General features: G+C 36.7%; 41 protein-coding genes (1 of these 41 running past the window's edge). 15 read left to right on the forward strand and 26 right to left on the reverse strand.

Annotated elements, in window-relative coordinates; all coding sequences use genetic code 11:
• Positions 1-212 precede the first annotated feature (212 nt).
• A complete protein-coding gene (locus I600_RS17165) occupies positions 213-1,181 on the forward strand; it encodes an IS110 family transposase (protein ID WP_058105098.1) in 969 nt (322 codons plus the stop codon).
• Positions 1,182-1,312: 131 nt separating this feature from the next.
• Here the strand turns inward: I600_RS17165 and I600_RS17170 are convergent, their stop codons facing one another.
• Both I600_RS17170 and xerA read right to left on the reverse strand, forming a co-directional pair.
• On the reverse strand, positions 1,313-1,804 hold the full coding sequence (locus I600_RS17170; RefSeq protein WP_157490929.1) for a hypothetical protein: 492 nt from the start codon (positions 1,802-1,804) through the stop codon (positions 1,313-1,315).
• A gap of 73 nt (positions 1,805-1,877) precedes the next feature.
• Positions 1,878-3,005, reverse strand: a complete 1,128-nt coding sequence (xerA, locus tag I600_RS17175) for a site-specific tyrosine recombinase/integron integrase (RefSeq protein WP_245188913.1) — start codon at positions 3,003-3,005, stop codon at positions 1,878-1,880.
• An 83-nt stretch (positions 3,006-3,088) separates the two neighbouring features.
• Between xerA and I600_RS17180 the strand changes: the two genes are divergently transcribed.
• On the forward strand, positions 3,089-3,460 hold the full coding sequence (locus I600_RS17180) for a hypothetical protein (protein WP_058105806.1): 372 nt from the start codon (positions 3,089-3,091) through the stop codon (positions 3,458-3,460).
• 80 nt (positions 3,461-3,540) lie between these two features.
• Here the strand turns inward: I600_RS17180 and I600_RS17185 are convergent, their stop codons facing one another.
• Both I600_RS17185 and I600_RS17190 read right to left on the reverse strand, forming a co-directional pair.
• On the reverse strand, positions 3,541-4,167 hold the full coding sequence (locus I600_RS17185; RefSeq protein WP_058105807.1) for an HmuY family protein: 627 nt from the start codon (positions 4,165-4,167) through the stop codon (positions 3,541-3,543).
• Between the two features lie 33 nt (positions 4,168-4,200).
• Complete coding sequence (locus I600_RS17190; protein WP_058105808.1) at positions 4,201-6,315, reverse strand: TonB-dependent receptor plug domain-containing protein; 2,115 nt, start codon at positions 6,313-6,315, stop codon at positions 4,201-4,203.
• Positions 6,316-6,431: 116 nt separating this feature from the next.
• On the opposite strand from I600_RS17190, the gene I600_RS17195 reads away from it, so the two are divergent.
• The 4 genes from I600_RS17195 (at position 6,432) to I600_RS17210 (ending at position 11,773) form a co-directional block, all read left to right on the forward strand.
• A complete protein-coding gene (locus I600_RS17195; protein ID WP_058105809.1) occupies positions 6,432-7,337 on the forward strand; it encodes a DUF6607 family protein in 906 nt (301 codons plus the stop codon).
• A 4-nt stretch (positions 7,338-7,341) separates the two neighbouring features.
• Positions 7,342-8,844: an ankyrin repeat domain-containing protein gene (locus tag I600_RS17200; RefSeq protein WP_058105810.1), complete on the forward strand. Its 1,503-nt coding sequence runs from the start codon at positions 7,342-7,344 to the stop codon at positions 8,842-8,844.
• A gap of 50 nt (positions 8,845-8,894) precedes the next feature.
• Positions 8,895-9,380 (forward strand): DUF2271 domain-containing protein, encoded by a 486-nt coding sequence (locus I600_RS17205; protein ID WP_091605074.1) that lies wholly within the window; start codon positions 8,895-8,897, stop codon positions 9,378-9,380.
• Positions 9,381-9,577: 197 nt separating this feature from the next.
• Complete coding sequence (locus I600_RS17210; RefSeq protein ID WP_058105812.1) at positions 9,578-11,773, forward strand: PepSY domain-containing protein; 2,196 nt, start codon at positions 9,578-9,580, stop codon at positions 11,771-11,773.
• 64 nt (positions 11,774-11,837) lie between these two features.
• Here the strand turns inward: I600_RS17210 and I600_RS17215 are convergent, their stop codons facing one another.
• The 10 genes from I600_RS17215 to I600_RS17260 form a co-directional block, all read right to left on the reverse strand.
• Positions 11,838-13,805 carry a heavy metal translocating P-type ATPase gene (locus I600_RS17215; protein ID WP_058105813.1) on the reverse strand — a complete coding sequence of 656 codons (1,968 nt, stop codon included), beginning with the start codon at positions 13,803-13,805 and terminating at the stop codon, positions 11,838-11,840.
• A 44-nt stretch (positions 13,806-13,849) separates the two neighbouring features.
• Positions 13,850-14,266, reverse strand: coding sequence for a Fur family transcriptional regulator (locus I600_RS17220; protein ID WP_058105814.1), 417 nt, complete (start codon positions 14,264-14,266; stop codon positions 13,850-13,852).
• A gap of 384 nt (positions 14,267-14,650) precedes the next feature.
• Positions 14,651-15,622 (reverse strand): succinylglutamate desuccinylase/aspartoacylase family protein, encoded by a 972-nt coding sequence (locus I600_RS17225; RefSeq protein ID WP_058105815.1) that lies wholly within the window; start codon positions 15,620-15,622, stop codon positions 14,651-14,653.
• 177 nt (positions 15,623-15,799) lie between these two features.
• Positions 15,800-16,819 (reverse strand): glycoside hydrolase family 43 protein, encoded by a 1,020-nt coding sequence (locus I600_RS17230; RefSeq protein ID WP_058105816.1) that lies wholly within the window; start codon positions 16,817-16,819, stop codon positions 15,800-15,802.
• A gap of 2 nt (positions 16,820-16,821) precedes the next feature.
• Entirely contained in the window at positions 16,822-18,273 is a 1,452-nt protein-coding gene (locus I600_RS17235; RefSeq protein WP_058105817.1) for an MFS transporter, read from the reverse strand.
• Positions 18,274-18,296: 23 nt separating this feature from the next.
• Entirely contained in the window at positions 18,297-19,460 is a 1,164-nt protein-coding gene (locus I600_RS17240) for an endo-1,4-beta-xylanase (protein ID WP_245188914.1), read from the reverse strand.
• A 196-nt stretch (positions 19,461-19,656) separates the two neighbouring features.
• Positions 19,657-23,781, reverse strand: coding sequence for a hybrid sensor histidine kinase/response regulator transcription factor (locus I600_RS17245; protein ID WP_058105818.1), 4,125 nt, complete (start codon positions 23,779-23,781; stop codon positions 19,657-19,659).
• 210 nt (positions 23,782-23,991) lie between these two features.
• Positions 23,992-27,300 (reverse strand): VCBS repeat-containing protein, encoded by a 3,309-nt coding sequence (locus I600_RS17250; RefSeq protein ID WP_058105819.1) that lies wholly within the window; start codon positions 27,298-27,300, stop codon positions 23,992-23,994.
• 109 nt (positions 27,301-27,409) lie between these two features.
• Positions 27,410-28,894, reverse strand: coding sequence for a RagB/SusD family nutrient uptake outer membrane protein (locus I600_RS17255; RefSeq protein WP_058105820.1), 1,485 nt, complete (start codon positions 28,892-28,894; stop codon positions 27,410-27,412).
• Between the two features lie 18 nt (positions 28,895-28,912).
• Positions 28,913-31,909, reverse strand: a complete 2,997-nt coding sequence (locus I600_RS17260; protein ID WP_058105821.1) for a SusC/RagA family TonB-linked outer membrane protein — start codon at positions 31,907-31,909, stop codon at positions 28,913-28,915.
• Between the two features lie 333 nt (positions 31,910-32,242).
• On the opposite strand from I600_RS17260, the gene I600_RS17265 reads away from it, so the two are divergent.
• Complete coding sequence (locus I600_RS17265) at positions 32,243-34,378, forward strand: thioredoxin domain-containing protein (RefSeq protein ID WP_082643021.1); 2,136 nt, start codon at positions 32,243-32,245, stop codon at positions 34,376-34,378.
• 115 nt (positions 34,379-34,493) lie between these two features.
• A complete protein-coding gene (locus tag I600_RS17270) occupies positions 34,494-35,687 on the forward strand; it encodes a DegT/DnrJ/EryC1/StrS family aminotransferase (protein ID WP_058105823.1) in 1,194 nt (397 codons plus the stop codon).
• A gap of 12 nt (positions 35,688-35,699) precedes the next feature.
• Here I600_RS17270 and ribB read toward each other — a convergent pair whose 3' ends face one another.
• The 11 genes from ribB to I600_RS17325 all read right to left on the reverse strand — a co-directional run bounded on the left by ribB (position 35,700) and on the right by I600_RS17325 (position 46,727).
• Positions 35,700-36,836, reverse strand: coding sequence for a 3,4-dihydroxy-2-butanone-4-phosphate synthase (gene ribB, locus I600_RS17275; RefSeq protein WP_058105824.1), 1,137 nt, complete (start codon positions 36,834-36,836; stop codon positions 35,700-35,702).
• Between the two features lie 2 nt (positions 36,837-36,838).
• Positions 36,839-38,278, reverse strand: a complete 1,440-nt coding sequence (locus I600_RS17280) for an LptF/LptG family permease (RefSeq protein ID WP_058105825.1) — start codon at positions 38,276-38,278, stop codon at positions 36,839-36,841.
• A gap of 74 nt (positions 38,279-38,352) precedes the next feature.
• Positions 38,353-38,997 (reverse strand): LolA family protein, encoded by a 645-nt coding sequence (locus I600_RS17285; RefSeq protein ID WP_058105826.1) that lies wholly within the window; start codon positions 38,995-38,997, stop codon positions 38,353-38,355.
• Positions 38,998-39,011: 14 nt separating this feature from the next.
• On the reverse strand, positions 39,012-41,396 hold the full coding sequence (locus I600_RS17290; RefSeq protein WP_058105827.1) for an FtsK/SpoIIIE family DNA translocase: 2,385 nt from the start codon (positions 41,394-41,396) through the stop codon (positions 39,012-39,014).
• A gap of 63 nt (positions 41,397-41,459) precedes the next feature.
• Entirely contained in the window at positions 41,460-41,825 is a 366-nt protein-coding gene (locus I600_RS17295) for a diacylglycerol kinase (RefSeq protein ID WP_058105828.1), read from the reverse strand.
• A gap of 13 nt (positions 41,826-41,838) precedes the next feature.
• A complete protein-coding gene (gene tpx / locus I600_RS17300) occupies positions 41,839-42,342 on the reverse strand; it encodes a thiol peroxidase (RefSeq protein ID WP_058105829.1) in 504 nt (167 codons plus the stop codon).
• Positions 42,343-42,462: 120 nt separating this feature from the next.
• Complete coding sequence (locus I600_RS17305) at positions 42,463-42,720, reverse strand: DUF6952 family protein (RefSeq protein WP_058105830.1); 258 nt, start codon at positions 42,718-42,720, stop codon at positions 42,463-42,465.
• Complete coding sequence (locus I600_RS17310; RefSeq protein WP_058105831.1) at positions 42,701-43,015, reverse strand: thioredoxin family protein; 315 nt, start codon at positions 43,013-43,015, stop codon at positions 42,701-42,703. Before I600_RS17310 ends, I600_RS17305 begins: the two co-directional genes overlap by 20 nt.
• Positions 43,016-43,085: 70 nt before the next feature.
• Complete coding sequence (locus tag I600_RS17315; protein ID WP_058105832.1) at positions 43,086-43,730, reverse strand: peroxiredoxin; 645 nt, start codon at positions 43,728-43,730, stop codon at positions 43,086-43,088.
• A gap of 216 nt (positions 43,731-43,946) precedes the next feature.
• Positions 43,947-45,431 carry a Na+/H+ antiporter NhaC gene (gene nhaC / locus I600_RS17320; protein WP_058105833.1) on the reverse strand — a complete coding sequence of 495 codons (1,485 nt, stop codon included), beginning with the start codon at positions 45,429-45,431 and terminating at the stop codon, positions 43,947-43,949.
• Between the two features lie 75 nt (positions 45,432-45,506).
• On the reverse strand, positions 45,507-46,727 hold the full coding sequence (locus tag I600_RS17325) for an aminotransferase class I/II-fold pyridoxal phosphate-dependent enzyme (protein WP_058105834.1): 1,221 nt from the start codon (positions 46,725-46,727) through the stop codon (positions 45,507-45,509).
• A gap of 150 nt (positions 46,728-46,877) precedes the next feature.
• Between I600_RS17325 and I600_RS17330 the strand changes: the two genes are divergently transcribed.
• Both I600_RS17330 and lpdA read left to right on the forward strand, forming a co-directional pair.
• The gene (locus tag I600_RS17330; RefSeq protein ID WP_058105835.1) at positions 46,878-47,336 is read left to right on the forward strand and encodes an Lrp/AsnC family transcriptional regulator; all 459 of its coding nucleotides are present in this window, start codon (positions 46,878-46,880) and stop codon (positions 47,334-47,336) included.
• Between the two features lie 48 nt (positions 47,337-47,384).
• Complete coding sequence (gene lpdA / locus I600_RS17335) at positions 47,385-48,791, forward strand: dihydrolipoyl dehydrogenase (RefSeq protein ID WP_058105836.1); 1,407 nt, start codon at positions 47,385-47,387, stop codon at positions 48,789-48,791.
• Positions 48,792-48,878: 87 nt separating this feature from the next.
• On the opposite strand, the gene I600_RS17340 is transcribed toward lpdA, so the two are convergent.
• Positions 48,879-50,063, reverse strand: coding sequence for a heparan-alpha-glucosaminide N-acetyltransferase domain-containing protein (locus tag I600_RS17340; protein ID WP_058105837.1), 1,185 nt, complete (start codon positions 50,061-50,063; stop codon positions 48,879-48,881).
• A 128-nt stretch (positions 50,064-50,191) separates the two neighbouring features.
• Between I600_RS17340 and I600_RS17345 the strand changes: the two genes are divergently transcribed.
• From I600_RS17345 to I600_RS17365, 5 genes are all read left to right on the forward strand, one after another.
• Positions 50,192-50,728 (forward strand): NADPH-dependent FMN reductase, encoded by a 537-nt coding sequence (locus tag I600_RS17345; protein WP_058105838.1) that lies wholly within the window; start codon positions 50,192-50,194, stop codon positions 50,726-50,728.
• 76 nt (positions 50,729-50,804) lie between these two features.
• Complete coding sequence (gene tilS, locus I600_RS17350) at positions 50,805-52,115, forward strand: tRNA lysidine(34) synthetase TilS (RefSeq protein WP_058105839.1); 1,311 nt, start codon at positions 50,805-50,807, stop codon at positions 52,113-52,115.
• A complete protein-coding gene (locus I600_RS17355) occupies positions 52,112-54,073 on the forward strand; it encodes a protein-disulfide reductase DsbD family protein (RefSeq protein WP_058105840.1) in 1,962 nt (653 codons plus the stop codon). The genes tilS and I600_RS17355 overlap by 4 nt, the downstream gene beginning before the upstream one ends.
• A gap of 109 nt (positions 54,074-54,182) precedes the next feature.
• Complete coding sequence (locus I600_RS17360; protein WP_058105841.1) at positions 54,183-56,576, forward strand: penicillin acylase family protein; 2,394 nt, start codon at positions 54,183-54,185, stop codon at positions 56,574-56,576.
• A 2-nt stretch (positions 56,577-56,578) separates the two neighbouring features.
• On the forward strand, positions 56,579-57,671 hold the 5' portion of the coding sequence (locus I600_RS17365; RefSeq protein WP_058105842.1) for a YifB family Mg chelatase-like AAA ATPase. It continues 443 nt past the right edge of the window; the window shows 1,093 of its 1,536 coding nt (coding positions 1-1,093); it begins with the start codon at positions 56,579-56,581; the stop codon falls past the right edge of the window.

Here is a 57,671-nt window from a genome sequence, read left to right on the forward strand (position 1 = left end):
CTTAAGTTTGATTCTCAGTAAATTGTTGATATAACTAGAAAGAACAAAAGAGAGAATTAAGGTTACTATATACGGTGAAGCTTTAGACTTCGACAACATTGATAATCCTCTCTCTTTTACTACTTAGATCACGTTCAGTTCTGTGAGACCTTAGATCTCGTTTTCAAGTTGTTGTGAGCAGAAGTAGCCGGTTCTTTCGTAAAACATATCTTATGAATAAATATAAAGAAACTTTTGGAGTCGACATCAGTAAAGATGTCTTTGATGTACATGGTAGTAACAAAGGTCACGACCAGTATAAGAACGATGAAACTGGATTTAAGAAATTCCTTAAGGAACTGCCCAAATGTTCATTGGTCGTTATGGAAGCTACCGGTTATTATCATTATAGACTTGCCCAGTTTCTTTACAAAAATGGGGTAATAGTTTCAGTAGTAAACCCATTATCCGTAAAACGTTTCATTCAAATGAAACTGGCTAAAGTAAAAACGGATAAGAGCGATGCCAAGGCTATATGTGAATATGCACTGGTCAACGAGGTACCTATTTACAATGCCTTGACGGATATCCAGAGCGAATGCTTACAGTTGTTCCGGTTATTGGATATCTATTTAAAACAACGTACCGCGACCAAGAACAAGATACACGGAGAAGCTGTTCTGGGCATACCTTCAAAGTTTGTTTATCGTTCCTTGATACGTAATAAGAAACTGCTCAATAAAGAGGTAGCCGCTATCGAATCAAAGATTCTGTCATTGGTAAAAGAGGACCAACAGGAGCAATTGACTTTATTGATGTCAATACCCGGTATAGGTCAAAAGACTGCATTGTTCCTAATAGTGGTCACCGATGGGTTCAATAAGTTCGAAAATGCGGCACAGCTTTGTAGCTATGTAGGTATAACCCCAACGATACGGGAATCGGGGAGCAGTGTGAGAGGTCGTGCGCGAATAAGTAAGGTCGGCAATAGAAAACTTCGCAACCTATTATTTCTATGTTCTTTTAACGCTTGTAAGCACAATAGGGCATGCAGAGAGGTTTATGAGCGGATCGTGAACAGGGGAAAGAGCAAGAAACTGGCACTGATAGCCGTTGCCAACAAACTTTTAAAGCAGTCTTTTGCCATTGCAAAATCTGGCAGGCCATATGATGAAACTTACGTTTCAATATTGCCTAGATAAATAGAAGCTAGATCGAATAAAAAAAGCTCAAAGAATCAAGTTATTGAATCTATGAGCCTGAAATAATATTGTCTCGGATTAAAGAAGAATTTGTTTGTTTTTTATCTCAGTTCTTTGTTGTAGAGCGTTTTTTATTCTTTAAAATATTTCTCAAATTTTTGAATATAGTATTCACTTCCAAAAACGCTGTTTCCTTGAATTTCTATTTCTGTCTCAGGTCGAGTTAAAATATACCCATAGTCAATTGTATCTCTGTCAATTAGTTTGGGACAACCTTTACACTCAACTATTTTTACAAATCTTTTTTCGGTCACTTCTTCGATAACTTCATCAAAATTCAGTGAATCCAATGCCGTTGAAAATCCAAATCCAAAGTCGGAATCGACTTCATAAATCCACTCTTTACCTGAGTCCAAATATGATTGAAATCGTAGGCTGTCAGGGCGTAAAATCAAAATGGCTTTTCCGCTTATTTCTATTGTGTCCTTAAGATGAGTGAATTCTTGAATATCTTCGATTCCGTTGTCAGATTGCATTTTATTTTCCACAGTAATTTGGTCAAGTTTTTTTGGCTCCGGTTTGCAACCACTGAAACTCAAAATAATTACTAAAATTAATGTCAAGTTATTCATTTTTCAAAATGCTCTACAACAATTGTATATGTGCACAATTGCACATATATCTACTTTGTGCATACTAATCTAATGGATTTTTTATTGTCTTAAAAGTATTGGTGGCTACATGGGTGTATATTTCTGTTGTCTTGCTAGAACCATGACCTAATAATACCTGTATTTGTCTCAAGTCAACGTTAGATTCTAACAAATGTGTTGCAAAACTATGCCTTAGGGTATGTGGAGTTACATTTTGTAAAATTCCTGCTTTATGGGCAGCTTGTTTTACTATATGTAATACACTTGCTGCACTGTACTTACCGCCTTTACGGCCTTCAAACAAAAAATCTTTAGGATGCCATTCTTTAAAATAGAGCCGTAAATCTTGTAGAACTGTTTCGGATAATAGACTTACCCGGTCTTTATTGCCTTTGGCGCCTTTTATAGAAACCAGCATTCGTTTACTATCTATATCCTTGACCCTAAGGTTTAAAAGTTCACTTCTACGTAAACCGGCACTGTAGAGCAAGGCTAAAATGCATTTATGCTTTAGGTTTGTTGTACAATTCAGCATGGCAATGACCTCCTCTTTTGATATTACGGTAGGTAGCTTATGTTCCTTCCTTGGTCTTTCAATGTCGTAAAAACGGTTGGGCATGCCAAGAATGGTCTCGTAATAGAATTTAATGGCATTTATAGTCTGATTTAAATAGGAGTTAGATACGTTTCTATGTATTAACCTTTGTAGATATGACCTTACATCACTTTCGTTCAAGGTTGTAATATCTCTATCTTTAAAATGATTAATGAACATTTCAAAAAAGTTGACATACGTTTTTACGGTGCTGTTGGCATATCTTTTAAGCTCTAGTTTTAACAGGTATTCCTCTGGACAAACCCTATAGCCTTCAGGTGTTTTTCTTTCCCTGAACCACTGTACATCAACTATTTCATTATGGGTGTTGACGGGTCTGTTACTTAAAAATTTATTATAGTTGATCCATACGACTCCTTTAAAAGTATTGAAAATAATACCAAGGTTTTTCTTTGTATTTAGAATATAGACCATGTGGTACTTACTGCTCCATTTAGGTTCGGGAAGCCCCTTGATCAGGTTCTGTATAAGTTTGTCCTGAGTAAATTGTATGCCGATCATCTTCTGATTTTTGATCATTAGATGATGTAACGTAATGGATTTTGGTGTGTTCATTATGTCAAGTGTAATACTAAATAAATCAATTAATCAACTATTATGCGTATATTATTCGTATAATATTCGATTAAGCTTTAAGCATGAAAAGAGTTTGTCCAGAATGTAATAATGAAGTGATAGGTAGAACGGATAAAATTTTCTGCTCAGTAAAATGTAAGTCCATACATCAATATGAAAAAAGTCAGAAAGAAAATACCTTCTATTTTTCGGTGGATAAACAACTGAAGAGAAATAGAAAAATACTAAAACGCTATAATAAGTCTGGATTTACAACTATTAGAAAGAGTGTTCTTTTAGAGGAAGGTTTTAATCCCAAATTTTTTACCCACTACTGGAAGAATCAAAAAAATGATGTTTACCTTTTTTGTTATGATTTTGGGTTTTTAAATACGACTAAAAATGGCGTAACAAAGTATGTTATTGTGCAATGGCAAGATTATATGAACAAGTAATTATTGGTTTGACGAAAACAAAAAAAGGGCAACCCTAAAGTTGCCCTTTTATATTGGACTTTTATGCTCTAAAAATAAGACTATTCTAAAGAAGTATCGCCTTCGTTAGGGTTGTAAACATAATTAAAGGTATAGTACGGTGTAGCATCTTCAAAAGCATTTGGTTCAGATGGCGCATCTTCATAATAACTTATAAACTCTACTTTGGCAAAATTACCTTCGGTAGTTCTAAATACAAATACTTTACCCGGTATAGGTGTTATTAAATGTGTTGGGTCTCCTGCGTAGTTGTACCAACCATTATCACTACCTGTTGCAATGGCAAAAGAAGCATCTGCATCTTGCTCAAAAGTAAGTCCTTCTGCTGTGGTTACACTTGCCAAGGTGCCGGTTACTTCGGCTACGCCAACATTACCGTTTCTTTCCGGTTCATCTTCAGTGCCGGTCAAGGTACCGCCATTAACGGCGATCGTGGTGCCCCTAAAGGCAATGTCCCATGCGGTATCACTGGTAGTAATGGCTCCGGTCTCAAAATCAAATTTGGTGAACTCACCACCAACAGGTTCTCCTTGTCCTCCGGTTTGTGGTGCATATAAATTGCTAACGGTCTCCGTCTGTACCGGATCCGTTGGTGTGCTGTCATCATCGCTGCTACAAGAGGTGAATGCCATTGCTAAAAATGCTACTGCTAAAATGTTCTTTGTCATGGTAATTGTAATTAAAACCTGTTGCCAGGTGGGTTAGAATTGATAATTTAATTTAATGAATGCTTGTATGCCCGGCATTGTCGGGATATTGTTATCCGTATAATCCAATAGGTTGTTTGCGCCAACCTGAAGTGTAAAATCTGTATAGAATATTTTGCTTACCGCGGCATTTAGGGTAACAAAACCATCTATAAAACTGGTATCGAAATTATCTATGAGTCCGTTGCCATTGGTGTCATATTGTGCATACTTACTACGGTAGAGTACACGCAAGTTTACATGGGTTTTGGCAGAGGGTATGTCATAGTAGAATTTAAAATTGGCATTGTGCCTAGAACGGTTGACCAAGCCAAAATAGTCAGAAGTGGCCAGGGCAACAGATTGCCCGGTATTGGCATCGCGTACAAATACTTGATCGTTTTTTACGTCTTCTCTTCTTTGTTTATCAAAGGCATAGAGTAATTGGTATCCGGCACTTATATTTAAATTGTCCGTGAGTTTGTAGGCGGAGTTGATTTCAAAGCCCGTAGTGTATATTTCATCAAAATTCATATAACTGAACACGTTTTGTCCATTGGTCTTGCGGGCAATGATTCTGGTATCTATTAGGTTTTTAAAATCGTTTCTAAAGAAATTGATTTCTGTATTGCCAACACCATGTTTTAGAGTTAGGCCTAGGTTATAGCCAATTGAGCTTTCTGCTTCCAACGGTTGGCTCAATTCGTCCTCAGTGACCACCACATCTAAGATTTGGTCTTGTTCTTCTAATTCTTGTAATTTATCCAAGGCTACATTATAACCTAGTACGGTATAGCCCACCGCGGAATTGGTGAAGTCAAAATACAACTGTCTAAAATCGGGCGCTTTAAAACCATAACCCACAGATCCCTTAATAGCCAGATTTGGATTTAATTGGTAGCGTAATGCCAACTTGGGACTAAATTGGTTGTTGTATTCAGAGTGATTGTCAAAGCGCGCTCCGGCAATAACATTCAGTTTTTCCAAAGGGTCAAAATCATATTGGGCATAAAGGTATTGAGAAGTGAAATTCACTTTTTCTTCAAAATACGTCCTGTCCAGCTCATCTAACTGTAATCCTGCTCCTGCGGTTAAAGTCCCGTTTTGGAACCCGGTTCTGTTTTCGTTTTCAATATTAAAGGTATAGCTACCACGTACCTCTGGCCTCAATAATTTTTGATCAAAATCACTATCGCTCAAAATATCGGTAGAAATAGGGTCTGCCAATAATTCGGTAGCAACGTAATTGGTATAGTACAGTTCATAAGCCATGTTGAGCGCCGGGGTCCATTTGTGGTCCAGTCTGGCATGTGCGTTCCATTCACGTTCTTTGGTATCACCCTCATATTGAATGCTATCTACGGTGAATCCGGCATCTTGTACCTGATCGTAGAATCGCCCAGAGGTAAAGAGAGAAAGTTGATCGTTGATATCATAATACAACCTACCGTTTAGGGTGTAGTTGGTATACGGGTTAACGGTTTGGCCCTCCGCATCTTCATTTAGGTCATATCCGTTGGATGAGAAACGATTGGCGAAAAATCCATACCGAAATTTTTTAAAACCCTGTTTAAGGTCTAGATTCATATCTTGTTGAGAAAAGCTACCAATACGGTAGGATGCATTTCCGCTAAAATCCTGCTTTTCCGGTTTTTCGGTGATGATATTGATCACACCGCCCAATGCCTCAGTTCCATATAAGCTGCTTGACGGACCTTTAACTACTTCAATCTGTTTAATATTACCTACGGTAAGTCTGCTTAAATCGAAATTTCCGGCACTGCGCCCTACCAATGGAACTCCATCTATAAGGATAAGAATATAGTCCGATGCAATACCTTGTATTTGTACCCCTTGAAATCCGCTTTCATCGGTAACCGTTATAATACCTGTTTGCTCGTTCAGTATTTCATTAAGGCGAACGGTACCGGATTTTATAATCTGTTTTTTACCTACCAAGGTAACGGGTAGGGGAAGCGATGATAATTGACGGGCAGTTCTTGTGGCGGTCACTATGACTTCATCTAATTCTTGTGATAAAATAGAATCTGTAACGCTGGGCACTTGGCTTTGCGCTACTATAATATGTGTACCTATAAGTAGTAGTAAGGTCGATAGTCGAAATCGCATTATATTTATTTAGACTTATTCTTGATAAGGATGCAAATATATAAACAATTCTTATTTAGAATAAATTAAAATAGTTATTTTTGTCAACGAACATCAAAAAATAATACACCTGTAAAATGAAAACAGTATTACCTACCATAATGGCATTAGTAGTATCTGCTAGTACAATTGCCCAAAAGGCGAAAAAGAACGATGACCGTGAAGCTATAAAAAGTATGTGCGGTTGTTTTGAAGTAACCTTCAACTTTGCCGAAACATTCAACCATAGTACGGATTCTTTGTATAAGCCTTCTAAAACAAAAGTGGATAAGGGCTTAGAGTGGGCAGAACTGGTAACGGATGAAGATGATAAAATATCCATTCAGCACCTGTTGCAGGTAGGTAACCCTGCAGACCCGCATATTGTAAAGCATTGGAGGCAAGATTGGCTGTATCAAAATACAGACCTATATTCTTATAATGCCGATAATACATGGACATTCAAAAAATTGCCATCAGATAAGGTAAAAGGGCAGTGGACTCAAAAAGTATATCAAGTAGATGATAGCCCTAGGTATGAAGGCTCATCTACATGGGTACATGTAGATGGTAAAAGCTTTTGGGAAAATACTTCAGATGCCCCGTTACCAAGACGTGAGTATACTACAAGAAGCGACTATAATTTGACTGTTCGTGGAAATCGCCATGAGGTTACGGATTACGGTTGGTTGCACGATCAAGATAATACAAAGGTTATTCGTGAGGCAGGCAAAGAAGATGTGATATTAGCTCAGGAAAAAGGGTATAACACTTATGTAAAGGTTGATGATAGTAGATGTGCCGCTGCCGCAGCATGGTGGAAATCCAATACGGATAAATGGGCTTTGGTACGTACAAAATGGGATGATGTTTATGGTAGGAACAAAGACCTTTCTTTAGAGGAAAAAGTAGATAATAAAGTTTTGTACAAATACCTTTTTGATGATGAATATGATCAAAAAGATGAAATAGAAGAAGTAATAGAATCATTCGTTAAACAATAAGGACATGAAAACCATAAAACAATTAGCACTGACCGCATTTTTGTTCATAAGCTTTACGGGTATTGCCCAGCAAAAGAATGAACTTTTAGATCGTACATTTTGGAAGAGTAGCCCAAGTATTGCCACTGTAAAGCAAAAAATAGCAGAGGGTAACGATCCAATAGCAAAGGACAGCAATTCTTTTGATGCCACTACACTGGCCATAACCAGCAAGGCAGATACTGAGGTGGTTAAATATTTATTGTCCCTAGAGGGTAATGAAGTGGATAAGAAAACCCATGATAGCCGTATTTATTTACACTGGGCAACGTATGCCGGTGATGCCGAATTGGTTCAATATCTATTGGATAACGGTGCTTCTGTAACTGCATTGGATAGTCACAGGTATACACCTCTTGCCTTTGGAGCCAATGCGGGACTAACAAATCCTAAAATATATGAGGCTTTTGAAGCAAAAGGGGTGAACCTTAAAGAGGAGAAAAATGAGCATGGTGCCAATGTGCTATTATTGGCGGCACCATCATTGAAATCTGAAGAGGAGCTGAATTTCTTTTTAAACAAGGGTTTGGCTCTTGATAGTAAGGATGATGACGGCAACGGCATTTTTAACTACGCTACTAAAAAGGGAAATATAGATTTCTTGAAATTATTGATAAGCAAAGGAGTAGATTACAAAACATTGAACAATAATGGTGGTAATGCCTTTATGTTCGCATCTCAAGGTGGTCGCGGATTCAGCAATGGTCTACCGGTCTATACATATTTAAAAGGTCTAGGATTGGAACCTAATATTGTTGAAAAAAATGGTAGTACCCCAATGCACCGTTTAGCTTTTGGTAATAAAGATGCTGCTATTTTTGATCTGTTCTTAGAGGCTGGTGCAGATGTAAATCAAGCGGATGAAGAAGGAAACACTCCTTTCTTGAATGCCGCCGCTAGAAATGATTTGGCCGTTGTTCAATTATTGGCCAAGGATGTTAAGGATATCAATACGGCCAATAACGATGGTGAAACAGCTTTAATGCTTGCCGCTCATGATAACAAAGCTGATGTTGTTGCATTTTTAATTGAAAAAGGTGCGGATATCCATGCTAAAGATGCTACCGGTAATACTGCAGCTTATTTTCTTACGGATTCTTACAGTAAAAGAAATGCGAAGGCTTTTGATGCTAAACTGGCTTTGTTGAAAGCAAAAGGTTTAAAATTCAATACCGTACAAGGTGAGGGTAATACCTTATATCACGTTGCGGCCAAAAAGAACGATTTGCAACTCATGAAAAAGATTGCAGATTTCAATATCGATGTAAATGCCAAAAACGATGAGGGTATGACTGCTTTGCACGTTGCGGCCATGAAAGCGGAAAACGATAAACTACTAAAGTTCTTGATTGCCAAAGGTGCGGATGCCAATAGCAAAACAGATTTTGAAGAAACGGTTTATGACCTGGCTAGTGAAAATGAAATGTTGCAAAAAGGCAATACATCGTTAAACTTTTTAAAGCAATAAGTTAGGTGTCGCTTAGCTTATCAATGAAATAAAGAACCAATAGTATTAAAATGAAAAGATTTTTAAAATTTATACCGGCCGTAGTTTTGGTAGGATCATTATTATCCGCCTTTACCGTAGTGGACAAAACTGCCGTAAAGTGCCTTATTCAACTGACCAATTATACAGGTGAGGGTGCGTACTTAATAGTGTCTATCGTGGATGCCGATAATGAGTATGTAGAAACATTATATGTGCAGGGCAAAGATAGTGAGTGGTATAGTGAAATTACCGAATGGTGGAAATTTTACGGAAAACACCGTCCAAATATAGATGCCATATCTGGAGAAACTATTAGCGGTGGAGAGCGCGCCTTGAACGTGTTGCAGATACCTAATGATAAAATTGACCAAGGTTACAACCTTCGTTTTGAAACTTCTGTAGAAGATCAAGGATATTATGCAGATGATATTCAATTTCCTTTAACGACCGAAAATTTAAAGACAAAAGTTGAAGGCAAAGGTTTTATTAGGTATGTACGTATGCTGCCGCAATAAATGACCTTATAAAAGATGAATCATATTTTGGGCGCAGTCAAGTACAATAATGTTATTTGCTCATAAAAACATGTTGACTGCGTTCATTTATTTTTTTATTTGTTTGCTTTTTTTACAATCACATTTCCAGATTGGCGCTAAACCGCCATTCTGGAATTTTTTAAATTATATACTGTTATAAAACTACATTCCTACTTATGACCATTTCTATTTGGCGGTATAGTCATCTTACGCTTGCCTTAATTTCATCTCTATTTTTGGTGGTAGCTTCTGTAACCGGTATTATACTTGCCGTAGAGCCTATTTCGCACCAAACCAAAGGTTATGCCGTGGCAGATTTAGATCAAGTTCCGCTGGCAACGACCATTACTGCTCTTAAAGATTCATATGATGAGGTGTTGGGTTTAGAAGTGGAATCATCTGGCTTTGTAAAAGCTTCCGTATTGACCATGGAGATGGAAACTTTGGATGTGTATATAGATCCATTTACTGGAGAACAGCTTGGTGAAGTAGAAGAGCGGCCTTATGTGTATACATTTGCTACCAATGTACACCGTTCCCTTTTTTTAAAGAGTATAGGTAGGTTCTTTGTTGGTCTAATTTCATTACTATTATTGATTATTGCTGTTACCGGATTGGTTTTATTAGCTAAGCGCCAAGGCGGATTTTTAAAATTATTTACAAAAGTCCAGAAAGATTACTTTGAATCAAGATACCATGTGGTGTTGAGCAGATGGTTTTTTATACCCATCATAATTCTTGCTTTTACCGGGGTGTATTTATCTGCGGAAAAATTTAATTTATTGCCGAAAACAACGGTTGATCAGGTTGAGGTACCGGTAAGCAATTCAGCTCAGAAATACGAAAACATTGCAGATATTCCCTTTTTTAAGGAAACTACCTTGGCAGAAATACGCCAGGTAGAATTTCCTTTTTCAGATGACCCGGAAGAATACTATCTCATTGCTTTACAGGATAAGGAAGTTGAGGTACATCAGCAAACAGGCGAGATTGTTAGTAAAGGAGATTATCCATTTGTGACCTTAGCATCAAGATTAAGTTTGGTATTGCATACCGGTGAGGGCAATGTAATATGGTCCGTTATCCTGTTATTGGCCAGTGCGTCTATTCTGTTTTTTATGTACTCAGGTTTCGTGATGACTTTAAAACGAAGAAAGAAAGCTAAAGGAGTTTCGCAAATGCCCGATAAAGATGAATGTGAATATATAATTTTAGTAGGTTCTGAAAGTGGTACGGCGTTCGATTTTGCACAGCGATTTTATAACGGATTAACACAAGTAGGGAAGAAGGTCTATTTAACGGAGCTTAACAAGTATAGCGCCTATGCGAAAGCTAAAAATATCATTGTGTTTACATCTACCTATGGTGAAGGTGAGCCGCCTACCAATGCCCGCAAATTCCCTAGGATCTTTTCAACGGTAGTGCAGCCAAATGCTATAGCATATTCTGTAGTGGGATTTGGGTCTTTGGATTATCCTGATTACTGTAAATATGCCATAGATGTAGATGAGCAGATCAATGCAGATAATAAATTTGAAAGACAATTGCCGCTGTTTAAAATTAATCAGGCAGATTTTGAATCTTTTGAACTTTGGTTGATTCAATTCTCCAATAAAGTTGGTTTTACTATTCCGGTAGAGAGACCGTTGATACATAAGAAGAAATATAAAAAAGTGGACTTTGAGGTGGTGGAGCGAACGGATTTAAATGTAGACGATACTTTTTTATTGCGATTACGACCAGTATCTAAAATTGATTTTACATCTGGGGATTTATTGGCAATTTTCCCTAATAATGATGAGATGGTTCGTCAGTATTCCATTGCTAGGGTGGATAATCATATTTTATTAAGTATTAAAAAACATGAGTTGGGCAGAGGCTCTAATTTTCTATATGGGTTAGAAACGGGTCAATTTTTTAAAGCTGCTATAGACGTGAATCCCCATTTTCATTTACCTAAAAATGCTAAAAATTCAATTTTCATCTCAAATGGTACCGGAATAGCTCCGTTCTTAGGGATGATCTCTGAAAATACAGCTCAGAATACCACACTGTTCTGGGGAGGGCGTACAAGGGCTTCGCAATCGCTTTATGATGATATTTTGCAAAAAAGTAAGTCGGGCTTAAAGAATTTAAACCTGTTCGCTACATATTCTAGAGAAGGACAAAGACAGTATATTCAAGATGCCGTTCTAGAGCAAAAGGAATTGGTCTTGCAGACCATAAATGAAAAAGGCACCATAATGCTCTGCGGATCTTTGGCAATGCAGCATGATGTACTTGATGTAATTGAAAAAATTCTTGAGGGAAACCAACAAATTACATTCGAAGCCTTTGAGCAAAGCGATCAGTTGAAAACGGATTGTTACTGATGTTAAATATACTGGCCACTGTTCTCAGGATTGCTCAATATTTTCATTAAGTTAGAACTAGCCATTAATTCCATTGCATCTTTTGCAAACGCACTGCGTTTAAAATAGCTAGTAGGGCAGCACCAACATCGGCAAAAACGGCTTCCCACATGGTAGCCATGCCACCTGCACCCATAGCAAGAACAATAATTTTTATCCCAAAGGCCAAGGCAATATTCTGCCATACGATTTTGCGGGTAGATTTCCCTATTTTAATTGCTGTGGCAATTTTTGTAGGCTGATCGTTCTGTATAATAACATCAGCAGTTTCAATGGCAACATCACTTCCTAATCCGCCCATGGCAATACCTACGTCACTAATGGCCAGTACAGGAGCATCATTGATTCCGTCACCCACAAATGCTACCTTGGTCCCTGCTTCATTTTTTAATTTCTCCATTTCCGCCAATTTATCTTCGGGTAGCAGTCCGCCCTTTGCCCAATCCAACCCTAGTTCTTGTGCTACTTTTTGGGTTATGGAATCTTTATCACCGGATAACATGATAATTTTTTGAATACCCACCTTACGCATATTCGCAATAGCCAGTAAGGCATCCTCTTTTATTTCATCGGCTATAGTTACGTAACCGGCAAATTTTCCGTCTATAGCCATCATCACTATAGATTCAACAACAGTTTCCGTTTCTTTTGGTATGCTAATGTGGTGGTCGTTCATAAGGGCCTTGTTGCCCACAAGCACAGTTTTGGTATTGACCATGCCTTTTAAACCCTTGCCTGCAATTTCGGTTACTTCTGTTGCTTTATAGGGTTGTGCATTTAATTCATATTCTAAAATAGCCTTCGCAATAGGATGTGTAGATTGAGATTCTATGGCGATTAAGTAGTTCATGAATTCGCTTTCGGTAAAGATCTGATCTTTAACAAGATCCTTTATTTTGAAAACACCTTTGGTCAATGTGCCTGTTTTGTCCAAAGCTACCGTGTTCACTTTGGTCATGGTGTCTAGAAATGAAGCTCCCTTAAGTAAAATTCCGTTTCTGGAAGCTGCGCCCAATCCGCCAAAATAGCCTAGAGGAATAGAAATTACCAAAGCACATGGGCAAGAGATTACAAGGAATATCAAAGCTCTGTACAGCCAATCTTGAAACACATAGTTTTCTACAAAAAAGTAGGGTAGAAAGGTCAGTGCAATGGCAAGGTATGTGACTATGGGCGTGTAAACTTTTGCAAATTTTCTAATGAACAGTTCTGTCTTTGATTTTCTTTCCGTTGCATTTTGTACCATGTCTAAAATGCGGGCAATAGAGCTGTCTTTGTATGTTTTGGTAGTGGTAATTTCTATAACGCCAGATGTGCTGATGCTTCCTGCATAGATAGGAGCTCCCTTTTTTAGGGACCTTGGTTTGCTTTCACCGGTAAGTGCCGCAGTATTGAATGTTCCTTTTTCAGAAATTAACTGTCCGTCCAATGGTACTTTTTCTCCGGCTCTAACTTGTATTTTTTCTCCAATTTCCACTAGCTCCGGTGCTACTGAAATATAGCTATGATCACGGAAAACCAAGGCGTGATCCGGTCGTAGATCAAGTAAAGCTTTAATATTGCCTTTTGCACGTATTACAGCGGCACCTTGAAAGAGTTCACCAACGGCGTAAAAGACCATTACCGCAACACCTTCAGGATATTCGCCTATGGCAAACGCACCAATAGTTGCAATTCCCATTAAAAAGAATTCGGTAAAAAAGTTTCCGTTTTTAATGTTTTTCCAGCCTTCTTTAATGACGGGGAAACCAACGGGTATGTATGCTATAATGTACCACCCTAGGCGTATATAGTTGTTGAAAAATGGCAATATGTTGAAATAGTCAATGGCAATACCAATAAGCAACATCAAAAAACTGATGATGGCAGGTAGGTATAGGTTGAAATTTGAAACTTTGCCAGTGCTTTCTGTTGTATGTTCGTTACCGCAACAATGTCCGCATGAACTTTGAGGGGCTTTAGTTGCAGTCTCTTTTAGTGGGTTCTTTTTCATAACACCACAAAGGTGGGCAAAACATCAGTGCAACAGAAGTGCATTTAGTGCTGGCTGCAAGAATCGCATACGCCCTTAATGACCAAATTGGCATCTTCGGCTACGTAACCTTGGGGCAGATTTATATGAGGAATTTTATGTTCGGTCAAACAAACGGTTTTGTCACAATTGCCGCAGTGAAAATGTAGGTGAAGATCTTGATCAATTTCACAATTGCAGCCAGGTTCGCATAGCGCAAATTTTGAGATATTAGTGCCATCATCAATTTGATGTACCAGTCCTTTTTCTTCAAAAGTTTTTAAGGTGCGGTAGAGTGTAGTGCGCTCCGCTTTGTCAAAAGCATTCTCAATATCTGTCAAAGCAACAGCGGTATTTTTGCTGGCCATATACTTATAGATAAGTATGCGCATGGCGGTAGGTCTGACACTTTTATTGTTTAACGTTTTTTCTATCTCGGTCATGCAAATTGTAATTTTGAAATACCCGTAACACTAATGTAATCAATGTATTGGTGTATTTCAACTTCATGAGATCTTTAACTTTAAATTATGTTATTTACTTCCAAATATTAGGGGCATTTTTTGGCGTAAAGTGTTGAGGATGGGAGAAGTAATGGCTAAATGAGCAGTTATTACATTTTTTGGAGCTTTGTCATCTTGCGAAATGCGCTTTAGCAATATATTGAACAAAAGAAAAGTTGTGTTGAATTAAGTTTTAGATGCGCCTAAAAATTAATTAATACACTTTTTTGCTAGTTGCATAAAGATCCTAGTATCAGTTTAATAACTGTTTTTAGTTGCAGGTGATCTTTAACTTTTTGGGTGATGTGGTAAGGGTTTCTTAATTTATTCTACATCATGCGCAATGTGAAAAATGGCATCACCTTGGTTCACTATTGGAGACTCGTTTATACAAATAATATAGCCTGTTTCTTTCGCTTTTATTTTTTTCTCAAAGTAGCCGAACGGTCCGGATATGCTTCCTATCTCATCTCCTTTTTGCACGGATTCCCCCACTTTTATACTTGGGTGAAACATGCCAGAATGTTTTGCCCTGATCCATTTAGAGGCATGCACTAATTTTGGAATAGATTCTTTAAGAGCATATGCTGCCAATTCTTTTTCAAAATTTCGAAGTCCCAAGTGATGCATCATCCGTAAGGCACCTACAACGCCCGTATCCGTTATTTCCCTGTCTATTTGAAGCGATTTACCACCTTCATACAACAACACTTTTTTGTCTAATTGATGCAGCGTCTCACGAAAGGATTTTTCCCTTCCAGCGGACTTCACTATAAATTCAGCTCCAAATACTTTTGCCAATGCAAGGCCATCTACATCATCTCTATCTATTCTAATCTGGGGTGCATTAAAACGGCTATCTCCACCCGTATGGTAATCTATACAATAGTCTACAACAGGTGCTATATCTTTTACCAAATGGTAAGCAAACCTACTGGCTAAAGACCCTCTTAGACTACCGGGGAATACCCTGTTCAGATCCCTGCCATCTGGAAATTGCCTTGTTTGGTTTAAAAACCCGAAGATGTTGACTACCGGTATACATATGACCATACCACAATCTGGTCGGTTAAATTTTTTGGAAACTATTTGCCTTACTATTTCAACGCCATTGATCTCATTGCCGTGAATACCACCTGTGATCAATAGGGTAGGACCATCTTTTTTTCCGCGCTGTACTATTACAGGAACCTCGATCTTTGTTCTTGTGTGTAGTTTGGCGATATCTAGATTTAACTGGGCACCTTTACCTTTTGCTATTGTCTCACCTAAAACCGTGTACTTTTTATTGAACATGTTATATATGTATGTTTAACACTTTGCTGTATAACTTAATTTGTACGTTTTTGTTATAACAAAGTGTAAAATTAGATGATAAATAGCTGTCAATGCCAATTATAACAAAAAAGAAGTACCCATTGCTGAAATGTAAACTTTCAACAATGGGTGCTTAATGATCACGTATAGTTCCGGTTAGTTAGTATAGGGTGATATTGTTTTTATATGTCCATCTGGTTGGTGTTCTATTTCAATCATTTTAACCGAACGTAGGTGGGTAACACCACGTGAGAGACTACTGTCGTGATAGAATAAATAATACTTGTCTTTTATAGCGCAAATAGAGTGGTGGGAAGTCCAACCAACCACAGGCTCCAGAATTCTACCTCCATACGTAAAAGGACCATACGGAGTATCACCAATAGCATAACAAATGAAATGAGTGTCACCTGTAGAGTATGAAAAATAGTATTTGCCATTATACTTATGCATCCACGAAGCTTCAAAAAACCGACGGTCATTATCGGCTTCTAGCAATAAGTTTCCTTCGGTATCCAATATTTGAATTTCCTTAGGCTCTTCGGCAAACTCCAGTAAGTCATCTGTAAGTTTTGCAACTATGGGCAATAAAGCCGGTTCGTTTGGTGTAGGCAATTCATTATCTTCATGGTATGTATTGTTTCTGTATTTCTGTAACTGTCCGCCCCAAATACCTCCAAAATATAGGTAATAAGAGCCGTCTTCATCTTCAAAAACGGCTGGGTCTATAGAATAACTTCCTTTAATTGCTTCTGGTTGCGCCGTAAACGGACCGGTAGGACTATCAGAAACCGCAACACCTATTTGAAATATTCCATCAGCCTTTTTTGCAGGAAAATACAAGTAATATTTACCATCTTTATGTGCGGCATCTGGAGCCCACATTTGTTTTTCTGCCCAGGCTACATCATCAACATGCAACGCAATTCCGTGATCCGTAGCTTCACTGTTAATGCTATCCATAGAAAGCACATGGTAATCTTCCATGGCAAAATGGCTGCCTAAATCATCAAATGGAATATCTGATTCTATATCATGCGATGGATAAATATATATTTTACCATTAAAATAATGGGCAGATGGATCTGCAGTGTAAATGTGTTTTACCAAAGGTTGAGAAACCGCGTTTTTGTTCAATTCGTCAAAGTCAATATGATCTATACTTTCTTCTGGCATAATTAAGCTTTTCTTCTTGTTATTAAATCTTGTTCTATTTGGTTTTCCATTTTCTTGTTGATTTCATACAGAAATAATAGAGCAATGGCAATAAAAAATGATATGGCAGGATAAATACTTACCAGCATTTTTGTTCCCTCAATGGCGCTGTCTGGCTGTACAACTGTTTCTGTGGCGGCAAATTTCTTTGGGATGTAATTGTAGAGTCCCAATATCCAAGTTACCAGAGAGCTACCTATGGTTAATCCCAGTTTAAGCCCGATCATCATGGCGGAGAAAATGATGGCTGTTGCACGTCTGTTATTTTTCCATTCGGAATAGTCGGCAACATCTGCTATCATTGCCCATAAAAGCGGTATGGTTATTCCATAAAAGAAACCATGAAGTATTTGGGATAGAAACATAAGTTCTACAGAAGTAGCGGGGAAAAAATAGAATACCGCTATAAATAAGGTTGACACGAATAAGGCAGAACCAAAAACATCGCGTTTACCATATTTATCCGCTAAAGCTTTAGAAAGTGAAATGCCAACGATCATGAAAATAATTCCACCGGCATTGAACAGTCCAAAACCAGCGGATATTGGATCATCTCCAAAGAAATTAATCCCAACGGATTTTAAACTATTCAGTAATGGACCTATGAAAGTTGCCAAACTATTGGCATCTACATAATTCTCGAAATAATATACATAGGATCCGCCCTTCATGGCCAATGTGATAAATACAAGTGTGGTCAACACTAACATGATGATCCAAGGTCTGTTCTTCATTAAGTCACCTAAATCCTCTTTAAAGCTGGATTTTTGTTCTACTGTTGGTATGACCCTTTCTTTAGTGGTAAAAAAAGTAATTAGTAACATTACCGTGCCAATAATCGCCAAATAGGTCATGACAATTTCTATACCTACGGCCTTATTGCCATTACCTGCATATTGAATTATAGGCAGCATAAAAACCTGAACAAAGAACTGGGCGAACATTACCGCCACAAAACGGTATGATGAAATACTATTACGCTCTTTCATACTGCCCGTAATAACACCGCTCAAAGCGGCATAGGGCAAATTATTGGCTGCATAAAGTAACAGGAGTAGGGTGTAGGTTACAGCTGCATAGACCACTTTACCCGTATAACTAAAATCTGGTGTGCTAAAAGCTAATAGTGCTACTACACCCAACGGAACCGAGGTAAATAGGATCCATGGTCTAAATTTGCCCCATTTGCTTCTGGTTCTATCCGCTAAGGCTCCTACGATCGGATTAAACGCAAATGCCGCAAGCATACCTACGATGAATATAATCAATGATGCATCATTGGTTTCTAGACCGTAGATATCCGTGTAAAAATATGCCAAATAGGTTACCAAGGTTTGAAAAACCAAGTTTGCCGATAGATCCCCCAAGGAGTAACCTATTTTCTCTTTTAAAGATACTTTATGTTCGTTGTTCATTTAAAGTTGTTTGGTTATAATGTTTAATGAGTGCTGTCTTGCTTAATTTCCAAAACGCTATGGTATGCAGCTTTTGGTTGGTATGAACGGTCAAATAACAATGGGTAATTGGTTCTTTTTTCAATGGGCCAGTTGTTTAGCCAAGAGTGACCATCATTAATACCCCAAAAGGTAACCCTGCTGATCTTATCGCTATGTTTCACAAAAAGCTCAAAAATATCTTTGTAGCGTTTTGCCAATTGAGTGGCTACACTATCGGGTAATTGATCGGTATACGGATTCATATGTTCACTGCCTTCAAAATTTTGGCTTACCTCTGCGCCTTCCAGATCCCATGGGTTAGGTAATACGGTGATGTCCAACTCGGTCATCATCACTTTAATCCCTAAATCTGCATAAGCTAAAATGCTCGTTTCTATTTGTTCTAGTGTTGGGTCTTCTAATCCCCAATGCGCTTGCATGCCAATACCATCGATTTTAACACCTTCCTTTTGCAGCATTTTTACCAATTCAATAGCTCCTTTTCTTTTTTCTTCATGGGTCATGTTGTAGTCATTGTAATATAGCTCCGCTTTTGGGTCGGCTTCTTCTGCCCATTTAAAAGAGTTCACTAAATAATCTGGACCTAGCTTTTCTAGAAATAATGAATTACGCAATGTGCCGTCTTCGTTTAGAGCTTCGTTGACTACATCCCAACCGTGAATTTTACCTGTATACCTAGCAGCTATGGTCTGCACGTGATTTTTTAAACTGGCATTCAATTCTTCTGCAGATGTTATCTTCTCAACCCATTCTGCCAATTGACTATGCCAAACCAAATTATGGCCAATGAAGGCTATATTGTTTTTAGTACTGAAATCTATATAACGGTCAGCAGTTTCAAATTCAAATACGCCTTGTTGGGGTTCCATATACATCCATTTCATTGAATTTTCTGGCGTAATGGTATTGTATTCCTTTTTTATTAAGTTGGCGCCAAGACTATCTTTTAATGAAATTAGTGCATCATTTACAGCTGCACCAATTAGAAAGTTATCTGTAAAGGATTCTTTTAAGGATACTTCTTTTGTTTCTGGTAAAGGAGGTTTTTGATCTGCACAATTTACCATTAGAAAAAGAAGGGCAATAAAAGACAGATTTTTGATTTTTTTAAATAGAGCTGATGGGTTGTTTTTCATATGGAACATAATTGATTTTTAGTTTTTGAACAGACTCTAAAAATACAATTGGCAATTAAGTTCCATTAGAATTTATGGCGCATTAGATGCTAAAATTGTTGCATTATTATCAGTTGACACTAGTAATTGTGGACATTTTGATGATTGTAGGTCTTTAAATTGCAAAAATGATAATTTACTTAAAACGCAACTAGAAGGATAAAAGTTAAGTAGTACTTTTTAATTCTGTAGGTAGAATTCCAAATTCATTTTTAAAACACTTACTAAAGTAGGATGCAGATGAAAAACCAACTTTAAAACCAACTTCGCTAATGGAGTCGCTACCGCTTTCAATCATCTGTTTTGCTTTCTTTAAACGGATTTTTCTAATTAGTTCATTAGCCGTCATACCGGTTATGGCCTTTATTTTTCTATAAAGTTGACTTCTGCTCAATGACATGTCATCTGCCAAATGTTCTACATTAAGATCGGGCTCTCCCAGGTTTTCATTTACGTAGTCTAACACCTTTTGCATAAAGGTTTTATCTAAATTAGAGGTGTTATCTAAAAGGGTGATTTTATTCTTGTCGTTAATATTGTTCTCTAAGAATTGCTGTCTGCTTTCTATAAGCCTGTTAATGTAAGACTTCAACAGTTTCATTTCAAACGGTTTGTTGAGGTAGGCATCTGCACCAGAATCTATACCCTTAATTTTGTCACTGCTCATTGCTTTAGCTGTAAGCATAATTACAGGTATGTGACTGGTCTTTAAATCTTCCTTTATTTGTTTACAGAATTCAAAACCATCCATTTCTGGCATAATTACATCTGTAATGATAATGTCGGGAATTCCTTTTAGAGCAATTTGTAATCCTATTTTACCGTTTTCTGCCTCTACAACGGTATAATCAGCTCTTAGTTTGTTCTTTAAATAGATTCTTAACTCGGTGTTGTCTTCTACTATTAAAATTGTCTTTTTGTTCTCAGTTTCAAGATCAAATAGTGCATTAGATGAAACATCTTCCATAGCATATTCTTCCTCAATATCCTTATTTGCTTTACCGGTAGGAATACTTAGTTCTGATGAGTCTAAGTGGTCCTTGCCTAGAGGAAACAATAAGGTGAATTTGGTGCCTTGACCGAATTCACTTTCTACTTCAACCATCCCTTTATGGAGTTGTACAAAGCTTTGCACAAGCTCTAGACCAATTCCTGTACCTGAGCTGCCAAAATACTGTTGCGTTTTATCAGATGCTTGATAGAATCGTTTAAATATATGCTCTATATCCTCTTTGTTAATTCCCGATCCCGTATCTTCAATACTGATTTCCAATGCATTTCGGGGAGTAGAATCATTTAAAAGCGGGAAAACTACCTTATGCATGTGGGCATAAATACCTAAGGTTATAACGCCGTTTTCCGGTGTAGCCTTAAATGAATTTGATAACAAATTGAAAATGACCTTTTCAAGTAAACCGGGGTCTCCCCAAAAATCCATTTCAATATTGTCATCCGTTTCTGTACTGAGCAATATATTTTTTTCAAAGGCCTCTTCTTCAAAGTGCTTTGTGATTTCCTTTACAAACTTATAGGCATTTATCTTAGAAGAATTCAATGTCATTTTATGTAAATGCAGTTTTCTAAAATCCATCAGCTCGTCTATTAAATTTTTTAGACGTTGTGCATTCCGGTATATTATTCTATGTTTTTCTTTCAACCCTTTGTTGAGCTTGTAATTATTGGTTTCCATGATATCCATGATAGGATTCATAATCAAGGTAAGGGGAGTTCTAAACTCGTGCGAAATGTTGGTGAAAAATTGAATTTTCTTTTCATTTAGAAGTTCTTCTTGTTGACGTTGCGATCTTTCTAATTGAATAATTCTTCGTTCTTCCCTTCGTTTGTTCAAATACCAATTAATAATATATACCAAACCTATAATGAAAAGTACGTAGGCACCAACGGCCCATTTGGTGGCCCACCACGGAGCGAGTATGGTAATTGGTAATTGCAAGGGGCTTTCTGTCCAAACCCCATCATTGTTGGAGGCTTTTACATGAAAAACATAATCGCCGGGATAGAGGTTGGTGTAGGTGGCGGTTCTATTGTTACCTACATAGTTCCAATTATCCTCTAAACCTTCTAGATAGTACGCGTAATTATTGTTGTTGGCCCTGGTAAAATTAATAGCTGCAAATTCTAGGGTAAAGACATACTGTTTGGCATTTAAGGTTAAATGTTCTACTTGGTCTATGTTTTTTTGTATCGGTGAATCTATATCATTTGGTTTTACAGATGTGTTGAATAATTTTAAGTCTGTAAAGTAGACTCTAGGTTCATGACCGTTTTTTAAAATGTTCGTAGGGTTGAAATAGTCTATGCCTTCGTAATTGCCAAAATATAGGAGTCCGTCATTGTCTTTGGTTACGGCGTTATAATTAAAGTTATTGGCGAGTAAACCATCTTCTTTGTTGTAGTTGAAGATTTCATTCGTAATAGTATCTATCATGGATAGGCCACTATCTCCACCAATCCAAATATTTCCATTATTATCTTCTATGATCGATGAAACATTTTCAAGTTCAAGACCGTTTTTAGTATTGAACCATTCAATGGTATTCTGTTTGCTATTGATTTTGCAAACACCTTTTTCATAGGTGCCTAACCAGATATTCTTTTGGCTATCCTGAAAGAGTGCTCTTGAATTAATATTATTTTCTACCGAGCTGTCACCCGTAATAATTTCATTAAAAACCTGAGTTACAAATTTTTCTTCATTGTTTTTATAGGCTTTTAGAAGGCCATAAGGACCACCGATCCAAATATGATCATTATCGTCTATAAGAATTGATCGTATATGTCCTTCTTTACCAAGTGACGTGTTAAATGAGGCGTCAGCATGATTATTAAAAAGTCTGGTTCCTGGGTCAAAGGAGTGTAAGCCTCCAAAAAACGTAGCGATCCATATTTTGCCATTGGTATCTTGAGCAAAGTTTGTAATACTATTGGATGTTAAACCGCCATTTGTATTATTGATAGTATAATTGATGACCTTGTTACCATTTTTAGGTAGGAAGTAGATACCAGAGCTCCATGTACCTGCCCATAAGTTTTCATCGTTATCTAAGAACAAGGTTTGAATATCTAATTTTTCTAAGGACTTGTAATTTTGGTCATCGCTTAGGTGATGAAATTCTTGTGTTTTTAAATTGTATTTATCAATACCGCCGCCATCCATACCGATCCACAAATTGTTATCGGTATCTTGAAGTATACCTGTAACAGAAGGAGATTGTAATGAGTTTGTACTATAGGGCAGACTTTGTATGTCTTGAAACTTATCGTAGAATTTGTCATATACCCCAATGCCTTTATTATAATATCCCAACCAAATTCGATCTTGGTTGTCTACGAAAACCGACCAAATTGAATTTGATCGAATACTGTTTGGGTCAAACTTATCATAAGTATAATTGTAAATAGGATTTCCAAATGTATCCAATACAAAGACGCCATCATTTTCAGTAGCGCAAATTATGGTTTGGTTATCAAGCTTTTTAATACCGAATATTCTTTTATCGGTAAATGAAAATTGTTGGGAACTAAAAACACCTTGATTATTTCTAGTTAGTTTTAAAAGACCTTTAGAAAAAGTACCTACCCAAATATTATGGTTTTCATCAACCGATAACGACTGTATGGCGTAGCTATTTTTATCGTTGCCTATTTTTTGTTCGTTTAGAATATCTTTTTCTGCATTGTAGTGATATAGGCCTAAATTAGAACCGATCATCATATTGCCTTGGGGTAGAGAAACAATAGCGTTAATGACAGACTTGCTGCCGTTTGAAGCTAAAGCATCTCTGATTTCTGAAATTTTGTTTGTGATCGGGTCTAAGGTGTATAGGCCATGTGCTTGGGTGCCTATAAACAATAACCCTTTTGAGCTCTCATTTATAGAGAACACAGGTACATCTTTTATGCCTTTTGAATTATAACTTGTGAAATTGTTCAAAGTTCTATTGTAAAGATTAAGACCTTTACTAGTGCCCACCCAAAGTTGATCTTTTGAGTCTAAGTAAATAGTGTGCACAATAGAACTGTTAATTGAAGTACTATCTGTAGAATTTTGTTTAAATGCCTTTAAATCGGTGCCATTATAGTTGTAAAGCCCTTCACCATATGTTGCAATCCAAATAAGTCCGTCGTTATCTTGTAAAATTCCCGTAATGGCACTTTTTGGTATGCCTTCATCTATAGTTACAAAATTATATCTATCGGCAATAGTTTGCGACTGCCCAAAGGTGGCTAAGCTTATTAAGCATACAATAATTGCGATATTAAGTCTCATAAACTATAACTTTAATTAAAAGAGGTGTTTTTAAAAATATAATTATTTAAAGGTTTAAATATGATTGGGCATTCAATTATAGAAATAAGAAAATCTTAGGTAACCTTTGTAATTATAGGTTTGTTTTATCTTCCCCCTATGTAGTACAAGGTGTGAATGCCATAGTTTTTTTAAGTCTCTACTATGTATTAAATAACGATAACCTTTTCGTTAATTCCATTTTACAAATTGTAAATAATCATTGTTTTTGGCTGCAAGTATGTATTTGTCTTGACTTCCTTTTTGTATGATACCCATAGCCTTTACGTCACCAGGTATAAACAAACCACTGTCATTAGCTGAAACGGGAGAAAAATCACCTTTGCCATTGCCTTTTAAGAACAAGCCGTAGCCAGCATCATTACGCGGGGTTTCTACTTCAGATACCAAAAGGTTTCCGGCCAATAGAATATCCAGATACCCATCTTTGTCATAATCGTTGACCAAAATTTCGTTTACACTTGATATTTGGGCTTCTACGGGCAATTGATGTACTTTAAACTTACCGTCCTTATTTTCTAAGTACACGCTTGCAAATGACTTTACTTGGTAGTGAAGTGATGATTGCAATGAACGTTCAGTATAAACATCTTCTAAAGTAGCTTCTGCAAAGCTCTCATAGTTTTGGAATTTCTGTTTTATCGCCGGGATCTGTTGAGATGAACATTCACGCCCTCTTAAAGGATATTGCTTTCCGTCATTATAGTAGCTCAATACTATATCGTCTTTATTATCCTTGTCAAAATCGTTAACAAAGATGTCAAAGGTTTCGTTTTCAGTTGCTTTGTATTTATAGTTTAGGCCATTATTGCCAACTACATAATCCGTATCACCGTCTTGGTCAAAATCACCTTGTTCAATACTCCACCACCAACCGGTAGTGTCAGAGCTTAGCCCCATATCTTCAGAAACTTCTATAAATCCGTCAGGAGTGTTTTTAAATGCTTTAATTGGCATCCATTCCCCAACAACAATAATATCATTTCGGCCGTCTTGGTCAAAATCAGTAATTACGGCACTGGTTGCCATTCCTAAGTTCTTAAATGCATTTGGCTGTAATTTTTTGTGCACTTGAAATTTTACGCCATTGTCATTACTTATATTTTCCAAAATATAACTACTTGAAGGGCTAGGATAATTACCTGGTACTTGTCTGCCCAACACTAAAAGGTCTTCATCACCATCATTATCAAAATCGGCATTGTATGCCTTAGAACCACTGGAAATGACATTTGGCATAAGGGTTTCTGGTACCTTGGTAAATTCACCGTTTCCATCATTGAGGTACAATCTGTCTCTAAGTAAATTGTCGGTTTTTGTAAACTCATATCCACCACTTACCACATAAAGATCTTTATCACCATCGTCATCGGCATCGAAAAATAGAGCTCCAGTGTCTTCACTTAAAATATCTTCGTCAAGAAAAGAACTGCTCTGTTGTACAAAACCGGAATCATTTTGTATGAATAATGCACCTTTTTGTTCTGCAGATCCGCCGATATAGTAATCGTCCAATCCATCTCCGTTAACATCGGCAATGGCTAAAGCGGGACCAAAAGCTGACATTTGGTGAGGTAAAAGAACTTGCGTAGCAAAATCATCATGGTAATTTTCAACATGCTTGTATTCCGGAAAAAATTGGGTGGTATCCGTAGTAAATATTCTTGGGGATTCTGTAGTAGTGGTAGCTATTTTAGTCGCTTCTTTATTTGCGAAAGTTAGTTTTTGGTTGCTATTTATATTTTTTTTGATTTCTTCCTTACCATTGTTCCAAACTACTTTAATTTCGTCTATTGTGGTATGTTTACCAACACCAAAATGTAATTCTGGAGCTACAGATGACTGAAATCCTCTAGATAAGGTGAGTTCTTGTACTTGGGTTACACCATCTGTAGTAACATAGACCCTGTTGCCCAGACCCATAGTGTTCTCATCATCACTTTTAAAATTTACAGTAACGAAGTTGTTGGTTTCAGAACTATTGTTTTTAAATACCGAAGCTTTATCATCTATGTTGTTGGTAATGATTTCAAGATCCCCATCATTGTCTAGATCTGCGTAAACAACCCCATTAGAAAAACCCTTGTAATCTATTCCCCAAATGTCATTTGCCATTTCAAAATCTAGATTGCCATTATTTCTAAAAATGAAATTCTCTATTTTTTCTGAAGGTATACTGTTGCTCAGTTGGAGTAGGGTATCTTCTTTGATTTTTATTTTATCTAATTTATTAAAGTAGTCATTGTTATTGATTTCTTTTCTTGTTCCGTTTGATACGAATAAGTCTTTATTGCCATCATTGTCAAAATCAGCGAACAATGGTCCCCAACTCCAGTCAGTAGATGAGGTGCCGGTAATTCTAGATACGTTTGAAAAATGAGGGATGCCATCTGTATAAATGCCTGAATTAAGTTGCATACAATTATGCATGTATTGGTAATGAAAACCTGCATTGACAACTGCCCAAAATAAGTTTGGATTCATGCTGGCCATATTTGCTTTTTTTCTTCGGTTGCTTCTGGCATCCATATCTACCTGGAAAATATCTAGATTGCCGTCGTTATTAATGTCGGCTATATCTGTTCCCATACCATAGAAAGCAGTATGCGCTGTAGCTTCTTTAACCACCTCTTTAAATGTACCGTCTTGGTTGTTGATATACATAAAATCTGGTGAGTTGAAATCATTGGAAACATAAAGGTCCGGCCAGGTGTCGTTATTTATATCACCTACGGTAGCACTTAATGTTAAGCCAAAATTTTTAAGACCGGCTTCTTCTGTTACATCAATAAATTTATTGCCGTCATTTCTGTATAAGTGATCGGACTCTGAAGACTTTGGGTTCTTCATTTTAAAGGAATAGTAGAAAGTAGGAGACGTAAAGTTGGTAGGAGGGTAGTTGGCAACATAGACATCTAAATCGCCGTCCTTGTCATAGTCAAAAAAAGACGCTTGTACACTGTTACCATTATCGGCAAGCCCATATTCGGAAGCTTGCTCAGTAAAAGTGCCATCGGTATTATTAATGAACAATTGGTTTTCTTTTGGAGAGAATTTTCCACTTACGGAGCAGTAAATGTCCAGAAATCCATCTCCATTTATATCTGCCATGGTAACCCCCGTGTACCAGCGGTTATCACCAGCAACACCTGCAGTGGCGGTTATATCTTCAAATTGCAAATTACCTTTATTGAGGTATAATTTATTGGAAACTTGATTTCCGGTAAAAAAAAGGTCTGGCAGCCCGTCATTATTGATGTCACCTGTAGCAACGCCACCACCCATATATAGATAAGCATAAGTGAAATAGTTTAGGGAATCGTTTTCGGTAAGTACATTACTAAAATCAATTCCGCTTTGGCTAGCATCTAAGCTTGAGAAAATTTTGCCATTAACAGCCTTGGTTTTTTCACTACAGCTTATATATACAAATAAGCCCAATGAGCAAATAAATAGCCTAAGAGCAATTGATGATTTCATAGTATCAAATTTAGTTTTCAAAATAAGGTATTCTTAGCAAGTATATAGAAAAAGCAGCATGTTTTAACATGCTGCTCCAATCAAACTAAACTAACTCAACATAACTCTCTTAATAACCAGGATTCTGGTCTGCCGCCGTTATGTTTTCATTTGAGGATATTTCTCTATCCGGTATGGGCCAAAGCTCATTTTTTCCGGTTTGAAAATTAGTCCCTGCCAATTCTGTGTCGGTCAAATTCCATCTTAAAATGTCATTAAAACGTACTTGCTCTCCTGCCAATTCAACTTTTCTTTCATGAACAATAGCCTCAAACACTTCAGCTTTAGAAAGACCGTATGGCAAATCATCCAATGTTGCTCTTTCACGAACTTCATTGATCAAGTCAATAGCATTATCTTGAGAACCTACTTCGTTTTCACATTCAGCTTTCATCAATAACACATCTGCATAGCGTAAATATTTAAAGTTTATGCCAGACTCTTGATCTTCGTTGGCATCTTTGTAATAGTTCTGGTATTTTTTCCAACCAGCTCTTCTTTGGTCACCAGCAGTCAACATTTCGGCTGTAACCACTCCGCCAGCAAACGTATCGCCTACAGAATAAAAACTACCGGCATATCTTGCATCGCCATCTTCAAACTCATCTAACAAATCATTTGATGGAAAAACATTGAACCAATCATTAAAACCATATTCTTGACCTCTAAAAGTAGCTTCGTTTGGACCTGCACCCGTAACCGATGAGTCCCATTTTGCACTTGCCCCCAAAGCATCATCATATTCAATTTCAAAGATAGATTCTACACCATGTTCGGTTTCCTCCGTGAAATTGTCAAAATAATTTGGTTCTAGTGAGTAGCCCGAAATTTTATTGAATTCTGCTAATGCCAAAGCATGTTCTCCTCTGTATAGGTATACTTTGCCTAATAGTGCGATGGCTGCACCTTTGGTAGCTCTACCATTATCTTCTTCACTTTTGTCCAGTAAACTAGAGGAGGCTGCCTGTAAATCTGATATGATCAACGCATAAACTTCATCGGCAGTTGACTTGGCAACCCCAACCGTAGTTGTAGGTATTTCAGTAATTAAAGGCATGTCTCCAAATCTGGTTACCAAAAGAAAGTTATATAGCGCACGTAAAAATTTAGCTTCACCAATAAACTTTTGCTTGGTAGCGTTACTAACCAAGCCTTCATCTATGGCGTTGATAGCTTCTTCATTACCAATTACAAAATTTGCTTTGTTGATGCCTCTATAGCAACTTTCCCAGTAGTCTGCAATAGGACCGTGGCTAGAATCAAAGGAGAAATCTAAATACTGCCTTTTGTCCGCTTCTAATTGCGGATTACCATCATTTTCATGAGACATGTTGTCTTGTGAGAAAAACATATGTCTGCTGTAAAGTCCTCGAGTTTGCAAATTTGCATATGCCGCATTGACGGCAGATTGAACTTGGGCTTCTGTCTTAAAAAATGTATCTGGGGATAGACCGTTAGGGTTTACCAGTTCCAGATCATTTTCGCTACACGCATTTATGATCACCAAAGCGGTGAATAGCGCGAATGTTGAAAAAATTATTTTTGTCGATTTCATATTTCTTTTCTTTAACAATTAAAATGATACTTGTAAACCTATTAAGTAAGTCTTAGGCTGTGGATAGGCACCTCTATCAATACCATACTCGAATAAATCACCATTACCAACTTCTGGATCTAAGCCCGAGTAGTCTGTTATAGTTATTAAGTTTTGACCACTTACATAGATTCTAAACTTTGAGAATAGTTCACTACCAAATGCATTGCTAGGTATGGTATAACCAATGGTCAAGTTCTTTAATCTGGAAAAAGAACCATCTTCTACAAAACGATCGGATAATTGTAGGTTTTGTGGAGCTCCGCCTGCTCTAGGAATAGTTGTTGACGGGTTAGTCGGTGTCCACCTATCCAATACACTTACGCCTGAGTTAAATAACCTTGGCATACCCTCTAGGTCATAGATGTTGGTGTTGTAAAGGTCTCTTCCATAAATTCCTGTCCAGAACATATTGAAATCCCAGTTTTTATAATCAGCACTTAAGTTTAGACCATAAGTAAGATCTGGTAATGGATCACCAATAATTGCCCTGTCTTCTGATGTAATGTCGCCATCGTTATTTAAATCTTTAAACCTAATATCGCCCGGCTGTACCGTAGTTTGATCTGGGTTTGCAGTAAATACAGCGTCCACTTCAGCTTGGTTTTGATAAATACCATCTGTAACTAGACCAAAGAAGTGAAATAAAGATTCGCCCTTTACAACTCTTGTAATATTCTGGTTTTCAAAATTACCGCCAACTAGTTCATCTACACCGCCTAACGATAATGCTTCGTTTGAGCTTGTAGAAAGGTTTAAGTTTGCAGACCATTTAAAGTCGCCTTCAAAGTCATTGAACCCTAAGCTCAGTTCAAAACCTGTAGTTTCAACAGATCCAACATTTCTTACTTGACTACCTTCATTAATACCCAAAGATGTAGAGGTAGGCACTCTAATTAGAAGATCGTCACTTCTATTTTCATAATATTCAAGAGCTGCAGTAAACTTGTCGTTTGCAAAACCTAAATCTACACCAACGTTAAGTTGTCTTGTTTCTTCCCATTTTAAATCAGGATTTTCAAGTCCGAAGGCTGTAGTGCCAACAGCATTGGAACCAGCAATAGGATATAGGAAGTTGTTGACCAACGTGGCACTGTATAGGTAGTTATCAATACGGTCATTACCAGAGTATCCTAAACTACCTCTTAATTTTAAGGTGCTAACATTGGTGTTTTCCATGAAATTCTCTTTTGCAATGTTCCATCCTAAGGCATATGAGGAAAACCATCCCCAACGATTATTCGCCCCAAATTTGGCTGATGCATCACGTCTTAAAGAAACTGCGGCAATGTATTTGTCATCGTAGTTGTAGTTTAATCTCCCTAGAAAACCCAATCTGTTATACTCAAATGAAGTACTCTGTAAACTAGAATCTTCATTAGAAAGTTCATCTATTTCATCTGAAACAGAATTTCTACTATTGGCATTTAAACTGGTGCCTTGACTTTCAAATTTTTCTGAAAGTAATAATGCCTCAAAATTGTGGGCATCGCCAAATGTAGTGTTGTATGTTAAGCTATTGGTGAAAATTATAGTTTGTCCTGCCGAGTTGTTTTTGGTAATAGATGCGAAAGCTTGCTGATGGGTACCACCTAAACTGTCATCATTGTAAGAAGGTATAAATCTATCACTTGTTCCTTTGTAATAATCTAAACCAACCTGCGATTTAAACTTCAATCCTTCTATAATATCATACTCTGCAAAAATGTTACCTACCAATGCAAAAGTGTTATTAACGGCATTACCATGCTTTAATATTCTCACTGGGTTTTCTGCATCTTGTCCGTCACCCGCACTATTTGGTCCTTGGAAACCTCCTAAGTTGTTAGAGTTGTAAACAGATAAATAGGGGGCAGCTTTAATTGCATGCTCTAAAAGTGAACGATCACCAATACCGGTTGGATCAGGATTTTGCTTATTGAAATTGATCGACATGTTTTGACCTAATTTTAGTTTGCCAAAGGTGAAGTCGCTATTTGCTCTAAAAGAATATCTCTGAAAACCAGTTTCGATAATGATACCTTCTCTTTCAAAATAACCACCTGAAATTCTAAAATTACTTGTTTCACTACCGCCAGAGGCAGCCATATCATAGCTTCTAATTAGACCTGTGGTGTAAATCTCATCTTGCCAATTGGTGTTTAAACCTGATGTAGAAGAAGGTGTATTAGGTACTATGCCCCAAGCGTCACTTGCATATTGTAAATATTGTTCTGTATTCAGAACATCATAACGTTGGTTGTTCTGCTGAAAACCGGTATGTGCATTAAAAGATAATTGTGTTTTACCACTTTTTCCTTTTTTAGTAGTTACGATAATAACACCGTTAGAACCTTGTGCACCGTATACGGCAGTGGTTGACGCATCTTTTAATACGTTAATGGTTTCAATGTCGTTTTGGTTTATGCCTGATAGGTTTCCTACAATTACACCATCAACAACAAATAATGGAGAGTTATTGCCAAAGGTTCCCAGACCTCTAATAGTGATTGATGGCTCTGAACCTGGTGCACCTGTATTTACAACAGAAATACCTGCAGCACGACCTTGTAAGGCTTCCGTGGCATTAGCAACGGGAACTGCATTTAAATCTTCGGATTTTACGCTAGATATGGCTCCTGTTACTGCAGCCCTACTTTGTGCGCCATAACCAACGACTACAACTTCATCTAAAGCTTGAGCATCTATTTCCATTGATACAGTAATGGAAGATTGCCCGTTGATAGAAATTTGTTGAGAAACGTAGCCAATGTAACTAATGGATAATGTACCGTTAGATGGTACGTTGGATAATGTGAAATTACCATCAAAATCAGTTTGTGTACCATTTGTTGTACCCGTCACCACAACCGATGCTCCAGGGAGCGGAGTCCCTGTTTCATCAGAAACTACACCAGATACGGTAGAAGTTTGTGAGTGGGCCAATTGCCCCAACATTGCAATAAATGCAATGAATGTCATTTTGAGTTTAGTCATAATTAATTAAGTTTTAAGTTGTTATTTAGGCGTAATCAATTCTAGGAATACACCACTCAACAAATATAAATTGAGGCTGTTACGGGCAGTAAAACAAATGAAGCGAACTCTAGTAATTATGAAGCAAACGGCAAGTGGTTAATAGGGATACGGTAATATTGTACAGTATTTTTTACGATAATGTTATTTTATAATTAAGTGGTTTGTATAATTCTTATTTAAAGTATTTATTATTGTTTATTTGATAATGAGGGTTTGGTAGATTCTTCAAAATATGCAGGTGTAAAGTGGTATATAAATTAAATATATCTTTGGGAACCTTATTGATTATCTATGATGTTTAAAAATTGGATTTTAGTGTTCGTTTTTACAGGTGCTTTATTAGCATGTAAAAATCAAAATAAGAATACAGATTTAAGTACGGAGAGTGAAAATCACCAATTCACCAATGAACTAATAAAGGAGACCAGTCCTTATTTATTACAACATGCTCATAATCCTGTAAATTGGAAACCATGGTCATCTGAAGCTTTTAAAAAAGCGGCAGATGAAAATAAACTCGTAGTCTTAAGCGTGGGGTACTCTACTTGTCATTGGTGTCATGTTATGGAGGAGGAGTCTTTTGAAGACTTGGAGGTCGCCAAATTAATGAATGAGAAGTTTGTGAGTATTAAGGTGGATCGTGAAGAACGGCCAGATTTGGACATGGTGTACCAAACGGCTCTTCAACTGGTCAATGGTACTGGTGGGTGGCCAATGAATGCCATTATTATGCCCAATGGGAGCCCTGTTTTTTTGGGTACTTACCATGAAAAGGAGAATTGGAAAAATATTCTTCTAAAATTCAGTACCGAATATGAAAAGAACCCGGAGAAAATGCATGAATATGCCACTATGCTTTCAGAAGGTGTTCAGGAGGTGTATAATCAACCTGCAAATCAAATAGCTAATGCTATATCGCCAAACATAATTGAAAACGGTATATCTAGCTGGTCTAGTTTATGGGATAATGAGTGGGGAGGAAACCAAGGGGAGCAAAAATTTATATTGCCTACCAACTTGATAATGTTGTTAGATTATGCCGTGCTAGAACAAGATGAAAATGCTAAAAATCATGTGCTTAAGACATTGAACAGTGTAGTGCATGGTGGAATTTATGACCATGTGGATGGTGGATTTTTTAGATACAGTACCGATCATATGTGGAAAGTTCCTCATTTTGAGAAAATGTTATATGATAATGCACAATTGATTAACCTGTTATCTAAGGCGTATAAACTTACAGGTAATGAAGAATTTAAAGTGGCAGTAGAGGAGACCTTTAAATTTTTACATACCGAAATGAGAAACGAGCAAGGGGGCTACTTTAGCGCTATGGATGCAGATACCGATGGGGAAGAGGGCTTGTATTATATCTGGAAGAAAGATGAATTGCAAGATTTGCTTCAAAATGATTTTGAGCTCTTTGCCCAATACTATGGAATTGTAGATGGTGAAGTTTGGGAAGATGGGAATTTTGTATTGTACAATAAAATTTCAAAAAATGAATTTTTACAGACTAATACATTAAATGAAGAACAGCTGAATGAAAAACTTGGAAAATGGAAGAAACTTCTAAATCAAGCAAGACAGAAAAGAACAAAGCCAAAAAAGGATTATAAAATATTGACCTCATGGAATGCTCTTTTAATTGATGGTTATTTGGAAGCTTATAAAGCATTTGGCGATGATAATTATTTAAACGAGGCTATTTCCGTTTATAATTATCTCACAGCTAATAATTATACCAATGGTCAATTGGTACATTCTTATACGAAAGATAGTAAGCAGCGAGAAGTGTTTTTAGAGGATTTCGCGTTTCTAGCAAAGAGTGCATTCTCTTTATTTGAAGTGACAATGGAAACCAAGTATTTGGATCTTTCAAAGGAGCTGATGCAAAATGCAGAACAGAAATACAAAAGCAATTCGGTATTATATTACTATAATATAGCTAATGACTTGGTTCCTAGTATCATTAATACTTCAGATGGTGTTGTGCCTTCCGCCAATGCCATAATGGCTCAGAACTTTCTAAAAATTGGTCATTTGGAGTATAACACCGACTATTTGAAAAAAGCAGAAACCATGGGTGCATTGGTAACTTCAGATTTTGAGAACCATGCCGTTAGTTATGGTGCCTGGGGCTCTTTGCTTTTGCAGCAAGCATATCCTTATTATGAAATTGTAATAGTTGGTGAGAATGCTGAACAATTGTTATCGCAAATGAGCAAGACCTATATTGCCAACACCATATTGGTGGGAAGTAAATCGGAAAGTGAAATTTCTTTGTTTAAGGATCGCTATATTGATGAGGATACGTTTATATATGTATGTCAAAATAACACCTGTAAACTACCGGTAAAGACAATCGATGAAGGGTTTCAGCAAATGGTTTCGTTTGGATATAAAGGATTTAAGGGGAGCAACTAAATAATATTTCCTTTTTATAGTTTTCAATGGTCATTTTTTTAAAGATGATGTAAGCTAAACTTTGCTTTTGATGATAATTTAAATAAGATTTGTAGTACAATAAAAAATAGATAGCATGCCAGGTTTTGAGTTGTTTGGGGAAAAGGAAAAAAGTCAAGTTCAAGATGTTTTGGATTCAGGGGTATTAATGCGTTATGGTTTTGACGGTATGCGTAACAACCATTGGAAGGCTTTAGAACTGGAAGCTGCACTGGCAAAACGAATGAATGCAAGATATGCACAGCTGGTAAGTAGTGGTACCGCAGCATTAACGGTGGCCCTGGCGAGTGCGGGTGTAGGAGCGGGAGATGAGGTGATTATGCCAACTTTTACATTTGTGGCTAGTTTTGAGTCTATTTTGGCTATTGGGGCCGTACCTATTTTAGTTGATGTGGATGATACCTTGACCTTAGATCCGGTTGCCGTTGAGAATGCAATAACTGAGAAAACAAAGGTGGTGATGCCGGTACATATGTGTGGTTCTATGGCGGATCTAAAGGCATTAAAAGCTATTTGTGATAAACATGATTTTCTATTGTTAGAAGATGCTTGCCAGGCAATAGGAGGTAGCTTTGACGGAAAGCCCTTGGGTAGTTATGGTGATTTGGGTTGTTTTTCTTTTGATTATGTAAAAACGATTACTTGTGGTGAAGGCGGGGCCGTTATCACCAACAATGAAAAATATAAAACCAATGCAGATCATTACTCAGATCATGGTCACGATCATGTAGGAAATAATAGAGGTACTGAAGAACATCCTTTTTTAGGTTATAATTATAGAATTTCTGAATTGAACGCGGCCGTAGGGTGCGCGCAAATAGAACGCTTAGATGATTTCTTGGCCATACAGGAAAAACATTATGCAATAATAAGGGAAGAACTTAGTGTTCTGCCAAATATTGAGTTTAGAAGAGTACCGGTTGGGGGCGTAGAGAATTATTCGTTTATATCGTTCTTTCTACCAACTGCGGAATTGGCAAAAAAAGCACACACAGCATTGGGCGATGCAGGTGTAGATGCCTGTTTTTATTGGTTTGATAATAATTGGCATTACTATAAAAAATGGGAGCATTTAACTTATAAAAGATCTTTAGGTAAATTACCTCAAGAGGTTGTTAACCAGTTGCCTGACTACTCAAATTCTGATTTTTCAAAATCGGATGCTTGGGTAGGTAGAACCATTTCTTGCCTCATCAAATTGAGTTGGACAGGCGAACAGGTGGCTGAACGTGCGGCAACAATGAAACAAGTATTGGCAAAGTTTGCTTAACCGAATTATATCTTAATAAGATACATACTCTACAATTTCCAATCCGTAGCCAACAATGCCTACACGTTTAGCTTGGGTGCTATTGGTCATTAATTTCATTTTATGAATACCTAGATCATGTAGTATTTGGGCTCCTATACCAAAGTCTCTATTGTCCATTTCAATTTTTGGAGCTTTTTGAACACCTTGTTTTTGTAATTCTTTAAGCTCTTTTAACCTTGAAAGTAGGTTCATTGATTCTGAATCTTGATTAATGAATACTATGGCACCTTTGCCTTCATCATTAATTTTTTGAAACATCTGTTCTAGCTGCTCATCTGGATTATGGGTTAAGGTTCCAAGAATATCATTATTGATCAACGTAGAGTTTATTCTCGTCAAAATCTTATCGTCAGATGACCATGTACCCTTTGTTAGTGCAATATGAACATGATTGTTGGTGGTTTGCTTATATGCCCTTAATCTAAACTCACCAAAACGGGTTGTAATATTGAAATCGGTTTCTTTATTGATTAGACTGTCATGTTCCATTCGGTAAGCAACAAGGTCTTCTATGGAAACAATTTTTAAGTCGAATTTTTTGGCAACATTTACTAGTTCTGGCAAACGTGCCATAGTACCATCTTCATTCATTATCTCAACGATAATTCCGGCAGGTTTTAATCCGGCCAATCTTGCAAAGTCTATAGCGGCTTCTGTATGTCCTGTTCTTCTTAATACACCACCTTCTTTGGCAACTAATGGAAATATATGCCCTGGTCTTGCTAAATCATGCGGTTTGGTATCGCTCTCAGTCAAGGCTATAACCGTTTTTGAACGGTCACCGGCAGATATGCCCGTAGTAACTCCTTTACCTCTTAAATCTACGGAGACGGTAAAAGCCGTTTCTAAAGGGTCGGTATTGGTACTTACCATCATGTGTAGACCTAAGTCTTTGCAGCGACCTTCGGTAAGTGGTGCACAGATTAGACCTCTACCGTGTGTAGCCATAAAATTGACCGTTTCTGGTGTGGCCAATTCGGCTGCAGCTAAAAAATCTCCTTCATTTTCACGATTTTCATCATCTACAACGATAATTACTTTACCGGCGCGTATGTCTGCAATCGCTTCTTCAATACTATTCAATTTAATATCACTCAAATCTTTCATTTTTAAGCTTCAGCTTTATCTTTTTTCTTAAATAATTTTTTGAAGAAATCGGCTATGAAACCAAAATCCATCATTCCCTTATCTTCGGTAGCTCTTTTGGTCAAATACACTCCCAACGGAAGCATTATAAGTGTTGATAACCACGCCCCCAACATTGGATGAATGTTTCCTTCTTTTGCGTAATTTCCGGCGAATACACCAATGAAATAATAAATAAGGAAAAGTACAATGGCGATGACCATTGGTAACCCTAAGCCACCCTTTCTTATAATAGCGCCTAATGGGGCACCTACAAAGAACAATATGATACATGAAAAAGCCAATGCATATTTATTATGTAAGGAAAGTATATGCATGTTGTAAATTTTATACCGCTTCTGTAATTCTTCTTTCTTTCCACTTACGGTACCTAAAATGCTGCTAGTAGCGTTTTTAGCGCTGCTTAAAATCTGTATTTGTTGCCAATCTGGAAATAGGACTAAAAAGTTATCCGTTATAGAATCTTGAAAGGCTGTATTTTGTTTTGCCTGTAATGCTTTGTTTTCTATAATGGAGTCTTTTTTTCTAACCATGTCAGATTTGGTAGAATCTTTGTTTTTGGGCATTAAAGGTGTAAACATTCCTGTTCTTCCTTCAATATTTTTAGAAAACGCGCGTACAATTCTAAAATTATCTCCTCGTAAAGAATCGATATCCTTTTTTAGTCGGGATATATTCTTCATTTTATCGGTACTAATATCTCTTTCTTCCTCAAGGTCATCGTTATTGATCTCAGGAATTTCAATATTCATAGTGTACGTATCAAAATCTGCTTGAGCAAAAGGGAATTTCATTTTATTTTCACTGCTCTTGGTCTGTACGTCTTCATATAGATGCCCGTCTTTTAATACTAGCTGTATAATGTCAGAGTCTTCGCTACTGATCAATTCGCCGGTTTTAGACTTAATAACTCTGGTGTTCACGTTATTTGCAGATTTTGTATGAATAATGACGTTCTTTAAAAACCGGTCATTTTCACCGTATTTTTCATCAACCTTAATATTCATACCTTCAAAATCACTAAAGACACCTTCTGCTACAACTGCGGCTGGTTTTACCTTAGCTATGTTTCTACGTAGATTGTATATTTTTCGTTGCGAAAGAGGAATAACATTATTGGCAAAGAAAAAGGTTACTCCGCCTAAAACTGTTACAAAAATGATTAAGCTTAACATGGACCGTTGCAGTGAAATACCTGAGGCTTTCATGGCAGCGAACTCATAATTTTCGGCAATTGAACCAAATGTTAAAATAGATGATAACAGTACTGTTAATGGTAGAACCTTTTCTGTAAGATCTGGCATTAGGTAAAATAGAAATTTACCTATAATAACAATGTCTAGACCTTTACCGGCTAAATCATCAATAAAAAGCCAAATCGTTTGAAATATGAAGATGAACATCAATATTACAAACGAACTGACAAAATTAAAGACGAACCTTGATAGGATATATCGGTCTAGTATTCTCAATAGTTCTAATTTCTTATAATGAAATAGCCTTCATCTTTATATTTGGCTTCGTCAAAAGTAAATAAGGTTTTGGACAAATCTTGATCTGTTTTAAAAGAATTAACAGTGATCGTAGTCTTGGTACCGTTTTTACCTGTCTCAATTAATTTGTAGATATGCTTAGTGCCCATATCAATACCCAATAATCTAGATTTGATCTCGGTGTCAGAGTCAATAGGTGTTAACTTAACATATTGAATTTTTCTACCTTGTATATTCTGTAAAATGTCCCATGCATAGTTATGTCCTTCCTTGTAGAATGTCAACATTTTAGAAGGTGTCATGGCATTTTCATCGTCAGATTTATCTTCTATGGTTACTTCTTCGTTTTCAGGAACAATAGTATACACTTTATTACCATCAAAAATCTGTTGTGATCCAAGGTAATTGAACATGTATTTATTGCCGGCAAGTGTAACGTCGCCTCTTGTTTCTTGATTAATACCTGCTTCTGCATTCTTTAAATCGAATTTAAAGTCAACAAAAATGTTGTCGTAACCCTGTACTTTGTTATATACTTCATCTAATAAAGCTTTTGCCTTATCGGAATTTTGCGCATTTGCAAAAGCTGTAGATAACATAACCGTTAATACAATAATAATTTTTTTCATCTCTTTTTTTAATATTATTCGTTATCCAATATTTGTTGAAGGGCCACCATATCAGACACATAAACTTGTCTTGCCTTGCTGCCTTCAAACGGACCTACAATTCCAGCTGCTTCTAATTGATCAATGATTCTACCGGCTCTATTGTAGCCAAGTTTTAATTTTCTTTGAATTAAAGAGGCAGATCCCTGCTGGGCAATAACAATGACTTCAGCAGCTTCACGGAACTTAGAATCCCTTTCCGACACGTTATTATCAAGACTCGTGCCAGAATCTTCACCAACATATTCGGGAAGCTCATGCGCATCGGGGTAGGCGCGTTGACTACCAATAAACTCTACTATTTTAGCCACTTCCGGCGTGTCTACAAAAGCACATTGAATACGTGTGACATCATTACCTTGCGTAAACAACATGTCACCTCTACCAATTAATTGATCGGCACCTGCTGTATCTAAAATGGTTCTTGAATCTATTTTTGAAGTTACCCTAAAGGCTAACCTAGCCGGGAAATTGGCTTTGATAATACCAGTAATAACGTTAACCGATGGTCTTTGTGTTGCAATGATCAAATGTATACCAATAGCCCTTGCCAATTGAGCTAGTCTGGCTACCGGTGTTTCAACCTCTTTACCTGCGGTCATAATTAAATCTGCGAACTCATCAATAACCAATACGATATAAGGCAAGAACTTATGTCCATCATTAGGGTTAAGTTTTCTGGCCTTAAACTTGGTGTTGTACTCTTTTAAGTTACGAACCATTGCCAATTTCAGTAACTCATACCTATTGTCCATTTCAATACAAAGCGAGTTCAGGGTATGAATTACTTTGGTATTGTCAGTAATAATAGCTTCTTCCGAATCTGGAAGTTTGGCCAAGAAATGACGTTCAATTTTGTTGTAAAGGGTAAGCTCTACTTTTTTAGGGTCTACTAGAATAAATTTAACTTCTGCAGGATGCCTTTTATACAATAACGAGGTTAAAACCGCATTTAATCCAACAGATTTACCTTGACCTGTAGCACCTGCCATTAGTAAGTGTGGCATTTTTGCTAAATCTACCACAAAGGTTTCATTACTAATGGTTTTACCAAAAGCAATAGGCAGTTCCATTTCGGCTTTTTGAAATTTGCTTGATGCAATTACCGAGCGCATAGAAACTATGGTAGAATTTTTATTAGGAACCTCAATACCAATGGTGCCTTTACCCGGAATAGGGGCAATTATACGTATACCGAGTGCAGCCAATGATAATGCAATATCATCTTCTAGATTCTTGATCTTACTGATTCTTACACCAGCTTCCGGTACAATTTCATATAAGGTTACTGTAGGACCTATGGTTGCCTTAATTTGGGCAATACCAATTTTATAATTTTTGAGGGTTTCAACAATTCTATTCTTGTTCTCCTCTAATTCTTCCTGATTTATGGTAATACCCCCAGTTGTACCATGTTGGTCTAAAAGATCAATGTGTGGAAATTTATAATTTCCTAATTCAAGAGTAGGGTCAAACTCACCAAAATCGTCTACTAACTTATTGGCCAGTACATCTATTTCTTCTGGCTCTTCAATAACTTGCTCAACTTCCATAGCCAAAGTTTCCTCAGGTTCTGGTGCAGTTATTTCAAAATCACTTAAATTATCTTCCTCTTTTTCTAAATGGGGAATTTCAGTTTTATGGGTATAGGTGTCTACAACCACTGGAGCTTCTTCTTCAAGAGAAGTAGTTAGCAATGCTTCTTCCTCTTCTAAAGATTTCTTTTTGTTTGCCTTACGTTCTTGGTTTGCTTTAAACTCTGTAGTTATGGCTTCTTTTCTTGATTTAAAGAAAGCTGAAATTCCTTCAGGAGTAACTTCAAACAAACGAACGAGAATAAAAATAAGACCAAAGACCAATAATAATAAAACACCAATTTTACCTGCGTAATCTTGAAGAAAATCGTTCATTTCAAAACCAACTAAGCCGCCTAATAATGGACTTGTAGTTGCAAAGAACCCAAGGGCAATTGAAATCCAGATGACAAAAAGTAAACCCCAAATCCATTTCTTAATGAGCGCCTTAGATGGTAGACCTAAGAATAGGTAGATTCCACTAATACATATTAAAAAAGGGAATATAAGTGAAGCAACTCCAAATCCTTTATACATGAAAAAATGACTGATACTAGCGCCAAATTTATTCAGAAGATTTTTTGCAAGTTCATTCCTGTCCTTGAACTCGGACAATAGGCTTTGGTCATCTTGCCAGTTAAAGTAAAACGATATAAAAGAGAAAAACAGCGCTATACTAAATAGCATGAGCAAACTACCCAAAATGATTTTATTCTGTTTGGATAATTTAAACGGTGATCGTTTTTTAGTAGGTTTTGGCTTTGATTTAGATGCCTTTTTTGCCATTAAAACTTTATTCTGGTGCTAAATTACAAATTTACGTTGAGCTATGGTGAACTATAGACTTGCCTAAAGAATCTTTGGTACGTATATAATAAGACCAATAATGGCTGATGCTATAGAAACTAACATTACGGCACCCGCAGATATATCTTTTATAAATCCGATTTTTACATCAAATTCTGGTTGAATGTAGTCAGCAATTTTTTCTACGGCCGTATTCATGCCTTCAATACCTAAAACAATGGCTATTGCAAATATTTGAAGTATCCATTCCGTACTTGAAATGTCGAAATAAAAACCAGCGGCTGTCATAACTATAGCAATGAATACCTGAATTTTAATACTTGCTTCGGTTCGTATTAAAAGTATGGCACCTTTAAAGGCGAAACCAACACTTTTAATACGATTGACCAAAAAGGATTCTTTTGGCATGAGATTTTTGTTATTAGTTCATCAACGCCTCTAATGCTGCTTTGTAATTTGGCTCTTCAGTAGTTTCAGCTACCTGCTCAGTATAAATAACATTACCTTTTTCGTCAACAACCACTACGGCTCTTGATAATAAAGGAGCTAAAGGACCGTCTGAAAATGCTACGTTGTAACCTTTTCCAAAATTACCATCTTTAAAATCTGAAAGCATCTCAACATTTTCAATACCTTCTGTACCACAAAATCTTGCCTGAGCAAATGGTAAGTCCTTAGAAATGCATAGTACTATGGTGTTATCCAACTCTGCAGCTTCTTGGTTGAACTGGCGAACAGATTGTGCACAAGTACCTGTGTCAACACTAGGGAAAATATTTAGAACTACCCTTGAACCTTCATAGTCAGAAAGTTTTACGGTAGATAAGTCGTTTTTAGTTAATTCAAATTCCGGAGCTTTGCTGCCATTATCTGGTAAAGTTCCTATAGTGTGTATTTCATTTCCTTTTAATGTAACCGAAGCCATAACTTTTATCTTTTTATGATTGAGAATGTGAAATTATAAAATATAAAGATGAAACGAGCGGGAATAGGACAAAAAAAAAGTCCCTTCAATTTTGAAGGGACTTTATAAATTTAAAAGCTATTATTGGTCTATGGAGCCTAAGACCCGTTTCATAAACTGATTCATAGCATCTTTTTTTGGAGTGCCAGCTTCTATGCTATTGGAAACTTCAATGGCACCGTACATATTTGAAATAAGTTCTCCAATGACATCAAGTTCTTCATCTTTTAGCGAAGGCAACTCTGTAAGTGCTTCTAGAGTTTCAATGGTCTCTAGAACATAGTCACTATCCTTCTCCTCAATGAACTCCGTCAATAATTTAATTATGGGTAATCTCACCGATCAGTTCTTTTAATAGGTCATACTTATTGGTCTGAACCTGGTTTTTTAATTTACCTGACTCAAATGAAGCAAAAGTTGGTAAGTTGCTTACGTCAGCTAATTTTCTTGATTCTGGAAACTTTTCGGCATCTGCCAATACAAAAGTAATATTTTCGTTCTGTGAAGCTTCTTTTTTAAATTTAGGCTTCATAATTCTACAGTTACCGCACCACGTGGCAGAGTATTGAACAACAACGTTAGGGTTGTTCTCAATGATTTCCTGTAAATTATCTTGTTCTAATTCTAATAACATAACTAAAGCTTTTTAATGGTTAATAAAATGAACATGAAGTGAAATACTTCATGTTCATTAAACATTCTATTTAGTTTGCATGAGCAGAAAGGTAGCTAGCAACACCGTCTCTATTTGCAGACATTGCCTCTTTACCTTCTTCCCAGTTTGCAGGGCAAACTTCACCTTTTTCCTGTACATGGGTTAAAGCATCTACCAAACGTAAATACTCACCAACATTTCTACCTAAAGGCATATTGTTGATACTTTCGTGTTGTACAACACCTTCTTCATCAATGATATATGTTGCTCTGTAAGTAACATTGTCACCTTCAACCTGAACGGTTTCAGTTTCTTCGTCGTAAACTTCGTTTTGGATATCCAATATTCCTAAAACGCTAGATAGGTTACGGTTACTATCCGCTAAAATTGGATATGTTACACCTTCAATACCACCGTTATCCTTGTCTGTGCTCAACCAAGCAAAGTGTACTTCTGGAGTATCACAAGATGCACCTATTACAAGTGTGTTTCTTTTTTCGAACTCACCAATGGCAGCTTGGAATGCGTGTAATTCCGTTGGGCAAACAAAAGTGAAATCTTTTGGATACCAGAATAGAACTACTTTTTTATTATTCTTTTGAGCTTCTTCTAAAACATTAAGTTTAAAAGTATCGCCCATGTCGTTCATTGCGTTAACACTAATATTTGGGAATTTCTTTCCTACAAATGCCATAATATGTTTTCGTTTTATAATTAATTATAAAGCAAAATTAAGACTTGTAAGAGGGTAAAGTGTCTTTCTAAATTAGATTTTTCAATAGTAGAATAACTATTTTGAATAGCGAAGCAATACAGGTGTTTTTAGTGTCGAAGACGTAAAATTAAGGCCCTTAATTTATCACATTGACAATTGTTAGCTTATTATGCTAAAAAGTGATGAATTTTAATTTTAGGCTTTGCCCGTGGCCAACTTTTTTATTTTAATGTTAAAGCCTGCAAAGATGAAGGTCATAATTGGGCTTAACCAGTTAAAAATGGCATAAACAAAATACTCTGCTACACCAACACCCAAAACACCACTATGGTAAGCACCACAGGTGTTATACGGAATTAAAACAGATGTAACCGTACCAGTATCTTCAAGAGTTCTGCTCAAATTTTCAGGAGCCAAGCCTTTGTCCTTGAATGCTTTTGAGAACATTTTGCCCGGTACTACAATTGCTAAATATTGATCGGAAGCGGTACCGTTTAAAACAATACAGCTAATTCCAGTGCTAAAGAATAGCCCAAAAGTAGATTTAGCCATGCTCAACAATGATTTTGTAATTCTTGCCAAAGCTCCAATACCATCCATAATACCACCAAAAAACATAGCGCAAATTATAAGCCAAATGGTGTCCAACATTCCTTTCATGCCTTTTGATGAGAATAAATCGCTTAAGGCTTTATTATCGGTGGGTATATCAGTACTTACCGTAATGGCTTTTAAGATTCCCTGATAACCTGATTCAAAATTTAATTCTGATGCTCCTGTGATGCCGGCAACAATATTCGGTTGAAAGATCAATGCAAAAATAGCCGCTAATAAAGTACCTATAAGTAATGCCGCCAATGGAGGTGTTTTTTTAACTATTAGTGCAATAACGGCAATGGGTACTAAGAATAACCATCCGTTGATATTAAAAGAGGAATCTATAGATGCTAAAATGGCGTCAACATCAGCTTCTCCACTTGTATTAAGGCTAAAACCAATAATTAAAAATACAATTAGCGTAACGGAAATAGTTGGTACCGTAGTCCATAGCATATACTTTATATGCGAGAACAATTCTCCACCGGCCATTGCAGGTGCTAAATTTGTGGTGTCGCTCAGGGGAGATAACTTATCGCCAAAATATGCTCCGGATAAAACTGCTCCTGCGGTCATTCCCAAAGAAATACCCAGTGCTTCACCAATACCTATTAAGGCAATACCTACGGTTGCAGAAGTGGTCCAGCTACTACCTGTTGCTACGGATATAATGGCACAAATAATCACACAAGCTGCTAAAAATATGGTAGGATTAAGTATTTGAAGTCCGTAGTAGATCATGGCCGGAATTATGCCACTAACCAGCCAAGTACCCGCTAGAGCACCTACCATTAAAAGTATAAGTAACGCTCCCGTGGTAGATTTTATGTTCTCTTCAACCTCGGCAATCATTTGCTTGTAAGATACCTTGTTCAGAAAACCAACTATTGCGGCCACTGCGCCACCAAGCAATAAAATAAACTGATTTGATCCGCTGAGCGCATCATCACCAAACACATAAACATTGTAAGCCAACATGGCAACTAGGGCAATTACAGGAACTAAAGCAGCAAAAATGCTTAATTCTTTATTGTCAACAATATGCTCATTTTCCCTATGTTCATTAGTGTTTTGGTCAATCATTAAAATGAAGTTTGGTTATTTCGTAATATTACGATTTCTGTTACGGATGTGCAAACCCAACATGCAAAATAGAGTTTAGACTTTTATGCTTTTGATATCCAGAATATTAAGGTCCAAAAGGCATTTTTTCATTAATTCATAGGTTCGTTCTATGTCGTCGTCAAGTCCAATGGAAAATCTAATTAGGCCATTGCCCAATCCCATTTCTAGTTGTTCTTCCATAGGAATTTCAGAAGACGTTGAGCTACCTGGGGCACTGAACAAGGTTTTATAAAAACCTAAACTTACGGCTAAGTAACCCAATTTTCTTTCTTGCATTAATTCCATCAATGCATTGGCATTTTCTAAACTGCCAACGTCCATTGTAATTAAGCCGCCGTAACCATATTCCGGATTCATTTGATCTTCCATAATCAAATGACCTGGGTGAGATGAGAGTCCTGGATAGACTATTCTAAGTCCGTCCCTTTCAAAATTTTCAGCCAAGAACTGGGCATTTTCACTGTGTTTTTTCATGCGTATATGCAGTGTACGCATGTTTTTTAGAATTGAAGAAGCTCTTAAACTATCTAATGTACTACCTAATAACATACCCGCACCATTATTTACATCTTTAAGTCCTAAACAAAATTCGGTGGTGCCGCAAACGACCCCTGCAACACAATCGCTAGTACCATTTATAAATTTGGTTAAACTGTGTATGACGATATCTGCACCCAATTTTGCCGGGGTAATGGTTAAAGGCGAGAAGGTATTGTCAACAGCTAATAGTAGTTTGTTCTTCTTTGCTATTCGTGATAATGCCGAAATGTCCGCTACTTCTAAAAGCGGGTTGCTTACGCTCTCACAGTAGATCAATTTAGTATTTGGTCTAATAGCGTTTTCCACGGCATCTAAATCCGTAATGTCTAAAAAGCTAGTTTCTATCCCAAACTTTACTAGAAAGTTTTTCATGAAAGCATATGTGCCACCGTAAATTGTTCTACTACTTATTATGTGGTCGCCCGCACTGCATATTTGTAAAATTACAGCTGTAATAGCCCCCATGCCACTGGCGGTTACATTGGCGCTTTCTGTACCTTCTAAAGCTGCAAGGGCTTCCCCTAAATATAAGTTTGAAGGAGAGGAATGCCTACTATATAGATAGCAGCCTTCTGTGTTTCCTTCAAAAGTATCGAACATCGTCTTTGCCGATATGAAAGTATATGTTGATGAATCTGATATGGACGGATTTACGCCACCGTATTCTCCAAAGTATTGTAAATCTTGTAAATCATTGCTGCTTTTGTGACTCATAGGTTGTTGTTTTCTGTAAAACTACCCTTTAAGTGTAAATTTGTCAACAGAAATGTAAATTTTTAGAATTTGATGCTATTATTTATGTGAAATTAGATTTTTATTCTATTATTGTTTAATTTGTAACAACCAGACGGAATTATATTCATTATGAAACTTGACCAAATTGATAACAAGCTATTGGAATTACTACAGGAAGATAGTAAGAAGACAACTAAAGAGTATGCCTTAAAATTAGGGCTTTCCACCACTGCCATTTATGAACGTATAAAAAGATTGGAACGGGAAGGGGCAATAAGAAGTTACGTGGCGTTAGTTGACAAAGCTATTGTAAATAGGAACTTTACGGTATTTTGTCACGTGAAGTTAGTGCAGCATGTTAAGGATAATATTGCACAATTTGAAGCACAGGTCATGCGTTTGCAAGAGGTGGTAGAATGTCACCATTTAAGTGGTGATTATGATTATCTATTGAAAATTCATGTTAAAGATATGGAGGCTTACAGACATTTTATGGTCAATAAATTAACGACTATGAATCATATTGGAAGTACTCAAAGCTCATTTACTATAAAAGAGGTAAAGCATTCTACCGCTATACCGCTTTAAAACTAAAAATAGTATTAATTTTGTAAGACATTAGAAAATTAAAATTTTATGGATCAATATGATGTAGCCATTATAGGCTCAGGACCTGGAGGATATGTCGCAGCAATACGTTGTGCGCAACTAGGAATGAAAACTGCAATAATTGAAAAATATTCCACCTTGGGCGGAACATGTTTAAATGTTGGCTGTATTCCTTCTAAGGCGATGTTAGATTCTTCGCATCATTATGAAGATGCCATTAAGCATTTTGATGAGCATGGTATTGAGATTCCTGGTGAAGTTAAAGTGAACTTGGAAAAAATGATCGCTCGTAAGCAAGGTGTGGTTGATCAAACTACAAAGGGTATAGAGTTTTTGATGGACAAAAATAAAATTACCGTTTATGAAGGTGTAGGTAGTTTTAAAGATGCTACTCATATTAACATCAAAAAGAACGATGGAAAAACCGAAGAGATCGAAGCTAAGAATATTATTATAGCCACAGGTTCCAAACCATCTACCTTACCGTTCATTACATTGGATAAAGAACGTATCATCACATCTACAGAAGCTCTAGAACTAAAGGAAGTACCAAAACATATGATTGTTATTGGTGGTGGTGTTATAGGCTTGGAATTAGGTCAGGTGTATAAAAGACTAGGGGCAGATGTTACTGTGGTCGAGTTTATGGATCGTATTATTCCTGGTATGGATGGTGCACTTTCAAAAGAACTGACCAAGGTGCTTAAAAAGCAAAAAATGAAGTTTGCCTTATCTCACAAAGTAAAATCGGTTGAAAGAAAAGGAGATCAGGTTATTGTAAAGGCCGATGATAAAAAAGGTCAAGAGGTTGTTTTTGAAGGTGACTACTGTTTGGTTGCTGTAGGTAGAAAGCCTTATACTGACGGATTAAATGTTGATGCTGCAGGTGTTCAACTTGATGAAAGAGGTAAAGTCATTGTTGATGAGCACTTGAAAACTAACGTAGATAATATCTACGCTATTGGTGATGTCATCAAAGGAGCTATGTTAGCTCATAAAGCTGAAGAAGAAGGTACTTTGGTTGCTGAGCAATTGGCAGGTCAAAAACCTCATATTGATTATAACTTAATACCTGGGGTTGTGTATACTTGGCCAGAGGTAGCTGCAGTTGGTAAAACTGAAGAAGAGCTAAAGGAAGCTGGTGTTGACTATAAAGTTGGTCAATTTCCAATGCGCGCTTTGGGCCGTGCAAGGGCAAGTATGGATACTGACGGATTTGTAAAGATCCTTGCCGATAAAAAGACCGATGAAGTCTTAGGAGTTCATATGGTGGGTGCTCGTGTTGCAGATTTAATTGCCGAAGCGGTAACTGCAATGGAATTTAGAGCTTCTGCAGAAGATATTTCTAGAATGAGCCATGCTCATCCAACATATGCTGAAGCAGTGAAAGAAGCAGCATTGGCCGCAACCGATGATCGTGCGCTTCATGTTTAATTAATAGATACTATTTTAAATAAAAAAGGCAGCCCTTGGGCTGCCTTTTTTAATATTATAACTTCTAGACCATTTGTTAGGGTGGTTTTAATTTTTTATCAATCCCAGTAATCGTAGTACTTTTTCCGTTATGGTTCTCAATGCTTCAAACAGTAAAATTGCTATTTGTTCCAAGTAAATTCTAGTAGTTGACAAAAAGCTAGATATGCTAGATTTAATTTCTACTTTATGATTTTCATACTGTAGTGCGAAAAATGTACTTGCAATCATAAACAATATGGCTCCCGGTACAACAAAGTATGGATTCAGTGAGTGGTGAAAAAACCTATATAAGCCAACGCCTGTAAAACTACCATATAGAATAATGAAATGTATGATATATATTGATAGCGTGCTTTGACCGATTTTTAGCCAAGTAGAGTTCATTAAAAACTTTCTTAGCAGTATAAATATGGAAAAGACTAATAATACATCACCTAAGCGAATAAATAGGTAATTGTTATTGAAAATGGATTGAAATAGCTGTATTCCGGTAACTTCATGCAAATAAAGAAAGAAATCGGAAGAAAAAAACATTAAGATTAACCCAATGGCTACATATGTTGGTACTATGAAATTATAAACATTTTTATTGTTTTGAAATCTAGAAAATAGCACAGATAGAAAACTACCTATGGTTGCATAGCCCAACCAGGGTATAATAGTGAACACAGAGCCGTTGGTCTTTGTGAAATAATTTGCCATGGCTTGCGGTAAAAAATTAAAACTTAGGGTTTTGTAATAAGGCTCAAAGGCAAATAATAATAGGGTAGTGGTTGCCAATATTGTTGGGAAAATCCATTTCTGCCTAGCAAATGTCAAGATGTAAAAACCTATGATGAATAATAAAGAAAGCCCAATACAGTGCAGTACATCAACTAAATAAAAAGAATCATAGATTTCGCCTTTAAAGAGACCAAAAATATTCATTCTTAAAAGATAGGCGATGACCAAAAGTTCAAGACCACGTTTAATTCCTTTTTTTACACGAGGGTTACTCCAACCCGTCTGTGGTGATCTTATCAGCAAAAAAGTAAAAATAAAACCAGAAACGGTAAAGAAAACCGGAGCGGTAATTCCTCTAAAGTATTTCCAAGTGGTAAAGAGTATATTTGAGTTGTCTCTGAATGCATTATCAAGCAAACCATCAATAAAATGACCTTGTAACATCATTAAGATGGCCCACGCTCTTATAGCGTCTAAAAAAAACAATCTTGACTTAGAGTTGCTCATTATAACAATTATATCCTATATACTTATAAAACAGTAAGTTTGGATGTTTAAAGCGGTAAAATTAGATAAAATAATTTAAGGTTAGGCTTTATTAAATTAAATTCGCAAATACACAATAAAATAGCATTATGAGTTACGTTTTAACATTTGCAGGAAGCAATTCTTCAGTTTCCATTAATTATAAATTGGCAAAATATACTTCCACGTTAATTGGCGATACAGAGGTTAGGTTAAGAGACATGTCTAAATACCCTTTTCCTATGTATAGTCAAGATGCGGAAAAAGAAGATGGTTACTCTAACTCTTTGGTGGAGTTCAAGAATGAAATAAGTAATGCCAAAGGCTTGATCATTGCCGTAAGTGAGCACAATAGTTACCCTTCTGCTTATTTTAAAAATGTTATGGATTGGTTATCTAGGTTAGATGTAAAGTTCTTAGCGGATAAGAAGATAATGTTAATGGCCACTTCAAATGGTGGTCGTGGTGCTATTGGAGCCTTAGAGGTTGCGGAAAAAATGATAACTAGATTTCAAGGTACTGTGGTTACATCTTTTTCATTGCCAAGATTTAACGAGAATTTTGATGAGCAAAAAGGAATTATAGATGATGAATTGGCAAAAGTACACGCTGAAAAAGTAAGCACTTTTGTAAAGGCTATTTCCTAATTAAAGAATTGCTTGTTCAAGTTAAATTATTCTTAGTCTGTCCTGTTAAATTGCGGAACTTCTTTACCTTTATGGCGTGCTAAAAACGTTCAGGGAACATATAGAAATTTCTTTTCCGGAATTGTTGGAAAATCACTTCATAATTGCATGTAGTGGAGGTCTTGACAGTACCGTATTGGTAGAATTATGTAATAGGGCACAGTTACAATTTTCAATTGCACACTGTAATTTTCAATTACGCGGAAATGCCAGTGATGAAGATGAAACCTTTGTTAGAAGTTTAGCAAATAACATAAATAAACCGGTGTATGTCACCCATTTTGATACTTTGGGCTATGTGAACCAACACAAGGTTTCGGTTCAAATGGCGGCGCGTGAATTACGATATGCGTGGTTTAGGCAATTGCTGAATCAAGATGCAGGCAAGTATGTTTTAACGGCACATCATGCAAATGATAATATTGAGACTTTTTTGATCAATTTATCTAGAGGCACGGGTATTGATGGTTTAACGGGTATACCAGCGAAAATTAATTACTTAAGAAGACCATTGTTGCCTTATACTCGAGAAGAGTTGGAAAACTTTGCGAATGCCGAAAATATAAATTGGCGTGAAGATGCCAGTAATGCGGACATTAAGTATTTACGTAATAAAATAAGATTAGAGGTTATTCCAAAGTTGAATGAACTTCATCCTACTTTTTCTGAAAATTTTAAAAATACCCTTCAATATTTACACCAAACGGAAACGATAGCCTCTACTTATCTACTAAAGTTAAAGCAAGATTTATTTGTAAGTAAAGATGGTAAGGTAGAAATAGAAATTGATAAGCTTAGGGGCTTACAGCCATTACCTACTTATTTGTATGCATTGTTCAGTCCATATGGATTTAAAGAAATGGACAATCTAGAAGGTTTGTTAAACGGTTTATCCGGTAAACAACTCCAATCTAACACCCATATTCTAGTTAAGAATCGCAATGTATTATTATTGACCTCAAAAAGCGATGCTAAATCCGTAGTTGATGAGTTCTTAATTCCTGAGGATAAAGTACCTTTGAATCTTCCGGTCAACTTGAAATTTACAAAGGTTTCTGAACGTTATGATAATACAAAGAATGAAATATACGTTCAAAAAAGTGCTTTAAAATATCCGCTGACCGTAAGAAAATGGAAAAGTGGCGACTATTTTTATCCGATAGGTTTAAATCGAAAAAAGAAGTTGTCCAAGTATTTTAAAGACGAGAAAGTTGATGTTTTGTCTAAAGAAGAAACTTGGCTGTTATGTTCAGGTGAGCAAATTGTTTGGGTTGTAGGCATGCGTGCAGACCACCGTTTTAGGGTTGTAGATACCACCCAAGAGATTTTAAAAATAGATATTAAATGATTAGATTTTTTGCATTCCTATTTTTTTTAACTGTAATGCCATTACAGGTTATTGCGCAAACCGAAGATGAACCCGTAGTTTGGGAACAGCAAATCAATAAGATTTCGGATACGGAATATGAATTGGTAATGCAGGCTAAAATTCTTGACGGATGGCACATGTACTCTCAGTTTACGTCAGAATTTGGTTCTTTGCCAAGTGAATTCACCTATAATGGCAACGGTACAATTTATGAATTGATAGATGGTACCTTGGAAAGCGAAACAATAAAGGAATACAGTGAAATTTTTGAAGTAGAAGAAACCTATTTTAAAGATGAGGCCACCTTTACACAAAGAATTAAAATATTGGACCCTGAAATCAACCAGATAGATGTTGATCTCTTTTTTCAGGTTTGTAAAGAAGTTTGCATTCCTATGGACAAAAAGTTCATGTTTACTTTAGATGGTTCTGAAGCTGAAATTATAAACACTGTTGATGATAGAAGTTTAGCTTTAGGTCAAAAGTTACGGTTAGACCTTAAAAATAGAGAACTGTTAACGCAAGGTCAAGATACCATTGCTACAGGTACAAATATCTGGGTCATATTCGGACTTGGTTTTCTTGGGGGATTAATAGCCTTATTGACCCCGTGTGTATTTCCAATGATTCCGTTGACCGTATCTTTTTTTACCAAACACTCTCAAAAAAAATCGAAAGGGATAATTAATGCTTTGCTCTATGGATTCTTCATAGTGCTTATTTATTTTCTATTGAGTCTACCTTTTCACTTGTTTGATTCGGTAGATTCTCAAATTTTAAATTCCATAGCCACCAATGTCTGGTTGAACTTGCTGTTCTTTTTGATTTTTATATTTTTTGCCTTTTCATTTTTTGGGTATTATGAATTGACATTACCTAGTTCTTGGGCCAATAAAATGGACGCTGCATCTTCTAAGGTAGGTGGTGTTTTAGGTATCTTTTTCATGGCAGTGACCTTGGCTATTGTTTCGTTCTCCTGTACAGGTCCTATTTTGGGTGGCTTACTGGGCGGTACTACTTTAGCGGAAGGTGAAGTAGCTTCTAACCTTACCGCGGGTATGACAGGTTTTGGTGCGGCACTGGCATTACCTTTTGCTCTTTTTGCTTTGTTTCCTGCATGGTTAAATTCATTACCTAAATCTGGTGGATGGATGACCACCGTAAAAGTAGTATTGGGGTTTCTAGAAATAGGACTTGCCCTTAAATTTTTATCTAATGCAGATTTAGTTGGGCATTGGGGTATTCTAAAGCGTGAGATATTTTTGGGCATTTGGATCATATTAGGTATCGCGATGACACTCTACTTATTTGGTATATATAAATTTCCGCACGATAGCCCGGTTAAAAAGTTGTCACTAGGAAGAAAAGTAACAGCCTTTTTAAGTGCTGCATTTACGCTTTATATGATACTAGGCGTAACTAAAGTTACCAACCTTAAATTGTTGAGCGGTTTTCCTCCTCCTGAATTTTATAGCATTTTTGAGCAAGAAAGTGATTGCCCTTTAGGTATAGATTGTTTTAAGGATTTTGATGAAGGGTTGGCATATGCCAATAAGGTTGATAAACCAATTCTTTTGGATTTTACGGGATGGGCATGTGTAAATTGCCGAAAAATGGAGGAGAATGTTTGGAGCGATTCCGAAGTTTTTCCGATCATAAAAGATTATTATATTTTAATTTCTTTATATACGGATGATAGGGAGGAGCTTCCTGAAAATGAACAGTTCAATTTTCAATTTGAGAGTGGTAGAGTAAAGGAAATTAACAACATTGCCCAAAAATGGGGTACCTTTCAAGATGTGAATTTTGGTTCAATTTCCCAACCATTTTATGTGCTGCTTTCTCCTGATTTAGAAGTGCTCAACACTTCTATTCAAAATTCTGATATTCCAACCTATAAAAATTGGTTGTTAGAAGGATTAAGGAATAATAAATAGGATATCTTTTTTGTAAGATGTTGACTACTTGTCAATAAAAAGCAGAGCTCTGAGACGTTTTATGTAAAAAATAGTTTTAAATTGGGAGAGATAATCCCCCAAAGAAACTATGAGAACATTAAAAAAAATAGGAGCACTCCTGTTGGTACTTGTTACCCTTCTGATAATTATTATCGGAATATTTGCATACACTCTAAAACCAGACTACTCCGGTGAAAAGAAATTAGTTGGTCTTCAAGAAGTTGTAAATGTTTATTATGATGATTATGGAATTCCTCATATTTACGGTGAAAACGAAAAAGACGCATTTAGAACTTTAGGTTATGTTCATGCCCAAGATCGTCTTTGGCAAATGGAACTGTTAAGAAGAATTGCGAGTGGCGGACTCTCTGAGGTATTTGGTAAAGATCTTATTGGTACAGATAAGTTTTTTTTATCATTAGGAATTGCCGATGCTTCTAAGATAACGGCATCCAAGGTAGATGTAAATGACGAAGGTGTTATTTTAGCTAAAGCCTATTTGGACGGTATCAATCAATTTATAAATGAAGGTCCAACACCGGTAGAGTTTTATTTAACCGGTATAGATAAGAGAGAATTTGTTTTAGAGGATATCTATAATACTATTGGTTACATGGCCTTTAGTTTTGCAATGGCGCACAAAACAGATCCATTATTAACTTCTATAAATGCCAATTTGGGTCCTCAATACTTAAAAGATCTGCATGTAGGTTCAACCGTAGATACCGAATGGATAAAGAATTATAACCCTGCACCCAAAGATACTATCCAAAATAATCTTACTGCCGCTGTTAATAAAGCCCTAAGTGTATTGGATATTCCTTTGTTCGAAGGAAGTAATAGTTGGGTAATTGCACCTGAAAAAACAAAGAACGGAAAGGTAATTTTTGCCAATGATCCGCACATTGGTTTTTCTCAACCATCCGTTTGGTTTGAAGCTCATGTAGAAACACCTACTTATTCCAAATATGGATATCATATTGCAGGTATACCATTTCCTTTATTGGGACATAATAGAAAATTGGCCTACGGACTCACCATGTTTGAAAATGATGACGTTGATTTTTATTATGAGCAGAACAATCCAGCGAATGAGAATCAGTATCTCTCTAAGAATGGCTATGTAGATTATGAAATTGTACACAAAACAATTCATGTTAAAGACGCTGATGATGTTCAGTTTTCTTATAAAAGATCAGATCATGGTCCGATCTTAAACGGAATTGCCGATCAAGTTCAAGGGGATAGACCTATTGCAATGTCATGGGTCTACACAGAAATGGAGAATAAGGTTATAGATGCCTTATATGGTTTAAGTCATTCAAATAACTTAGCGGAATTTAAAAAATCGCTTCCAAAAATACATGCGCCTGGTTTAAATATTATGTACGGAGATAATGAGGGAAATGTAGCATGGTTTGCCACGGCCCAACTTTATAAGATACCCGACTCTGTAAACACCAAACTTATTTATGAAGTAAATAAAGGGCTATCATTAGAAAGAGAATTGTTAGACTTTAATGAGAATCCGCAGGCTATAAATCCGCCAAATAATTTTGTGTATTCCGCCAATAACCAACCAGATTCTATTGCCGGTATGTTGTATCCTGGGTATTATTTGCCAGAGAATAGAGGTAAGAGAATTGTAAGTTTATTGGAGCCTAAAGACGATTGGGATATATCTGCAGCTAGTGAGATGATAACTGATGTGATATCATCTGTAGAACCAGATATAGTTTCTAATTTGGCTAAATATTTAGATGTATCATTGCTAAGCGAAAACGGATTAAAGGCTATTGATAGTTTAAAGATGTGGTCCGGAGATTATAATTTATCATCCATAGAGGCTACTGTTTATAATAGATGGATCTACTACTTATTGGAGAATACTTTTGAAGATGAATTGGATGAGGAGTTGTTCAATCAATTTTTAAGTACTCATTTTATGAAAAGGCTGATTGCTCCTTTATCCAAAGATGAAAATTCTGTGTGGTGGGATAATGTAAACACTACCAACGTATCTGAGAATATGAAAGATATTGTGAATCTATCTTTTATGGAGGCAATTGCTTCTTTAGAAAAGGATTTTGGTAATAACGTAAATCAATGGCGCTGGGAACGTGTACATTCCATTGAACACGGGCATCCAATTGGTCAAATAGCGGCTTTACGATCTTTTTTCAATGTGGGACCTTTTCCAATACATGGTTCTAGGGAGGTAATAAATAACTTGGCCTTTGCTTATGATGATACTGGTTTTTATAAGACGACATCAGGACCCTCAACAAGAAGGGTAATAGATTTTTCAGATGTGGAGAATAGTATAAGCATTTTACCAACAGGGCAATCTGGTAACCCATTAAGCAAACATTATAGGGATCAGGCAGAAATGTATGTTAATGGTGAGTTTCGTAAAATGATGATGAATAAAGAGGAAATTAAAAAAAGCAAAGAAATCCTTACATTTAAGCCAAAGGATTAAAAATGCTTACAAAAGTTTATGGGAGTGCCGTATTTGGAGTTGAGGCCACAACGATTACAGTAGAAGTAAATATTGACAAGGGAATAGGGTATCATTTAGTAGGGCTTCCGGATAATGCCATCAAAGAAAGTAACTATAGAATTGCAGCGGCACTACAAAATAATGGTTATAAAATACCAGGTAAAAAAATCACAATAAATATGGCTCCGGCCGATCTTAGAAAAGAAGGTTCGGCATATGATCTTACCTTGGCCATAGGAATTTTGGCAGCCTCTGGTCAAATAAAATCTGAGGACATAGAAAAGTACATCATCATGGGGGAACTGTCCCTAGATGGTAGCCTTCAGCCTATTAAAGGAGCATTGCCAATTGCAATAAAAGCACAGGAAGAAGGTTTTGCTGGTTTTATTCTGCCAACGGAAAATGCAAAAGAGGCTGCTATTGTTGGAGATTTAAAAGTCTATGGGGTAGATAATATTAAACAAGTTTTGGAATTTTTTGATCAAGGCATTTCGCTTGAGCAGACTATAATAGATACTAGAGAAGAGTTTTATAAAAGCTTAGATTTTCCTGAGTTCGACTTTTCTGATGTTAAGGGGCAAGAAAGTATTAAAAGGTGTATGGAAATTGCAGCTGCTGGTGGGCACAACATTATATTGATAGGACCACCTGGTGCAGGTAAAACCATGTTGGCAAAACGCTTACCTTCAATTCTGCCACCAATGACCTTACACGAAGCATTGGAAACTACCAAAATTCATAGCGTGGTTGGTAAGATCAAGAATATGGGGCTTATGAGCCAAAGACCGTTCAGGAGCCCACATCATACTATATCTGACGTAGCACTGGTAGGAGGCGGAGCTTACCCGCAACCGGGAGAAATTTCACTATCCCATAACGGAGTCTTGTTCCTTGATGAATTACCAGAATTTAAGAGAGGTGTGCTAGAGGTAATGCGCCAACCTTTAGAAGATAGGGAAGTAACTATTTCACGTGCACGCTTTACGGTTACCTACCCAAGTAGTTTTATGTTGGTGGCAAGTATGAACCCAAGTCCTGGTGGGTATTTTAATGATCCAGATGCTCCGGTAACTT

This window comes from Maribacter dokdonensis DSW-8 (genome assembly GCF_001447995.1).
GTDB classification, from domain to species: Bacteria; Bacteroidota; Bacteroidia; order Flavobacteriales; family Flavobacteriaceae; genus Maribacter; species Maribacter dokdonensis.

Bases quoted from the DNA above. Each gene is read 5' to 3' on its own strand.
- I600_RS17165 (WP_058105098.1), top strand. From the start codon at position 213: ATGAATAAATATAAAGAAACTTTTGGAGTCGACATCAGTAAAGATGTC.
- xerA (WP_245188913.1), bottom strand. From the start codon at position 3,005: ATGAACACACCAAAATCCATTACGTTACATCATCTAATGATCAAAAAT.
- I600_RS17180 (WP_058105806.1), top strand. From the start codon at position 3,089: ATGAAAAGAGTTTGTCCAGAATGTAATAATGAAGTGATAGGTAGAACG.
- I600_RS17185 (WP_058105807.1), bottom strand. From the start codon at position 4,167: ATGACAAAGAACATTTTAGCAGTAGCATTTTTAGCAATGGCATTCACC.
- I600_RS17190 (WP_058105808.1), bottom strand. From the start codon at position 6,315: ATGCGATTTCGACTATCGACCTTACTACTACTTATAGGTACACATATT.
- I600_RS17195 (WP_058105809.1), top strand. From the start codon at position 6,432: ATGAAAACAGTATTACCTACCATAATGGCATTAGTAGTATCTGCTAGT.
- I600_RS17200 (WP_058105810.1), top strand. From the start codon at position 7,342: ATGAAAACCATAAAACAATTAGCACTGACCGCATTTTTGTTCATAAGC.
- I600_RS17205 (WP_091605074.1), top strand. From the start codon at position 8,895: ATGAAAAGATTTTTAAAATTTATACCGGCCGTAGTTTTGGTAGGATCA.
- I600_RS17210 (WP_058105812.1), top strand. From the start codon at position 9,578: ATGACCATTTCTATTTGGCGGTATAGTCATCTTACGCTTGCCTTAATT.
- I600_RS17215 (WP_058105813.1), bottom strand. From the start codon at position 13,805: ATGAAAAAGAACCCACTAAAAGAGACTGCAACTAAAGCCCCTCAAAGT.
- I600_RS17220 (WP_058105814.1), bottom strand. From the start codon at position 14,266: ATGACCGAGATAGAAAAAACGTTAAACAATAAAAGTGTCAGACCTACC.
- I600_RS17225 (WP_058105815.1), bottom strand. From the start codon at position 15,622: ATGTTCAATAAAAAGTACACGGTTTTAGGTGAGACAATAGCAAAAGGT.
- I600_RS17230 (WP_058105816.1), bottom strand. From the start codon at position 16,819: ATGCCAGAAGAAAGTATAGATCATATTGACTTTGACGAATTGAACAAA.
- I600_RS17235 (WP_058105817.1), bottom strand. From the start codon at position 18,273: ATGAACAACGAACATAAAGTATCTTTAAAAGAGAAAATAGGTTACTCC.
- I600_RS17240 (WP_245188914.1), bottom strand. From the start codon at position 19,460: ATGTTCCATATGAAAAACAACCCATCAGCTCTATTTAAAAAAATCAAA.
- I600_RS17245 (WP_058105818.1), bottom strand. From the start codon at position 23,781: ATGAGACTTAATATCGCAATTATTGTATGCTTAATAAGCTTAGCCACC.
- I600_RS17250 (WP_058105819.1), bottom strand. From the start codon at position 27,300: ATGAAATCATCAATTGCTCTTAGGCTATTTATTTGCTCATTGGGCTTA.
- I600_RS17255 (WP_058105820.1), bottom strand. From the start codon at position 28,894: ATGAAATCGACAAAAATAATTTTTTCAACATTCGCGCTATTCACCGCT.
- I600_RS17260 (WP_058105821.1), bottom strand. From the start codon at position 31,909: ATGACTAAACTCAAAATGACATTCATTGCATTTATTGCAATGTTGGGG.
- I600_RS17265 (WP_082643021.1), top strand. From the start codon at position 32,243: ATGATGTTTAAAAATTGGATTTTAGTGTTCGTTTTTACAGGTGCTTTA.
- I600_RS17270 (WP_058105823.1), top strand. From the start codon at position 34,494: ATGCCAGGTTTTGAGTTGTTTGGGGAAAAGGAAAAAAGTCAAGTTCAA.
- ribB (WP_058105824.1), bottom strand. From the start codon at position 36,836: ATGAAAGATTTGAGTGATATTAAATTGAATAGTATTGAAGAAGCGATT.
- I600_RS17280 (WP_058105825.1), bottom strand. From the start codon at position 38,278: ATGTTCATCTTCATATTTCAAACGATTTGGCTTTTTATTGATGATTTA.
- I600_RS17285 (WP_058105826.1), bottom strand. From the start codon at position 38,997: ATGAAAAAAATTATTATTGTATTAACGGTTATGTTATCTACAGCTTTT.
- I600_RS17290 (WP_058105827.1), bottom strand. From the start codon at position 41,396: ATGGCAAAAAAGGCATCTAAATCAAAGCCAAAACCTACTAAAAAACGA.
- I600_RS17295 (WP_058105828.1), bottom strand. From the start codon at position 41,825: ATGCCAAAAGAATCCTTTTTGGTCAATCGTATTAAAAGTGTTGGTTTC.
- tpx (WP_058105829.1), bottom strand. From the start codon at position 42,342: ATGGCTTCGGTTACATTAAAAGGAAATGAAATACACACTATAGGAACT.
- I600_RS17310 (WP_058105831.1), bottom strand. From the start codon at position 43,015: ATGTTATTAGAATTAGAACAAGATAATTTACAGGAAATCATTGAGAAC.
- I600_RS17315 (WP_058105832.1), bottom strand. From the start codon at position 43,730: ATGGCATTTGTAGGAAAGAAATTCCCAAATATTAGTGTTAACGCAATG.
- nhaC (WP_058105833.1), bottom strand. From the start codon at position 45,431: ATGATTGACCAAAACACTAATGAACATAGGGAAAATGAGCATATTGTT.
- I600_RS17325 (WP_058105834.1), bottom strand. From the start codon at position 46,727: ATGAGTCACAAAAGCAGCAATGATTTACAAGATTTACAATACTTTGGA.
- I600_RS17330 (WP_058105835.1), top strand. From the start codon at position 46,878: ATGAAACTTGACCAAATTGATAACAAGCTATTGGAATTACTACAGGAA.
- lpdA (WP_058105836.1), top strand. From the start codon at position 47,385: ATGGATCAATATGATGTAGCCATTATAGGCTCAGGACCTGGAGGATAT.
- I600_RS17340 (WP_058105837.1), bottom strand. From the start codon at position 50,063: ATGAGCAACTCTAAGTCAAGATTGTTTTTTTTAGACGCTATAAGAGCG.
- I600_RS17345 (WP_058105838.1), top strand. From the start codon at position 50,192: ATGAGTTACGTTTTAACATTTGCAGGAAGCAATTCTTCAGTTTCCATT.
- I600_RS17355 (WP_058105840.1), top strand. From the start codon at position 52,112: ATGATTAGATTTTTTGCATTCCTATTTTTTTTAACTGTAATGCCATTA.
- I600_RS17360 (WP_058105841.1), top strand. From the start codon at position 54,183: ATGAGAACATTAAAAAAAATAGGAGCACTCCTGTTGGTACTTGTTACC.